47 protein-coding genes and 1 riboswitch are annotated in these 44,717 nt (G+C 71.1%); of the genes, 39 read left to right on the plus strand and 8 right to left on the minus strand.

Features of this window, described 5'->3' with window-relative positions; translation table 11 throughout:
* The 3 genes from OM076_RS39465 to OM076_RS39475 form a co-directional block, all read left to right on the plus strand.
* Nucleotides 1–1,012, plus strand: a 1,012-nt coding sequence (locus tag OM076_RS39465) for a PD-(D/E)XK nuclease family protein (protein WP_270045692.1), incomplete at its 5' end; no start/stop codon positions are given.
* On the plus strand, nucleotides 1,009–2,850 hold the full coding sequence (recD, locus tag OM076_RS39470) for an exodeoxyribonuclease V subunit alpha (RefSeq protein ID WP_270045693.1): 1,842 nt from the start codon (nucleotides 1,009–1,011) through the stop codon (nucleotides 2,848–2,850). The genes OM076_RS39465 and recD, both read left to right, overlap by 4 nt.
* Nucleotides 2,851–2,906: 56 nt before the next feature.
* Nucleotides 2,907–3,713: an SDR family oxidoreductase gene (locus tag OM076_RS39475; RefSeq protein ID WP_270045695.1), complete on the plus strand. Its 807-nt coding sequence runs from the start codon at nucleotides 2,907–2,909 to the stop codon at nucleotides 3,711–3,713.
* 2 nt (nucleotides 3,714–3,715) lie between these two features.
* Here the strand turns inward: OM076_RS39475 and OM076_RS39480 are convergent, their stop codons facing one another.
* A complete protein-coding gene (locus tag OM076_RS39480) occupies nucleotides 3,716–3,985 on the minus strand; it encodes a DUF2277 domain-containing protein (protein WP_270045696.1) in 270 nt (89 codons plus the stop codon).
* Nucleotides 3,986–3,999: 14 nt separating this feature from the next.
* Nucleotides 4,000–4,179 carry a hypothetical protein gene (locus OM076_RS39485; protein WP_270045697.1) on the minus strand — a complete coding sequence of 60 codons (180 nt, stop codon included), beginning with the start codon at nucleotides 4,177–4,179 and terminating at the stop codon, nucleotides 4,000–4,002.
* A gap of 264 nt (nucleotides 4,180–4,443) precedes the next feature.
* Between OM076_RS39485 and OM076_RS39490 the strand changes: the two genes are divergently transcribed.
* The 9 genes from OM076_RS39490 to OM076_RS39530 all read left to right on the plus strand — a co-directional run bounded on the left by OM076_RS39490 (nucleotide 4,444) and on the right by OM076_RS39530 (nucleotide 13,362).
* Nucleotides 4,444–5,100: a hypothetical protein gene (locus OM076_RS39490; protein ID WP_270045698.1), complete on the plus strand. Its 657-nt coding sequence runs from the start codon at nucleotides 4,444–4,446 to the stop codon at nucleotides 5,098–5,100.
* Between the two features lie 17 nt (nucleotides 5,101–5,117).
* A complete protein-coding gene (locus tag OM076_RS39495) occupies nucleotides 5,118–5,648 on the plus strand; it encodes an arsinothricin resistance N-acetyltransferase ArsN1 family A (RefSeq protein ID WP_270045699.1) in 531 nt (176 codons plus the stop codon).
* A gap of 14 nt (nucleotides 5,649–5,662) precedes the next feature.
* On the plus strand, nucleotides 5,663–8,038 hold the full coding sequence (locus tag OM076_RS39500) for a SpoIIE family protein phosphatase (protein ID WP_270045700.1): 2,376 nt from the start codon (nucleotides 5,663–5,665) through the stop codon (nucleotides 8,036–8,038).
* 15 nt (nucleotides 8,039–8,053) lie between these two features.
* Complete coding sequence (locus OM076_RS39505; RefSeq protein ID WP_270045701.1) at nucleotides 8,054–8,710, plus strand: hypothetical protein; 657 nt, start codon at nucleotides 8,054–8,056, stop codon at nucleotides 8,708–8,710.
* Between the two features lie 11 nt (nucleotides 8,711–8,721).
* Nucleotides 8,722–8,913: a hypothetical protein gene (locus tag OM076_RS39510; protein ID WP_270045702.1), complete on the plus strand. Its 192-nt coding sequence runs from the start codon at nucleotides 8,722–8,724 to the stop codon at nucleotides 8,911–8,913.
* 42 nt (nucleotides 8,914–8,955) lie between these two features.
* Nucleotides 8,956–9,384 (plus strand): type IV pilin protein, encoded by a 429-nt coding sequence (locus OM076_RS39515; protein WP_270045703.1) that lies wholly within the window; start codon nucleotides 8,956–8,958, stop codon nucleotides 9,382–9,384.
* Between the two features lie 77 nt (nucleotides 9,385–9,461).
* Nucleotides 9,462–10,943 (plus strand): carboxypeptidase-like regulatory domain-containing protein, encoded by a 1,482-nt coding sequence (locus tag OM076_RS39520; protein ID WP_270045704.1) that lies wholly within the window; start codon nucleotides 9,462–9,464, stop codon nucleotides 10,941–10,943.
* Entirely contained in the window at nucleotides 10,937–11,695 is a 759-nt protein-coding gene (locus OM076_RS39525; RefSeq protein WP_270045705.1) for a PilW family protein, read from the plus strand. The genes OM076_RS39520 and OM076_RS39525 overlap by 7 nt, the downstream gene beginning before the upstream one ends.
* Complete coding sequence (locus tag OM076_RS39530) at nucleotides 11,680–13,362, plus strand: hypothetical protein (RefSeq protein WP_270045706.1); 1,683 nt, start codon at nucleotides 11,680–11,682, stop codon at nucleotides 13,360–13,362. The genes OM076_RS39525 and OM076_RS39530 overlap by 16 nt, the downstream gene beginning before the upstream one ends.
* Here the strand turns inward: OM076_RS39530 and OM076_RS39535 are convergent.
* The gene (locus tag OM076_RS39535; protein ID WP_270045707.1) at nucleotides 13,359–13,688 is read right to left on the minus strand and encodes a hypothetical protein; all 330 of its coding nucleotides are present in this window, start codon (nucleotides 13,686–13,688) and stop codon (nucleotides 13,359–13,361) included. The two genes, OM076_RS39530 and OM076_RS39535, sit on opposite strands and share 4 nt — an antisense overlap.
* 154 nt (nucleotides 13,689–13,842) lie before the next feature.
* A riboswitch (cyclic di-GMP riboswitch) is annotated at nucleotides 13,843–13,923 on the plus strand.
* Between the two features lie 77 nt (nucleotides 13,924–14,000).
* On the opposite strand from OM076_RS39535, the gene OM076_RS39540 reads away from it, so the two are divergent.
* From OM076_RS39540 to OM076_RS39590, 11 genes are all read left to right on the plus strand, one after another.
* Nucleotides 14,001–14,435, plus strand: coding sequence for a type IV pilin protein (locus OM076_RS39540; RefSeq protein ID WP_270045708.1), 435 nt, complete (start codon nucleotides 14,001–14,003; stop codon nucleotides 14,433–14,435).
* Nucleotides 14,436–14,540: 105 nt separating this feature from the next.
* Nucleotides 14,541–15,584 carry a pilus assembly protein PilM gene (gene pilM / locus OM076_RS39545; protein ID WP_270045709.1) on the plus strand — a complete coding sequence of 348 codons (1,044 nt, stop codon included), beginning with the start codon at nucleotides 14,541–14,543 and terminating at the stop codon, nucleotides 15,582–15,584.
* A gap of 46 nt (nucleotides 15,585–15,630) precedes the next feature.
* Entirely contained in the window at nucleotides 15,631–16,392 is a 762-nt protein-coding gene (locus OM076_RS39550; protein ID WP_270045710.1) for a prepilin peptidase, read from the plus strand.
* A gap of 71 nt (nucleotides 16,393–16,463) precedes the next feature.
* A complete protein-coding gene (locus OM076_RS39555) occupies nucleotides 16,464–17,276 on the plus strand; it encodes a PilN domain-containing protein (protein ID WP_270045711.1) in 813 nt (270 codons plus the stop codon).
* Nucleotides 17,273–17,998, plus strand: coding sequence for a type IV pilus inner membrane component PilO (locus tag OM076_RS39560; protein ID WP_270045712.1), 726 nt, complete (start codon nucleotides 17,273–17,275; stop codon nucleotides 17,996–17,998). The genes OM076_RS39555 and OM076_RS39560 overlap by 4 nt, the downstream gene beginning before the upstream one ends.
* Nucleotides 17,995–18,927 (plus strand): hypothetical protein, encoded by a 933-nt coding sequence (locus OM076_RS39565; RefSeq protein ID WP_270045713.1) that lies wholly within the window; start codon nucleotides 17,995–17,997, stop codon nucleotides 18,925–18,927. The genes OM076_RS39560 and OM076_RS39565 overlap by 4 nt, the downstream gene beginning before the upstream one ends.
* 96 nt (nucleotides 18,928–19,023) lie before the next feature.
* Nucleotides 19,024–20,196 carry a chorismate synthase gene (aroC, locus tag OM076_RS39570; RefSeq protein ID WP_270045714.1) on the plus strand — a complete coding sequence of 391 codons (1,173 nt, stop codon included), beginning with the start codon at nucleotides 19,024–19,026 and terminating at the stop codon, nucleotides 20,194–20,196.
* On the plus strand, nucleotides 20,178–21,692 hold the full coding sequence (locus OM076_RS39575) for a bifunctional shikimate kinase/3-dehydroquinate synthase (protein WP_270045715.1): 1,515 nt from the start codon (nucleotides 20,178–20,180) through the stop codon (nucleotides 21,690–21,692). Before aroC ends, OM076_RS39575 begins: the two co-directional genes overlap by 19 nt.
* The gene (locus OM076_RS39580) at nucleotides 21,689–22,126 is read left to right on the plus strand and encodes a type II 3-dehydroquinate dehydratase (protein ID WP_270045716.1); all 438 of its coding nucleotides are present in this window, start codon (nucleotides 21,689–21,691) and stop codon (nucleotides 22,124–22,126) included. Before OM076_RS39575 ends, OM076_RS39580 begins: the two co-directional genes overlap by 4 nt.
* Nucleotides 22,123–23,184 (plus strand): M24 family metallopeptidase, encoded by a 1,062-nt coding sequence (locus tag OM076_RS39585; RefSeq protein ID WP_270045717.1) that lies wholly within the window; start codon nucleotides 22,123–22,125, stop codon nucleotides 23,182–23,184. Before OM076_RS39580 ends, OM076_RS39585 begins: the two co-directional genes overlap by 4 nt.
* Before the next feature lie 60 nt (nucleotides 23,185–23,244).
* Entirely contained in the window at nucleotides 23,245–24,801 is a 1,557-nt protein-coding gene (locus tag OM076_RS39590; RefSeq protein ID WP_270045718.1) for an IPT/TIG domain-containing protein, read from the plus strand.
* A 56-nt stretch (nucleotides 24,802–24,857) separates the two neighbouring features.
* Here OM076_RS39590 and OM076_RS39595 read toward each other — a convergent pair whose 3' ends face one another.
* From OM076_RS39595 to OM076_RS39605, 3 genes are read right to left on the minus strand one after another with little or no spacing between them, the layout of a single operon-like run.
* Complete coding sequence (locus OM076_RS39595) at nucleotides 24,858–25,376, minus strand: OsmC family protein (protein WP_270045719.1); 519 nt, start codon at nucleotides 25,374–25,376, stop codon at nucleotides 24,858–24,860.
* Nucleotides 25,358–26,275, minus strand: coding sequence for a bifunctional helix-turn-helix transcriptional regulator/GNAT family N-acetyltransferase (locus OM076_RS39600; protein ID WP_270045720.1), 918 nt, complete (start codon nucleotides 26,273–26,275; stop codon nucleotides 25,358–25,360). The genes OM076_RS39595 and OM076_RS39600 overlap by 19 nt, the downstream gene beginning before the upstream one ends.
* Before the next feature lie 34 nt (nucleotides 26,276–26,309).
* Nucleotides 26,310–26,882, minus strand: a complete 573-nt coding sequence (locus OM076_RS39605; protein ID WP_270045721.1) for a DUF2231 domain-containing protein — start codon at nucleotides 26,880–26,882, stop codon at nucleotides 26,310–26,312.
* A 25-nt stretch (nucleotides 26,883–26,907) separates the two neighbouring features.
* On the opposite strand from OM076_RS39605, the gene OM076_RS39610 reads away from it, so the two are divergent.
* Nucleotides 26,908–27,264 carry a VOC family protein gene (locus tag OM076_RS39610; protein WP_270045722.1) on the plus strand — a complete coding sequence of 119 codons (357 nt, stop codon included), beginning with the start codon at nucleotides 26,908–26,910 and terminating at the stop codon, nucleotides 27,262–27,264.
* Nucleotides 27,265–27,325: 61 nt separating this feature from the next.
* On the opposite strand, the gene OM076_RS39615 is transcribed toward OM076_RS39610, so the two are convergent.
* Nucleotides 27,326–28,147 carry a M28 family metallopeptidase gene (locus tag OM076_RS39615; RefSeq protein WP_270045723.1) on the minus strand — a complete coding sequence of 274 codons (822 nt, stop codon included), beginning with the start codon at nucleotides 28,145–28,147 and terminating at the stop codon, nucleotides 27,326–27,328.
* Between the two features lie 47 nt (nucleotides 28,148–28,194).
* On the opposite strand from OM076_RS39615, the gene efp reads away from it, so the two are divergent.
* From efp to OM076_RS39660, 9 genes are all read left to right on the plus strand, one after another.
* Nucleotides 28,195–28,755 carry an elongation factor P gene (gene efp, locus OM076_RS39620; protein WP_270045724.1) on the plus strand — a complete coding sequence of 187 codons (561 nt, stop codon included), beginning with the start codon at nucleotides 28,195–28,197 and terminating at the stop codon, nucleotides 28,753–28,755.
* Between the two features lie 33 nt (nucleotides 28,756–28,788).
* Nucleotides 28,789–29,946, plus strand: coding sequence for an MptA/MptB family glycosyltransferase (locus OM076_RS39625; protein ID WP_270045725.1), 1,158 nt, complete (start codon nucleotides 28,789–28,791; stop codon nucleotides 29,944–29,946).
* Between the two features lie 24 nt (nucleotides 29,947–29,970).
* Entirely contained in the window at nucleotides 29,971–30,366 is a 396-nt protein-coding gene (nusB, locus tag OM076_RS39630; RefSeq protein ID WP_270045726.1) for a transcription antitermination factor NusB, read from the plus strand.
* Between the two features lie 28 nt (nucleotides 30,367–30,394).
* Nucleotides 30,395–30,604, plus strand: a complete 210-nt coding sequence (locus OM076_RS39635) for a hypothetical protein (RefSeq protein WP_270045727.1) — start codon at nucleotides 30,395–30,397, stop codon at nucleotides 30,602–30,604.
* A gap of 20 nt (nucleotides 30,605–30,624) precedes the next feature.
* Nucleotides 30,625–31,485, plus strand: coding sequence for a polyprenyl synthetase family protein (locus OM076_RS39640; RefSeq protein WP_270045728.1), 861 nt, complete (start codon nucleotides 30,625–30,627; stop codon nucleotides 31,483–31,485).
* Nucleotides 31,482–33,404 (plus strand): 1-deoxy-D-xylulose-5-phosphate synthase, encoded by a 1,923-nt coding sequence (gene dxs / locus OM076_RS39645; RefSeq protein ID WP_270045729.1) that lies wholly within the window; start codon nucleotides 31,482–31,484, stop codon nucleotides 33,402–33,404. Before OM076_RS39640 ends, dxs begins: the two co-directional genes overlap by 4 nt.
* A gap of 220 nt (nucleotides 33,405–33,624) precedes the next feature.
* Nucleotides 33,625–34,929 carry a cupredoxin domain-containing protein gene (locus OM076_RS39650; RefSeq protein ID WP_270045730.1) on the plus strand — a complete coding sequence of 435 codons (1,305 nt, stop codon included), beginning with the start codon at nucleotides 33,625–33,627 and terminating at the stop codon, nucleotides 34,927–34,929.
* Nucleotides 34,930–35,006: 77 nt separating this feature from the next.
* Nucleotides 35,007–35,852 carry a cupredoxin domain-containing protein gene (locus OM076_RS39655; RefSeq protein ID WP_270045731.1) on the plus strand — a complete coding sequence of 282 codons (846 nt, stop codon included), beginning with the start codon at nucleotides 35,007–35,009 and terminating at the stop codon, nucleotides 35,850–35,852.
* On the plus strand, nucleotides 35,849–36,778 hold the full coding sequence (locus OM076_RS39660; RefSeq protein ID WP_270045732.1) for a cupredoxin domain-containing protein: 930 nt from the start codon (nucleotides 35,849–35,851) through the stop codon (nucleotides 36,776–36,778). The genes OM076_RS39655 and OM076_RS39660 overlap by 4 nt, the downstream gene beginning before the upstream one ends.
* Here the strand turns inward: OM076_RS39660 and OM076_RS39665 are convergent.
* Nucleotides 36,775–37,746: a hypothetical protein gene (locus tag OM076_RS39665; protein ID WP_270045733.1), complete on the minus strand. Its 972-nt coding sequence runs from the start codon at nucleotides 37,744–37,746 to the stop codon at nucleotides 36,775–36,777. The two genes, OM076_RS39660 and OM076_RS39665, sit on opposite strands and share 4 nt — an antisense overlap.
* Before the next feature lie 63 nt (nucleotides 37,747–37,809).
* Here OM076_RS39665 and OM076_RS39670 point away from each other — a divergent pair, with 63 nt between their 5' ends.
* The 6 genes from OM076_RS39670 (at nucleotide 37,810) to OM076_RS39695 (ending at nucleotide 44,637) form a co-directional block, all read left to right on the plus strand.
* Nucleotides 37,810–38,583, plus strand: a complete 774-nt coding sequence (locus OM076_RS39670) for a TlyA family RNA methyltransferase (RefSeq protein ID WP_270045734.1) — start codon at nucleotides 37,810–37,812, stop codon at nucleotides 38,581–38,583.
* Nucleotides 38,580–39,428, plus strand: a complete 849-nt coding sequence (locus OM076_RS39675) for an NAD(+)/NADH kinase (RefSeq protein WP_270045735.1) — start codon at nucleotides 38,580–38,582, stop codon at nucleotides 39,426–39,428. Before OM076_RS39670 ends, OM076_RS39675 begins: the two co-directional genes overlap by 4 nt.
* Before the next feature lie 169 nt (nucleotides 39,429–39,597).
* Nucleotides 39,598–41,262, plus strand: a complete 1,665-nt coding sequence (gene recN, locus OM076_RS39680; RefSeq protein WP_270045736.1) for a DNA repair protein RecN — start codon at nucleotides 39,598–39,600, stop codon at nucleotides 41,260–41,262.
* A 59-nt stretch (nucleotides 41,263–41,321) separates the two neighbouring features.
* Nucleotides 41,322–42,995 (plus strand): CTP synthase, encoded by a 1,674-nt coding sequence (pyrG, locus tag OM076_RS39685; RefSeq protein WP_270045737.1) that lies wholly within the window; start codon nucleotides 41,322–41,324, stop codon nucleotides 42,993–42,995.
* A complete protein-coding gene (locus OM076_RS39690) occupies nucleotides 42,992–44,098 on the plus strand; it encodes a M20/M25/M40 family metallo-hydrolase (RefSeq protein ID WP_270045738.1) in 1,107 nt (368 codons plus the stop codon). The genes pyrG and OM076_RS39690 overlap by 4 nt, the downstream gene beginning before the upstream one ends.
* Complete coding sequence (locus OM076_RS39695; protein WP_270045739.1) at nucleotides 44,095–44,637, plus strand: NUDIX domain-containing protein; 543 nt, start codon at nucleotides 44,095–44,097, stop codon at nucleotides 44,635–44,637. Before OM076_RS39690 ends, OM076_RS39695 begins: the two co-directional genes overlap by 4 nt.
* The last annotated feature ends 80 nt before the right edge of the window (nucleotides 44,638–44,717 follow it).

Consider the following 44,717-nt stretch of genomic DNA (forward strand, 5'->3'; position numbering starts at 1 on the left):
GCCCGCGCCCGCCGATCCGCCGCTCGCCACGCCGTTCGCGCCCGTCGGCTCGCCGCGCCCGCCTGCGGCCTCGCCGTCCGCGCCCGCCGGGCCGTCCGCGGCCGCCGATTCGCCGCCTGCGCTGTTCTCCCTCGACGACCTCGGTCCCCCGGCCGACCCGCTTCCCGCGTCCGCAACCGAGGACGCACTCGCCGCGGTTCCGTCGATTCTCGCCGCCGGCCCGGGCGGGACCGAGTTCGGCACGTTCGCCCACACGGTGTTCGAGGCCACCGACTTCGCCGCGGACGACCTCGACGCCGAGCTCGCGCGGACCGTCGGGGCGGCGCTGGCGCGGCGGCCCGTGGACATCGGTGACCGCGCGACGATCATCGCCGGGCTGCGCGCCGCGATCGAGACGCCGCTCGGCCCGCTCGTCGGCGGTCTGCGCCTGCGCGACGTCCGCCGCGAGGATCGGCTCGACGAGCTGACGTTCGAGCTGCCGCTCGTCGGCGGTGACGAACCGACGGGCGAGCTCACGCCCGCGGCGATCGGCGCGGTCCTGCGGGCGCATCTCGCCCCGGGCGACCCGCTGGCCGGGTACGCCGATCGCCTCGAAGACCCCGAGTTGCGCGCCAGCGTTCGCGGCTACCTGACCGGCAGCATCGACCTCGTCGTGCGGGTCGGGGACGCGTTCGCGATCGCCGACTACAAGACGAACTGGCTGGCCGCGCCCGGCGAGGCGCTCACCGCGTGGCACCACCGCCCCGCGGCGCTCGCGGCCGAGATGGAGCACGCCCACTACGGCCTCCAGGCCCTGCTCTACACGGCGGCGCTGCACCGGTACCTGCGCTGGCGACTGCGCGGGTACGACCCCGAGCGCCACCTCGCCGGAGTCCTCTACCTCTTCGTGCGCGGGATGACCGGGCCGGACACGCCGACCGTGGACGGCACCCCGTGCGGGGTGTTCGCGTGGCGTCCGCCCGCGCCGCTGGTCCTCGCGCTCAGCGACGTCCTCGATCGAGGGGCAGCATGAGCGCGGTCGCCGGCAGCCCACGCCCCGACGATCCGTACGACGTCCGCCGCGCGCGCCACGCACCCGGGCTCCTGCGCGCGTTCAACGACATCGGCGTGCTCGCGGCGGCCGACGTGCACGTCGCCGTCCGCCTGGCGACGATCACGGGCGAGACCGACGAGACGATCGCCCTCGCGGCCGCCCTCGCCGTGCGTGCCCCGCGCCTCGGCCACGTGTTCGTCGACATCGCCACGATCCACGAGACCGCCACCGTCGAGTCGGAGGAACCCGTCGACCTCACCACGCTTCCGTGGCCGGAGGTCGAGACCTGGACCCGCGCACTCCAGGCGAGCCCGCTCGTCGCCGTCGGTGAGGAGTTCGCGGAAAGCCGCCCACTGCGGCTCGTCGGCAACGCCCTCTACCTCGACCGGTACTGGAGGGAGGAACGGCAGGTCGCCGCCGACCTGCAGGCCCTCGGCGGCCAACAGTCGATCGACGAGGCCGTGCTCGCCGATGGCATCGCGCGCGTCTTCCTGCCCCGATCGGTCGAGCCCCAGAACGCGCCGGCGGCTGACACGCCCGATGCGCTTCAGCGCGCCGCCGTGGCGACCGCCGTCCGGCGACGGTTCGCGGTCGTGGCCGGCGGGCCGGGAACGGGCAAGACCACGACGGTCGCGCGGATCGTCGCGTTGCTCGCCGAGCAGGCCGAGGCCGCGGGCGCGCCCGCTCCGCTGATCGCCCTCGCGGCGCCCACCGGCAAGGCGGCCGCGCGGCTCGAGGAGGCCGTTCATGCCGAGGCGGCCAAGCTCGACGTCTCCTCGAGCGTCCGGGACGCGCTGCTCGCCCTCAACGCCTCGACGCTGCACCGGCTGCTGGGCTGGCGTCCGGACAGCCACAGCCGTTTTCGCCACAACCGCGGCAACCGGCTCCCGCACGATGTGGTGATCGTCGACGAGACCTCGATGGTGTCGCTGTCGCTGATGGCGCGCCTGGTGGAGGCGGTGCGCCCGCAGGCGCGGCTCGTGCTGGTGGGCGATCCGGGGCAGCTGACGTCGATCGAGGCCGGCGCGGTGCTGGGGGACATCGTGCGCGCCGGGGGCGACGGCGTGGTCGTCCTCGAGCACGTGTATCGCTACGGCAAGGGCATCGACGAGCTCGCCGCCGGCATCCGCACCGGCGACCAGGACGCCGTCATCGCCGCGCTCAAGGCGGGTCACGAGGACGTGAGCTGGATCCCGGTCGACGTGGGCGATCCGGCGTCCCAGGCGGCGCTGGCACCCGTCCGCGACGGGGCGGTCAGCGCCGCCCGGGCGGTGATCGCCGCGGCGCGCGCAGGCGACGCCGACACGGCGATCAAGGCGCTCGGAGCGTTCCGGGTGCTTTGCGCCCACCGCCGCGGCGCGTACGGCGTGAGTGTCTGGACCGCGCGCATCGAGGCCTGGCTCGCGGGTGAGCTCGAGCGCGGGCGCTGGTACCCGGGACGCCCGCTGCTCGTCACCGAGAACGACTACGGACTCCGCCTCTACAACGGCGACACCGGCGTCGTCGTCGCGACCGAGCATGGCCGCACGACCGCCGCGTTCGAGCGCCAGGGCGAGGTCGTCCTGTTCCCGCCCGCGCGCCTGGGCGCGGTCGACACCGTGTACGCGATGACCGTGCACAAGAGCCAGGGATCGCAGTTCGGGACCGCGGCCGTCCTGCTCCCCGCGGTCACGTCGCAGGTCCTCACCCGCGAATTGCTCTACACGGCGGTGACCCGCGCGCAATCCCACCTCATCCTGGCCGGCACCGAGGAGACGATCCGCGCGGCCGTGGCACGGCCGGTCGCCCGCGCCTCCGGCCTGGGCGGGCGCCTATGAGCCTGTTGACGAATGGTCGGACCGACCATCCGTCAACAGACTCCTAAGGTGAGGCCATGATCGCGGTCACGGGAGCGACGGGTGAGGTGGGGCGCCGCGTCGTGGCGCGATTGGTCGAGGCCGGCGTGCCGCATCGGTCGGTCGTGCGTGACGCGAGCCGCGCCGCCCCCGGCGCCGACGACGTCCGCGTCGCCTCCGACTACGGCGCCCGCGACGAGATGACCGCCGCGTTCGAGGGCGCCACGACCGTCTTCCTGATCCCCGCCGCCGAGAACGCCGAGCGGGTGGAGCAGCACAAGACCGCGGTCGATGCCGCGCTGGCCGCGGGCGTCGGTCGGCTCGTCTACCTGTCGTTCCTCAACGCCGCCCCCGACGCGACCTTCACGCTCGCCCGCGACCACTGGGCGACCGAAGAGCACATTCGCGCCACCGGACTCGCGTGGACCTTCCTGCGGATGAACCTCTACATGGACTTCATCCCCGGCCTGGTCGCGCCGGACGGCGCGATCCGCGGCCCGGCCGGCGATGGCCGCGTCTCGGCGATCCTGCGCGACGACATCGCCGCGGCCGCGTCCGCGGTCCTGACCACCGACGGCCACGACGGCGCCACCTACGACCTCACCGGCCCCTCGAGCTTCAGCCTCGCCGAGGCCGCGGAGCTCCTCGGCGCGCGCTACGAGGACGAGACCGACGAGCAGGCCTACGCCTCACGCGAGAGCTACGGCGCGCCCGACTGGGAGATCCGCGGCTGGGTCACGTCCTACCAAGCCATTCGCGACGGCAGCCTCGACGTGCTCAGCCCCGCCATGCGCGACCTCACCGGCCGCGCCGCGGTCTCGCTGGCCGAGCACCTGCAGAGCTGAGCTCAGGCGGCGTAGCGCTGCGCCGCGCGGGCCTTGGCCTTCGCGGCCTCTTCCTCGCGGTTCTTCGGCGGCGCGGTGGTCACCAGATGATCGAGCAGGCGGGCCGTCGCCTCGACGACCTCCGCGACCGCGCGGTCGAAGGCCTCCTGGTTCGCCTGCGACGGCTTCGTCGAGCCGCTGATCTTCCGGACGTACTGAAGCGCTGAGGCGTGCATCTCATCGCGGGTCGCGGGCGGCTCGAAGTTGTGGAGCTGGCGGATATTGCGGCACATATCTCAAGGCTAGATCACGGTCCGAACTCCGGCACCTCCAGACCGAACTCGGTGAGTGCATAGACGGGGCCGTTCGGGGTCGGGCGCTCCTCGAGCAGCCCGAGCGCGACGAGCGTGACCAGGTCGTCGAGCAGCAGGAATTCGTCGCCGTTGGGCGAAGCGGCGTCGAAGAGCGTGGGGGAGTGGTGTGGCATCGCGACGTGCTCCTTCCGGGTTCTACGCAGTTCCACGTAGGGCCGCGTAGGGTCCCGCCGGGCTCGGACGGAATCGCGGCCGTTTCGCCACGAGCAGCCGCGAATCCCACGCGGACTGTCGCACTTTGCGGGGAATTTCGCACTTACCCACAGACCTGTGCACAGCGATGTGGCGCACATGCGCACCCACGGGGCGCGTATGAACAAGCTACGCACAGGCCGGCACGCCGCGCGGTCCGGGGTGGCGTGTAGAACCGAAGGCCGATGCCCGCCGCCGCCCCGCAACCGTCCGCCCGCCTGGTTCGCGCCGTCGCGGCGGAACGCGAGGAGCTCGAGCGCCACCGCGCCCGGTTGGCACGTCAGGCCGAGGAGCTGCGGGCGGCGCTCGCGCGGATCGAGCACGGGCTCGAGGAGATCGACGAACGGCGTGGGCTCCTCGATCGCCTCGCGCCGACGGCATCTCCGGAGGCAGAGCACGAACCGCGCGCCGGCGACGACCACGCCCTGCGCGGCCCCGATATCCGCGAGGTGGCCGTCGCGCTGCTGGCTGGCAACGGCCGCGAGGCCATGCACTATCGCGAGTGGTACGAGCTGCTCGAGCGCGCGGGCCACACGATCGCCGGCAAGGACCCGCTGGCCGTCTTCCTCACCCAGATCAGCCGCTCCCCGGCGGTCCGGCGCGGCATCCGCGCGGGCGTCTACGAACTCGACCGCGGCGCCGCCCACCGGCTACGGCAGCAGCTCGACGCCCTCCAGCGCGATCTGAACGCACTCACGACAGCCGCCGGCACCACCCACGACGCGACCCGCGCCCGCCGCCGCCACCTGAACGCCGAGATCAACCGCGCCGAACGCGCCCTGGAAGAAGTCACGCGCCTGCTCGGCGCCGAGGCCGAGCATGAGCTCGCCGCCACCGCCTGAGCCATCATTGCTGTCGCATGGCGCCCGCAACGATCGACGTCCGCCCCGCCCAGCCTGACGACGCGGAGGCCGTCGCCGCGATCTACAACCACGGGATCGCCGAGCGACAGGCGACGTTCGAGACGCGCCCACGACGGCCCAACGAGATCCTGGGGTGGCTCGAGGAGGGGCGGCCGTTCATTGTCGCGACCGACGGCGACACGCACACCGTCCTCGGCTTCGCGCGGGTGTCCGCGTACTCGACCCGGCGGGCGTACGCGGGGGTGGGGGAGCACGCGGTGTACGTGGCGCCCGACGCGCGCGGGAAGGGTGTCGGCGTCAAGCTCCTGGACGCCCTCGCGGACGCGTCCGAGGTCGCCGGCTACTACAAGCTCACAAGCCGCGTGTTCACCACGAACCAGGCGAGCCTGAGCCTGCACCGGGCGGCCGGGTTCACCGAAGTGGGCATCCAGCGCCACCACGGCCGGCTCGATAACGAGTGGAAGGACACAGTGCTCGTCGAGCGGCTGCTCGGCGAGGCCGCGCGGGAGGCGCGCGCGCAGCAATAGGATCACCCCTACAAGTGGCTGGAGACGGTCCCTCGCGCCGTACCGCACGGGCTCGAGGCCGCCGCCCAGGGGTCGCCCGCTGGATCGCGCTGGCCCTCGTCCTGCAGGGGATACTGGTGGTGATCGACGTCGCGTCGGCCGATCAGGTCGTCTTCACGACGGCGTTCGTGCTCGCGCCGTTCGGGCTCGCGGTCACCGGGCACGCCCGGGCGACCGCGGCGATGGCCGTGCTGGCGGTCATCCTGGCGATCGCCAGCGGGTACTGGAACCACTACGCGGGCAGCACCGACCACTTCCTGCGAATCACGATCGTCACGGTCGGCGGCATCCTCGCCACGCTCGCGGCCGCGGCGCTCGAGAAGGCCGCGGAGCAGCGGGGGCGGATGGCGATCCTCGCCTCCGTCGGACGGCTGTCGAGCGCCCACACGCTCAACGACGCCATCGCGGGCCTCGCCGAGTCGCTCGTGCCCGCCGCGGCCGACGGTTGCTGGGTCGACCTCATCGAGCCCGACGGCGAGCCTCGGCGCCTGTTCGAGCACGGCGCAGACCCGCCCGCCGCCGAGCTCAGCGGCCCGGCGCGCCTGCTCGAACACCACACCCGCGCGGTCGTCCCCTTGCTCAGCCAGGGCGAGATCACCGGCCACCTCGGCCTCACGACGACCACCGGCGCCTACGACGAGGAGGACCTGCAGTTCTTCACGATCGTCGCCGGACGGGTCGCGCTGGTGCTGGCCAACGCGCGGCTGGTGAGCGATCTGCGATCCACGCGAGCGCGTCTGGACGGCATCCTCAACGGCCTCGCGGAGGCGGTGACGGTCAACGACGACCAGGGCCGCACGATCTATGCCAACCAAGCGGCCACCCGGCTGCTCGGCCGGACGTCGCCGGAGGAGGTCACCCGCGCGCGGCCCGGGGAGCTCGCCGCCCGCTTCGTGATCACCGACGAACAGGGCGACCCGGTCAACATCGACGACTTCCCCGGCCGCCGCCTGGTACGCAACGAGCCCGCGCCCGAGATGCTCACCCGCACCATCGACAAGACGACCGGGCGGGCGTTCTGGCTGCTCACGAAGGCCAGCCCGCTGACCGATCAGGGCCGCAACTTCGCGATCAACATCATCGAGGACGTCACGCGGGCCAAGGAGGCCGAGCAGCGCCAGCGCTTCCTCGCCCGCGCCGGCCAGGTGCTCGCGTCCAGCCTCGACTACGAGGAGACGCTCAGGCACGTCGCCGCGCTGGCGGTGCCGTGGCTCGCGGACTGGTGCGCGGTCGACCTCCCCGGCCGCGACGGTGCCATCGAGCAGGTCGCGCTCGCTCACACCGATCCCGAGAAGGTCGCGATGGCCAACGAGCTGCGCCGCCGTTACCCGCCCGACCCCGTGGCCGCGAGCGGCGTCCCGGCCGTGCTCGCAGGCGCCCCGGCAGAGCTGTACAAGGAGATCCCGGACGAGCTGCTCGAGCAGCTGATCGACGACCCGGACCAGCTGCGGGCGATCCGCGACATCGGCATGCGTTCGGTGATGATCGTCCCGATGCGCTCGGGCGAGGACACCCTCGGCGCGATCACGTTCGTCACCGCCGACAGCGGCCGCCGCTTCGACGAGGACGACTTCGCGTTCGCCCAGGACCTCGGGCTGCGGGCGGCGACCGCCGTCCAGAACGCTCGCCTCTACGCCGCGCAGGAACGCGTCGCGCACACGCTTCAGGCCAGCCTGCTGCCCGAAGAAATCCCGCATATCGCCGGCTTCTCCATCGCCGCGAGCTATCAGGCGGGGGAGCTGGGAGCGGAGGTCGGGGGCGACTTCTACGACATCGTCCCCACCGCGGGCGGCGGCCACCTGATCTTCCTCGGCGACGTCACCGGCAAGGGCATCGAGGCGGCGGCGCTGACGAGCCTCGTCCGCCATTCGGTCCGCACCGCCGCGCGCTTCGACCCGCGCCCGGGCGCGATCCTGGCGCTCGTCAACGAGATCCTGGCCGAGCAGGCCCGCCTGTCCCCGGTCACCCTGGTGACGCTGCATCTGCACGCCAACGAGCTGACGATCGCGGCCGCCGGCCACCCGCCGCCGCTGCTGCGCCGGCACGCGCAACAGAACGCCGTCACCGCGATCGGCCCCACCGGCATCCTGCTCGGCGTCTCGCCGGGGCAGACGTTCGCGGAGGAGACGACGATCCTCGAGCCGGGCGACGCGGTGCTGCTCTACACCGACGGCGTCACCGACACCCCGGGAACGAGCGACCGTTTCGGCACCGATCGCCTCGCCCACACGCTCGAACACGCGCCCGCCGAGCCGCAGAAGATCCTCGACACGATCGACGAAACCCTCAAGGCGTTCCAGGCCGGCACCGCGATCGACGACCGCGCGCTTCTCCTCGTCGCCTATCGCTGACTACGATCCCAGGCGATGTCATCCGCACCACCCACGCTCGGAACCGGGGCCACCCGCTCGGTCACGGTCGCGTTCGAGTCCGGCCGGCGCATGGCGCCCGACGCGCTTCGCCTGAGCCCCGACGGAGCAACCCTCGAGGTCGACTCGATCCTGAGGGTGCCGCTGAAGCTCACCCTCGGCCAGCTCCACCTCGCCCAGGTCGATCGCGGACCCGCCAAAGTCCGCGGAACCGCAGGGCGATTCCCGATCCTCCGCCGCCTCTCCGCGACCGCGGTCGTGCCGCGCGAAGAGGGCATCGAGGGGTGGTTGTGGACGAATATCGGCGGCTCGGCGCTCACGCTGATCGAGGACGACGCGCCCACCGGCGCGCTGCTCTTCACGAAGCCGCTGGGCCCGAACGAGCTCAAGGAGGCGATGAAGCCCGAGGTGCTCGAGGCGCTCGTGGCCCGCTCCCCGCTCGGCGTCCCCGCGGTGCCCGGCTTCCTCTTCCGCGTCCAGGAGCCCGCGAACGCCGAGACGGCCTTCCGCGCGTACGGCCTCCTGCGGCCGATCACCGACCGCGAAGTCCCGCCCACGATGCGCAAGGCGTTGCCCACCGACAAGTCGGCCGACCCGGCGGTCAGCGCCCCTCCGAAGGGGCCGACGGGCAGCGTCGCGCCCCCGGGCTTCTAGGCTCTCCCGCCGTGAGCGCCCCAACCGAGCACGATCCCAGCACCTGCACGCCCTGCCGCGGCACCGGCGAGTTGATCTCCGGACTCGGCGGCGAGGCGCACCGCGTGCGCTGCCCCTGGTGCGAAGGCACCGGCCGCTTCGACGCCGCGCGTGACGCGCAGGCGCCGGCCCGCGAGGGCCACCCAGCCGACACACCGGAGTAAAGATCGAGCTCCCCGGGCCGACCACCCGGGCAGATGCAACGCTTGAGCCCTCGCGCCGACGACGGATACACCCTCGTCGAGCTCCTCGTCGCCGTCCTCATCATCGGCATCCTGATGGCGATCAGCGTCGCCCTGCTGCTCAATCAGCAAGGGAAAGCCCAGGACGCCGAAGCGAAGACCACGGTCGTCACCGCCGCGAAGGCGATCGAGGCGTACGGCACCGACCACGGCGGCTACGGCGCGGCGACGCCGGACGATCTGGCCAAGATCGAGCGCTCGCTCGGCCAGGCCCGCGGCCTCACCGTGACCTCGACGGCCACGACGTACACGGTCGCGGTCGACTCGCTCGCCGCCCCCGGGGCGCGGTTCTCGCTGGAGCGCAACAGCTCGGGCGAAAGCATCCGCGACTGCTCGCTGCCCGGAACGGGCGCCTGCCGGGCCACCGCGGACGCGAGCGGCAACCGCTGGTGAGCCGCGTCTCGGGTCGGCACCCCATCCGCGTCCGGCGACCCTCAACTCGCGCGCCGCAATGGTCGATGAAGAAGTCGATGGAACACTCGAGCGACCAGGCCGGCTACGCCCTCATCGAGGTCATCGTGAGTGCCGCGGTGCTCGCGCTCCTCGCCCTCGCCGTGCTCTCCGGCATCGACGGAGCGTCGCTGTCGACCGCCCGTGAGAAGGCCCGCGCCGTCGCCGGCTCGCTCGCGGAGCAGGATCAGGAGCGGCTGCGCTCCTACCGCTTCGATGCGCTCGCGACCGTGCCGCAGGCCAATCCGGTGACGATCGACAACGTCACCTACTCGATCAAGTCCGAGGCCTCGTGGATCACCGACGACGCCAACGCCGTCCCGGCGTGCGGCACGGCGGCCCAGAAGCAGGCCGAGTACCTGCGGATCGTCTCGACCGTCACGTCCACCATCGTCGGATCGCGGATCGCCCCGGTGCGGATCGAGTCGATGGTCGCCCCGTCGGTCGTCTACGGCCAGGACCACGGCACGCTCGCCGTCCGGGTGGTGGACCGCGCCGGCGTCGGCGTCCCGTCGATGACGGTCAACGCCAAGGCCGACGACGGAACGCCCCTCACGCCGGCAGTGACCAACGGCCAGGGCTGCGCGCTCTTCCGCTCGATCCCGGTCGGCGCCTACACGGTCGGCGTGAACACCAGCGGATGGATCAGCAAGGCCGGCAACCAGTTGCTCGAGACGACGACGACCGTCAACCCGAACTACATCAACAACGTCTCGCTGACCTACGACCGCAAGGTCAACATGAAGATCACGGTCAAGACCCTGCACCCGGGGGACACGTTCAGCCCGACGGCGAGCACCGCGGTTGCGTCGCAGGCCTTGAGCGTCTCCGACCAGGCCGCCGACACGGCGGTCCTGCGGACGTTCAAGCCGGTCGCCCCGGCGACGGTCGCCACCGTGTTCGACTCGCCCGACCTCTTCCCGTATTACAACTCGCCCTACAGCTACTTCACGGGCGACTGCGGCTACATGAGCCCGACGAAGGCGTCGAGCGGGTTCTCGACCTACTTCACGACGGTCAACGCGCTCGCGGCGGTGCAGGGCGACCCGACGGTCTTCCAGCCGCAGCAGGCGACCGTCTTCCAGCCGGCGCTCAACGTCCGTCTGTTGAAGGACTCCAAGGGCACCGCGCTGAGTACGACGACGACCACGAGCACGATCCAGGTCTACGCGAAGCTCGTCAAGCCCTCGGGCTCGACCGACACCTGTGTGTCTGCCTACTCGACGTACTTCCCGCTGGCGCTCAAGGACTGGCCGACCGCCACCTACGGCCCCAAGCCGGCAGGCGCGAACGCGACCACCAACTTCGTCGCGCAGAACGTCACAGCGTTCGACGCAGGCCTGCCATTCGGCACCTACACGTTGTGCTTCCTGGACCAGACGTACACGACGAAGAAGACCTACACGCCGAGCGACTACGTCAACACCGCGCCGAGCGGGCGGGCATCGACGCTCGAGCTCTCGCCCACGACCGGCAACTGGGTCACGGCGTCCACATGCTGAACCGCCTTCGCCACGACGAGCGCGGCTTCACGCTGCCCGAGCTGCTGATCACGCTGATCATCGCGCTCACGGTCTCGCTCGCGACCTTCTCGCTGATCGACTTCGTGATGAAACGCACCGGCGAGATCGCGAGCCGCGTCGAGACCGTCCAGCGCGCGCGGACCGCGATGGACCAGGTCACCCGGTTGCTGCGCTCGCAGGTCTGCGCGTGGCGCGGCGACGACGCCCTGATGACCGGCTCACGGTCGCTCTACTCCGCCTCGCCCACGGCGGTCACGCCGTTCACGGACTTCAGCAGCGAGACACTCGTCAGCGGCGTCCTGCCCGCCCCGGCGCTGCGCACGCTCACGCTGTCGAACCCCGTCAACGGCACCCTGACCGAGACCACGATTCCCGGTAAGTGGGTCGGTGGCAAGGTCTCCTACACCTACGCGGGCGTGACGACGACGACACGTCAGGTCCTGACGAACGTCTCGCTGTACACGCCGGTCGGCAGCACCGCCGATCCCACCCCGCTGTTCCGCTACTTCACGTTCAACGCCGCCGACCCGCCGCAGCCGATCAACGAGGTCGGCGTGGGACGCGCTCTGACGGCGGACGAGCTCGAGAGCGTCGCGAAGATCACGGTCACGTTCCGCGTGCTCACCGCCGCGGGTGACGCGAAAGGCTCGACCGTGCTGACCGGCGACGTCTATGTCCGGACCGCGGACCCCAACGCCGAGGACCCCCAGCCGAAATGCGCAACGACATGATCATGCAGCTCAACGCACGCGCGGAGCGCGGCTTCTCCATGTTCATCGTGATCATGGCCATGTTCGTGACGTCGATGTTCGTCGCCGCGGCGTTCGCGGCCGCGAACGGCGACCTTCCGGTCTCCGGCGTGGCCGTCCAGCGCAAGTCGACGTACGCCGCCGCCGAGGCCGGCTTGAACTTCTACCTCAATCGCCTCCAGGTCGACCCGGACTACTGGACCAAGTGCGCCTCGGGCCCGGCGCCCAACGGGAGCGAGCTCAACCCGGTCAACCAGCTCTGGGACGGCAGCGGGGCGGACCCGCGCCGCTGGCGGACGATCCCGGGCGCGACCGACCAGTACACGATCGAGCTGATCCCGGCCCCGGGCTACACGTCCTGCGACACGACCAAGCAGCAGTCGTTCGTGGATCTCGACACGGGCACGTTCAAGATCAAGGCGACCGGGCGCACGTCGTCGACGGCCACCCGCACCCGGTCGATCATCGCCACGTTCCGGCGCGACAGCTTCCTCAACTTCGTCTACTTCACCAACTACGAGAACCGCGATCCGGCGGCGGAGTCCGATAAGGACAAGCGCGAGGACCAGCAGCGCGACTGCGCCGACAAGTACCGCTCGGCGCGCGCAGGGAAGGGCTGCCCGGAGATCCAGTTCGCCACCGGCGACGCGATCAACGGCCCGCTGCACACCAACGACGAGAACCTCTACATCTGCAGCACGCCGACGTTCGGGCGCACGCTGAACAAGGACGGAACCCCGCGCCCGACGAAGACCGACACGGTCGAGGTCTCAGGCGGCGGCACCGGCCACATCGCGACGCCGCCACCGCCGCCCCCGGCACAGGCGCCGAACCCGCCCTGCCAGGACTCGCCGACGATCAACACCGCCCTGCCCGGCGGGTTCAAGACCAAGTCGCAGAAGCTCGCGCTGCCGGACAGCAACGCCGCGCTGGAGAGCATCGCGCTCAACAGCTCGAGCCGGTACGCGGGCCTCACCCGCATCCGCCTGCGCGGCACCGTGATGGACATCACGAAGGCCGACGGCAGCACCGTCACAGGCGCGGCGTGGCCGACGAGCGGCGTCGTGTACGTCGCCAACAACGGTCCGTGCGAAGGGGAGATCCCGACGGCGGCCGACTATGACGAGTCGCCCACCTGCGGGAACGTCTACGTCAGCGGCACGTACTCGCAGTCGCTGACGATCGCGGCCGCGAACGACATCATCGTCGCGCCGACGTCGAGTGACAAGACCGATGCGAACCTCACGCAGAGCGGCTCCAACGACGCGATGCTCGGACTCGTCGCCAACAACTTCGTCCGCGTCCAGCATCGCTCGGCACGCACGGGCAACCCCTGCACCACCGACACCACATCGTGGCCGGCGATCACGAACGTGACGATCGAGGCCGCGATCCTCGCGCTCCAGCACTCCTTCATCGTCGACAACTACCAGTGCGGCAAGCTCGGCCAGCTCAGCGTCACCGGCGCGATCGTCCAGAAGTACCGCGGACCCGTCGGCACCGGCACGGCCACGTCCAACACATCCGGCTACCTGAAGAACTACTGGTACGACGATCGCTTCCGCTATCGCTCCCCGCCGTACTTCCTCACGCCGGTCGACGCCGCATGGGACATCGTGCGCGTCCACGAGTACGTCAAGGGCAACTAGCGCACTTCGAGCGTGCCGATCTGGCGCTCCTCGTTGACGAGGACGACCGGGTAGGCACCAGGCGTGTCGGCCAGCAGTTCGAACCGGGTAGGGATGCCCGGTTCGAGGCCTTTCATGGACACGTAGCCGACCGCGACGCTGTCGATCACGTCGCCGTCGACGATCAGCTCGACACGGTCGCCGAGCTCGGCCTGGACCGTCTTTTCCTGCGCTCCCGCGTTCGCCGAGAGCTTCCCCGTGACGTCGAACGCGTCCGGGTCGGTCAGCGGCGCCTGCCCGGCGACCTGTGGCGCCGTCCCCGCAGCGTCGCCTGTGGGCGTTTTCACGCCATTCTCAGGCGGAGCCACGGTGACGACGAGGACCATTAGGCCCAGCAGCACAAGCACGATGAGGGTCATCCGTCGGGTCAACACCCCATACGAGGTTAGAGAGGGGTAAAGATCGAAGCGAAGGGTGCCGATACCTGGGGTAGCCAGACCGAGGTGTCAAAGGCAAATCGCTCGTGAGGGCGAGGCGCAAAGCCACGGGGCTCCGCGGATCGGAGCCGGCCGGGCTGCCACTTCCGGCAGAACGGGACCAAGGACCTGGCAAGGCAAAACACCACAGGCCCAACGATCCCTTCAGGAGGGTTCACCCACATGCTGCACAAGCTTCGCCAGCGCGCTCAGGACGAGAAGGGCTTCACGCTCATCGAGCTCCTGGTCGTCATCTTGATCATCGGCATCCTTGCCGCGATCGCCCTCCCCGCGTTCCTCAACCAGCGCGCCAAGGCACAGGACACCACCGCCAAGAGCGACGTCCGCACGGCGCAGACCGCGATGGAGACCTACTACACCGACAACCAGACGTACGTCGGCGCTACGGCCCTCGTCCTGCAGGGCATCGAGCCGGCCCTCAAGAACGCCCCGACGCTCGACACTGGCACGCCTACGCTGAACACCTACACGATCAAGGTGACGTCGAAGAGCTCGGACGCCACGGTCTACTCGATCACGAACAACGCGGGCAGCGTGACCCGCTCCTGCGACGATCCCGGCTCGGGCGGCTGCAAGGGCCCCGTCGGCAGCTGGTAGTCAGCTCCCGCTGATCTGAACCCTCCGCGAAGCGGGCCCTCGGGCCCGCTTCGTGCGTTTAAGACCCCACTCAAGGGGCCCTGGGCGGCTGCCGATACAAGCCTCGTGCTCCGTAAGAAGAAGCGTTCCCAGCAGGCCAGCGTCGTCGGGCTCGAGCTCGACGCCGGCCACGTTGCTGCCGCCGAGGTCTCTGTCGACGGCCCCCTCACCCTGACCCGCGGCGCGGTCGCCGAGCTCCGGCCCGGCATCATGCGCGACGGCGAGGTCGCCGATCCGATCGCTCTCGCGGACGCCATCAAGGCGCTCTTCGCCGAGCACGATCTGCCCAAGACCGTCCGCCTCGGCATCGCGCATCAGCGCATCGTCGTGCGCACGCTCGACCTCGAGGCGACCCTCGACGACCCGAAGGCGCTCTCCGCCGCGGTCAAGGCCGCGGCGCCGGATCACATCCCGATGCCGATGGACGAGGCCGTGCTGGACTTCCAGCCGCTCGGCGTCGTCAACACGCCGCTCGGCCTGCGTTCGCGCGTCGTCGTCGTCGCCGTCCGCCGCGAGATGGTCGAGCGCGCCGCCGCCGCCCTCGAAGGCGCCGGTCTCAAGCTCGAGGGCATCGACCTCTCCGCGTTCGGCATGGTCCGCGCGCTGGCCTCCGAGCACGAGGGCGCGGTCCTCTACATCAACGTCGCGGGGCTGGTCAACGTCGCCGTCGCCAACGCCAGCGGGTGCCTCTTCACCCGTGCCTCCGCGGGCGGCGTCGAGACGATCGCCTCCGGCCTCGCCGAGCGCCGCGGTCTCACGCTCGAGCATGCGCGGGCGTGGATCTCGCACGTCGGCCTTGCGGCGCCGCTGGACGGCATCGAGGGCGACGCGGACCTGATCAGCGCGACCCGCCTGGCGTTGGAGGACGGCGTGCGCGAGCTCGCCGACAGCATCCGGACCTCGCTGAACTTCTATCGCACGCAGGACTCCTCCGAGACGGTCGAGCTCGGCGTCGTCACCGGCGCCGCGGCCACGATCCCCGGCTTTGTGGAGCGTCTGAGCGAGCAGCTGCGCCTGCCGCTGGAGGCGCGTGTCATCCCCGCCCCTGACGACGTCGACGCGGGCCGCCTGACGGTCGCCGCCGGCCTCGCGATCGCCGAGCGCTCATAGAGGCGCGGCGCATCATCCGCCCCCGGTCCGCCACACTCCACCGCCGATGAGCGTCGGTGTGGCGGCCGTACTGGCCGCGATCCTAGGAGCGATCGTCGGCTCCTTCCTCAACGTGGTGGCCTACCGGCTCCCGCGTCACGAGTCCTTGCTGCATCCGCCTTCGGCATGCCCTGAGTGCGGGACCCCGATCAAGCCCTACGACAACGTGCCGGTCCTCGGGTGGCTGTGGCTGCGCGGGAAGTGCCGCGCGTGCAAGGCGCCGATCTCGCCCAAGTACCCGATCGTCGAGGCCGTCACGGGCCTGCTGTGCGCCGCGTGCGTCCTGCACTTCGGCGCCGACTCCGACGTCTGGCTGCCGATCGTCTTCGTCCTCTTGCTCGTCCCGATCACGCTGATCGATCTCGAGTACCACATCATCCCCAACGTCCTCTCGGCGATCGGGGCGGTCGCCGCGATCGTGCTCGTGCTCGCCTTCCAGAGCGACGAGCTGGTCGAGCACCTGATCGCCGCGCTCGGCGCCGGCGGTTTCTTCCTGGTCGCGGCGATCGTCTATCCCGCGGGGATGGGGATGGGGGACGTCAAGCTCGCCGCCGTGATGGGGCTCTTCCTCGGGCGCGCGGTCGTGCCCGCGATCTTCGCCGCGCTCGTCGCGGGGACCGTCCTGGGGGCGATCATCATCGCCCGCTACGGGGCTCAGGAGGGCCGCAAGAAGGGCATCCCGTTCGGCCCCTGGCTGGCGCTGGGCAGCCTCGTCGGCCTGTTCGCGGGCGACGAGATCGTCGACTGGTATCTCGACACCTTCACGTAAAGGATCGCGGCCCTAGGGGGAAGGCCCCACCTGGTTCAAGGCGCTGAAGTCTGGTGCCGATACCAGGAGCGATGAGAGCCGTCAACCTCCTTCCCCCCGATACTCGCGGCGCCTCCAAGGTCTCCGCGGAGCTCGGCGCCGGCCCGGAGGCCAAGGGCGGCGCGGGCGCCTTTGTCGTCCTCGGCGTGCTCGCCGCCTGCGTCGCAGGCGCCGCCGGCTACGTCCTGGCCGAGAACACCATCAAGCAGCGCACGGTCGACCTCGCCCAGGTCACCGCCAGCCAGACAGCGCTGCAGAGCCAGGCCAACCAGCTCAAGCCCTACGCCGACTACGACTCGACGGCGAAGGCCCGCGTGCAGACCGTACGCGACCTCGCGTCGTCGCGCTTCGATTGGGAGCAGGCGCTCCGCGATCTCTCCCGCGCCGTCCCGGCGGACGTCACGCTGCTGTCACTCAACGGCGACATCTCGACGGCCAGCGGCGGATCGGGCATCCGTTCCGCGATCTCGGCGCCGGCGATCACGGTGACCGGCTGCGCGCCGGGCCAGACCGAGGTCGCCCGCCTGATGGCGCGCCTGCGAGACATCGATGGCGTCAGCCGCGTCTCGCTGTCGAAGTCCGCCTCCACCTCCGTCACCACGGCCCCGGCGGGAGGCACCGCGACCGAACGGCGCAACGCCGCCCCGTGCGGCGTCGGCGCCAAGCCGGCGTTCGAGGTCGTCATGTTCTTCGAAGGCGACGCCGAAGCCGTGGCCGCTACGCCGGCCACCGCCGGCGGAACGGTCGTAGCGACGCCCACGCCGACCCCGTCCGCGACCCCGACCGCCACCCCCGGTACGGCCGCAGACACCTCCACCACGACACAGCAGGGGGCGACTCCGTGAGCCGCACGTTCCGCATCCTGATCGTGGTCGTCGTGACGGCGCTCGCCGGCGGCGGCTACTTCAAGCTCGTGCTCGCGCCCAAGCGCCAGCAGGCCGATGCGCTCGCGCTGCAGGTCGCCACCAAGCAGCAGGAGCTCGCGCAGACGCAGGCCCTGATCGCCACGTACAAGGGCGCGCGTGACGCCTACAAGGAGAACTACGCCACGGTCGTGCGGCTCGGCAAGGCCGTCCCGACCGATGACGACACGCGTTCGCTGCTCGTCCAGCTCGATACGTCGGCCAAGCGCAGTGGCGTCGCGTTCGACACGATCAACGTGACGGCCGCCTCGTCCGCCGGCACCCCGACGGCCGGGACGGCGGCGCCGGTGAAGGTCACGCCGGGCGCGGTCAACGTCGGCGCGTTTTCCGCGCAGCCCTTCAGCTTCTCCTTCCGCGGTGACTTCCAGACGCTCGGCAACCTGTTCGCGCGCCTCGACCAGTTCGTGACGCTCAAGGGCGACGCGATCAACGTCCGCGGGCGCCTGATGCACCTCGAGACCATCTCGCTCACGCCGGGCGGCAAGGGCTGGCCGACGCTCGTCGCCGACGTCAAGGCCAGCGCGTACATCGTCCCGGAGACGACCGCGCCCGCGGCCGCCGCGCCCGGCACCGCGACCCAGACCACCACCACCACCACGGCTACGACCACGACCTCGAGCGCGACCGGGACTGAGGACCGATGAACCTGATCACCGACACCCTGCAAGGCCTGGTGCGGCGCAAGCTCTGGCCCGTCGCCCTGCTGCTGGTGGGCGCGCTGGTCGCGGTGCCGCTGATGCTCGCCAAGAACCCGGAAGCTCCGGTCGTGGCCGCCAACGTGACGCACGGGGCCAAGGACGAGGCCATGCCGGCGACGTTCGTCAGCGCCGATGACGCGGCGAGCGAGGACACGACCGAGCGTCGCCGCACGCTCGGCCAGCTCAAGGACCCGTTCGAGCCCAAGGCGCTCCCGAAGGTCAAGAAGTCCAAGAAGGCGAAAGCCGCCGCGGCGGCCACGCCGACGGCGACGCCGGCGGACTCGTCCGCGTCCCCCGGCGGTGGCGGCGCCACGGCGCCGACGAGCCCGGCTCCGACCGCGACGCCTTCGCCGACGGTCACCGTCCCGGCCTACTCGGTCAAGGTCCGCTTCGGCACCACCGACAGCGAGGAACTCAAGACGAGCACGATCGAGCGCCTGTCCGTCCTCCCCGACGAGACGGACCCGGTCATGGTCTACCGCGGGGTCGAGGACGGCGGCAAGATCGCGATCTTCGAGCTCACCGGCGACATCGTCGCCCAGGGCGACGGCACGTGCCTGCCGACGCCCGAGGACTGCCAGTACCTGAAGCTGCACGCCGGCGAGACCGAGTTCCTGACCGTGTCAGACACGGGCGAGGCGACGGACGCCCAGTACCAGCTCGACCTGGTGAAGATCTACAAGAAGGAGACCAAGGAGAAGGTCACCGACCCGCAAGCGGCCACCACCGCCGAGTCGCTGACCAAGGCCGCGTCCTCTTCTTTGAAGGGCAAGGGCTTCGCGCTGCGCCACCGCAACCGGTACGTCTTCGACGCGACGACCGGCACGTTGCACAAGGCCGCCAAGGGCGTCAAGACCCCCTCTGCATCGCTCTAAACCAACTCGCGGCGGGAGCCGATGAAGTGCGCGCGGCGGGCCCTCGGGCCCGCCGCCGTCCGTTAACGCGGCGGCGAGCCTCATAGGATGCTGCCCGTGCCGTTGAAAGTCGTCACCGCCGGGGAGTCGCACGGGCCGGGCCTCACCACGATCGTGGAGGGTCTCCCCGCGGGCCTCGAGCTCGACCAGGAAGCCATCGACGGCGACATGGCGCGCCGCCAGCTCGGCCACGGCCGCGGCGGGCGGATGAAGATCGAGAAGGACTCCGCGCAGGTCACGGCGGGGGTGCGGCACGGCCGCACGATGGGCGGTCCGATCGCCCTCCAAGTCGCCAACCGCGACTACAAGAACTGGGAAGAGCGGATGAACCCGTGGCCCGTCGAGGCGGACGTGCCCGAGGTGCATCTCCCGCGTCCCGGCCACGCCGATCTCGCCGGCGTGCAGAAGTTCGGCTTCACCGACGTGCGCAACGTGCTGGAGCGCGCCTCGGCGCGCGAGACCGCCGCGCGGGTGGCCGGAGGCGCCTTGGCCAAGGCGTTCCTGACCGCGCTCGGCGTCTCCGTCGTCTCGCACGTGACCCAGATCGGGTCGGTTCGCGCGCCGGAGCTCGAGGCCGAGCCCGCGCTGGACGCGTTCGCCGGCGTCGACGCCTCGCCCGTCCGCTGCCTGGACGCCGACGCGACCAAGGCGATGGTCGGCGAGATCAACGTCCTGCGCAAGCGCAACGAGTCGATCGGCGGGATCTTCGAGGTGCGGGCCTACGGGCTCGTTCCCGGGCTCGGCTCGCACGTCTCGTGGGAACAGCGCCTGGACGGCGTGATCGCCGGCGCGCTGCTCTCGATCCAGGCCGCGAAGGGCGTCGGGCTGGGCGACGGCTTCGATCTCGCCGGCCGCCCCGGCTCCGAAGCCCACGACGAGATCTTCTACTCCGAAGAGCGCGGCTACTACCGCGAGACCAACCGCAGCGGCGGCCTCGAAGGCGGGATGACGACCGGCGAGCCGCTGGTCGCGCGCGTCGCGATGAAGCCGATCCCGACGCTGACCAAGCCGCTGCGCTCGGTCGACATCGCCACCAAGGAACCCGCGCAGGCGCTGCGTGAGCGGACCGACTCCTGCGTGGTCCCGGCGGCGGGGGTCGTGGGGGAGGCGATGCTGGCGATCGTGCTGGCGGGCGCCTACCGGGACAAGTTCGGCGGCGATCACATCGACGATGTGCGCGCCGCGGTCGAGGCCTACTGCACCCGAATCGGATGGAAACCCCGGTCCTAGTCTTCATCGGCTTCATGGGCGCGGGCAAGACGACCGGCGCCCGGGCCGCCGCCGCCGCCCTCGGCGTGCGGGCGATCGACACCGACCGCGAGGTCGAGCAGCGGATCGGCACCTCGATCGAGGACTACTTCGCCTCCCACGGCGAGCGTGCGTTCCGCGAGATCGAGGAGGACGTCGTCGCCGAGGTGCTGGAGACGCCGCCGGCGCCCGTCATCTCCATCGGCGGCGGCGCGATCGGCTCAGCCCGCGTGCGCGAGCTGCTGGCGCGCCACACGGTCGTGATGCTCGACGTCGACGAGCCGACGGCCTGGCGCCGGGCGGGCGGGAAGCGGCGCCCGCTGGCGCGCGACCGCGAGCGCTTCGCCGCGCTGCACGCCGAGCGCGCCCCGGTCTACGAGGCGCTGGCCGACGCGGTGCTGCTGGACGGCGGCGCCGAGACCGTGCGCCGCGCGGCGGGTGCGCTGCGGCGCATCCCGACCGGCGTGAAGGTGCTCTGGGCGGTCGCGGGCGGCGTGAACTACCCGGTCTACGTGGGCGACGTGCTCGACAGGGACTTCTGGCCCGTGCGCGGGCGGCGGTTCATGCTCACGGACGAGACCGTCGGGCCGGTCTACGGGGAGCGCATCCCCGAGCTGACGGCGACGTTCGCGATGCCCGCGGGCGAAGCGGCCAAGACGCTGAGCAACGCCGAGGTGTTGCTGCGCGGCCTCGCCGCGGCGGGGATGGACCACGACGACCACGTCGTCGCGCTCGGCGGCGGCGTGGTGGGTGACGTGGCGGGCTTCTGCGCCGCCGTGTACCAGCGTGGGGTGGGCGTCGTGCAGGTCCCGACGACGCTCGTCTCGCAGGTCGACTCGGCCTACGGCGGGAAGACCGGCGTCGATCTGCCGGAGGGCAAGAACTACGTCGGGGCCTATCACCAGCCGCGCGCCGTGCTCGCCGATCCGCGGACGCTGGCGACGCTGCCCGCGGCGGAGCTGGCCGCCGGCTGGGCCGAGGTGGTCAAGACCGCGCTGATCGCCGGCGGGCCGCTGTGGACGCGGGTGCGGCGCGGCGAGGGGATCGTCGATCGCGACCTCGTGCTGGCCTGCGCGCGGACGAAGCTGGCGGTCGTCGCCGGCGACGAGCGCGACGCCGGGCGCCGCCAGGTGCTCAACCTCGGCCACACGGTCGGCCACGCGATCGAGACCGCGACGGGCTACGCGCGCTATCGCCACGGCGAGGCGGTCGGCCTCGGCCTGCTCGCCGCGCTGACGTTGTCCGGCCAGCCGGAGCTGCGCTCCGAGGTGAGCGATCTGCTGTCCGGGTACGGGCTGCCGACGACGCTCGATCCGTCCGTCGATCACGAGGCCGTCCTGACCGCAGTCCAGCGCGACAAGAAGCGCCGTGGCGGCCGGGTGGGGTTCGTGCTCGTCGAGGCGCCGGGCGACGTCCGCACGGGTGCGCCCGTCGCCGAACGCGACGTCCGCACCGCGCTGGGAGGGCTGATGAAGTGAAGACCCGGGTCGCCGTCCTGCACGGCATCAACCTCGACGCGCTCGACCGCCGCCCCGCTCAGCACTACGGCGGGCTGACCTTCACGCAGCTCGAGCAGCGCATCGGCGCGTTCGCGGACGAGCTCGGGCTGACCGTCTCGTTCTTCCAGTCCAACTTCGAGGGTGAGTTCGTCGAGGAGCTGCACCGCTCGCCGGACTACGCGGACGGCCTGCTGCTGAACCCGGGCGCGTGGACGCACTACGCGTGGGCGCTGCGCGACGCGGTCGAGATCGCCGGGCTGCCGGCGATCGAGGTGCATCTCTCCGACGTGGACACGCGCGAGGCGTGGCGGCACGTCTCGGTGCTGGAGGACGTGCGGACCGGGAAGGTCTCGGGGCAAGGCGTCGAGGGCTATCGCGAAGGGTTGCGGCTGTTGAAGGAGGCGTGGGCATGAGCCGGGGCGATCGGGTCGCGCGGCGGCTGGAGGACATCGACGCGCTGCTCGTCACCGAGCCGGCGAACCTGCGCTACGTCACGGGCTTCACCGGCTCCAACGGCTTCGCCGTCGTCGGCCCCCAGGTGCGGCGCTTCGTGACCGACTTCCGCTACGTCGAGCAGGCCAAGCTCGAGGTCCCGGACTTCGACCGCGAGCAGGGCCCGCAGGAGCTGCTCGCGGCCGTCTCGCGCGGGCTGGAGGGCGTGAAGCGGCTCGGGTTCGACGACGGCCACATGTCGGTGCGCACGCACGGCCGGCTCCGTGAGCTGCTGCCGCCGCACATCGAGCTCGTGCCCGCCGCAGGGGTCGTCGAGGAGGTGCGGGCGGTCAAGGAGCCGGGGGAGATCCTGCGGATCGGCGCGGCTGCCGCACTCGTCGACGAGATCTACGCCTGGCTGCTCGAGCTCGGGCTCGTGGGGCGGACCGAGCGCGACGTCGCCGTCGCCCTGGAGCACGAGATGCGCCTGCGCGGCGCGTCCGGCCCGTCGTTCGACTCGATCGTCGCCTCCGCCGAGCACGGCGCGCTGCCGCACGCGACGCCGCGCGACGTCCCGATCGCCGCCGACACGCTGGTGACCATCGACATCGGCGCGGTCCTCGACGGCTACTGCTCGGACTGCACGCGCACCTGGGCGACGGGCGCTTCGGTGCCCGGCGAGCTCGAGGAGATCTACGCGCTGGTCCTGCAGGCGCAGATCGCGTCGCTGGACGCGGTGCGACCCGGCCCTTTGGGTCGCGAGATCGACGCGATCGCACGCGACATCATCGACGCGGCGGGGCACGGCGAGCACTTCGGCCACGGGCTCGGGCACGGGGTCGGGCTCGTCACCCACGAGGCCCCGCGCCTGGCGCGCACCGGCTCGACCCCGCTCGTGGCCGGAAACGTCGTGACGGTCGAACCGGGCGTCTATCTGCCGGGCGTCGGCGGCGTACGGATCGAGGATCTCGTCGTCGTGACCGAGCACGGGCGCGACGTCCTCTCGAAGACCACGAAAGACCTTCTGACCGTCGAATAGGGTCATCCCCCCAGCCCATAAAGCTCAAGGGGGGAGCGTGCGCGGCCGATATCGAGGTCGATGGTACTTCGACCTCGCACCCGCCCCCTGCTGCGTCGCGCTGTCGCCGCGGCCGCACTCGGCGCGCTCCTCGTGCCCGCCGTGGCGGACGCGAAGGCCAAGCCCAAGACGCCTGTGATCACCAAGGTCACGCCCAAGACCGCCCTCGTCGGCAACAAGCTGACGATCACGGGCAAGCACTTCACCCGCGGCAAAGCCAAGAACAGCGTGCTGTTCCGGCGTGACAAGGGTAAGGCGCTGTTCGTCAAGGCCGACGTGAGCACGACGAAGAAGATCGTCGTCGTGCTGCCCCCGACCCTCGAGAAGTACATGAACGCCGAGGGCGCGACGCCGGTGGCGACGCGCTTCCGCCTGCGTGTCCTCGCGGCGAAGCTGAGCAAGGCCTACACCCCCGCCAAGATCTCCCCGGTGATCGGGCCGGCCAAGGCCAACGGCACCGACGGGAACTCCGGCGGCGCGGGCGTCCCGACGACGCCCGACGGCGACTGCGACAACGACGGCGTCAAGAACGGCGTCGACCTCGACGACGACAACGACCTGCTGGCCGACGATCTCGAGCTCTCGCTGGCGCTCGACCCGTGCTCAGGGGACACCGACGGCGACGGGGTCGAGGACGGCTTCGAGTACCAGTCGGCGATCGACCTCAACAACGACGACTACCAGCATCCGAACTACTCGATCCCGTACCCGGCCAAGACCGCCTACCCGAACCCGCTGTTCAAGGACGCCGACAAGGACTACGACGGCGACGGCCTGGACCTGGCCGACGAGTACCACCTCTGGAAGTACACCTACGAGGTCAACCACACCGCGACGCGCACGCTGGTCCCGCTGTCCTACTCCGACGGCGCGCAATACTCGCTGTCGGTGCTGGCGGGTGGCAACGGCCGCCGCACGCCGACCATGAACGTCACCGACTACCAGCCGCCGCAGGCGTTCCGCGCGTGGGCCGCTTCGGCCGGTTACGCCCAGCCCTTCCTGCCCGCCTTCAATGCGCAGTTCGATCTCTACGACATGGATCACGACGGCGTCGTGACGACGGTCCCGAAGCGGATCACGAACCCGGGCGTCGACTGGCAGCGCCGCGCCGAGTTGACGTACTGGGATCTGGACTTCGACGGCAAGGTCTCCGATGATGAGCGCGACGAGGACGCCGACGGCCTGACCAACTACGACGAGGTCCTCGGGCCGATGACCTCCGGCTGGTGGAGCAAGTGCTACTCCGAGGAGGGCGAGTACCCGATCACGTACGTCGGGACGAAGGCCTACGACGCCGACTCCGACGGCGACGGCATCCTCGACGGTGCCGACGACCAGGACTTCGACGACATTCCGAACATCATGGAGCTGAGCCGCAACATGGCCGGCAACAAGCCGCTGAACGGGGTGTGCGGCGGGTCCGCGACGTATGACGCCTCGGCCCCGGCCGAGACCTACGTCAATCCGTTCAACCCGTGCCTGCCGGACGTCAACTCCCGTACCTGCCAGCGGCACCCGATGATCGGTGCGGCCTACGGCCCGTTCGTCGAGCCGTGGCAGCCGAAGATCCGCAACTGAGTCACTCAGCTCAGGTAGTGCCGGGGGCCCGCACGGTGTGCGGGCCCCCGGTCGTTCTAGACCGCCGCGCCTGAGCGCTCGAGCTTGACGTCGAGCTTCGGGCCGCGGGAGAGCGTCTGCAGCACGACGCAGTAGCGTTCGGTGAGCTTGAGCAGCGAGGCCAGCTGCTCGTCGTCGGCGTCCGTGTCGAGCTCGAAGCTCAGGCGGATGTCGGAGAAGCCGACCGGCGCCTCGCGATCGACGGCGAGCGTGCCGCGGAAGTCCAGGTCGCCCTCGGCGTGCACGCGCCCGCCGTCGACCTGGATGCCGAGGCTCGTGCTCACCGCCCCGAGCGTCACGCCCGCGCAGGCGACGAGCGCCTCGAGCAGCATGTCGCCCGAGCACAACAGGGTGCCGTCACCGCCGGTGGCCGGATGCAGGCCCGCGTTGGCGATCGCCCGCCCGGTGTCGACCGAGCAGGAGATCCCCTCCCCGAGCGTGCCCGCGGCCTTCAGCGTGATCAGCGCCTTGTCCGGGTCGGTCTTGTACGACTCCTTCAGCGGCGCCTGCAGCGCCCTCAGTGCGTCTCGGTCCATGGTTGGAGGGTAAGGGACCAGGTCTGCTCGGTGAGGTCGTGGCCGAACGCGTGGTGCGGCGCCTCGCTGTGCAGCGTGAAGCCCGCCCGCTCATAGATGTGGCGCGCGGCGTGCAGGATGTCGTTGGTCCATAGCGTCACGGTGCGGTAGCGCTGCCGGCGCGCGTGTTCGATCACCGCGTTTACGAGGCGGGTGCCGAGGCCGAGTCCGCGCGCGTGCGGCTCGACCAGCAGCGTGCGGAGCTTCGCGTTGGCGGGGGTGTCGTGGACGCACAGCACGGCTCCGGCTCTTTGGCCGTCGACTTCGGCGACCCACGCGCGGTCGTGCTCCGGGTCGAATGCGGCCGCGATCCCGGCCACCATTCGCTCGAACGAGCCGTCCCAGCCGTATTCGGTCGCGTACAGGACGCCGTGGCGCTCCACGAGCCAGCCGAGGTCGCCGATCCGCAGGTCGCGGAGGCGCACGTCGCGGGTCGGGGTGGGCTCGATCGCTTCCCGGAGCTTCTGGATGGCCGCGAGCGCGCCCTCGGGGTCGGGGAGCGCGTCGAGCAGCGCGCCGACCTCCTCGCGGGAGCCCTGGTCGAGCCGTGCGAAGGCCGCCTCGCCCTCGCCGGTGAGCTCGACCTGCTGGCGGCGAGCGTCGGCGGGGGAGGCCGTTCGGTGGATCAGACCTTGTTCTTGGAGGCGCTTGACGAGCCGGCTCAGCTGCCCCGCGTCGATCGCGAGCGCGTCCTTGAGCGCGGAGGTCTCGAGGACGCCGTGGGCGCCGAGCTCATAGAGCACGCGGGCCTCGGCGAGCGGGTGGTCGGTCTTGTGGAGCCCGTGGCGGGTCATGCCGAGGCGGGTGGTGTAGAAGCGGTTGAAGTCCCGGAGCGCGGCGATCTGTTCGGGGTCGGCCATATCGTTGACAGTGTCAACTATGTCGTTGACCTTGTCAACGAACGCGCAGCTGGTCGTCGCCCCAGGCGAGCTTGGCGCCGAGGTGGCCCGTGCGGATCACGAAGACGATCGCGGTCAGGGCGAACAGCACCGCCAGCACGCGCAGCGCGATCCGCACCGCGGTGGGTGCGCGTTTGGCGAACAGCATCCCCACGACCAGCGCGGTCAGGATCACCATCGCCAGCCGCACCGTGATCCCCGCGTCCGCGTGGTCGTGCAGCGTCGGATCATTGACCAGTTCCGGGAAGTCCCGCAGGCGCTCCTTCCGGAACGCCTCACCGGCGCCGACCGCGAGCAGGGTCGCCGCCAGCGTCACGACCGAGAACGCGGCCACGAGCACTCCGAACCGGTCGAACCACCGCGCATTGAACGCGAGCGCGAGCACGGCCAGTCCGAGGATCGGCACGAACACCACGGGCACGTGGATGATCAGCGGATGGGCGGGGAGCCCGAACGCTTCGCGGATCTCGACGGGCCAGAGCGCGAGCGAGACCACCGCCGCCACCGCGACGATCGCCTCCCACGGCGGGCGTTGTGTGGAGCTGCCGGGGACGGAGGCTGAAGCCATCGGCCGAACCGTAGTGTCCCGGGGCATGCACGGTCATCTCGCGCACTTCGCCTTCAACGCCGACGACGTCTCCGCAAGCCGTTCGTTCTATGAGCAGCTCTTCGGCTGGACGTTCGAAAACCCCTACCCAGGGTTCTTCCGTACGTCAAGTGCGGGTCCGGCGATCGGGGCGGTCCAGGGCCGGCGCGGGCTGCTGGACGAGCGCACGAACGGGCCGGAGGTGACGTTCGCGGTCGACGATCTCGCCGCGGCGCTGTCGGCCGTCGCGGCAGGCGGCGGGGCGGTCCTGATGCCGGCGACGGCGATCGACGGCGTCGGCGAGCTCGCCTTCGTCACCGATCCGGGCGGCAACGTGCTCGGGCTGATGTGCTTCGACGACTAGGGGTGCCGGGTTTGGGTTCCGCCCACCGATACTTAGACGGGGCACCCCCCGCCGCGAGCCGTCAATCCCAGGTGCGCAGCAGCGGCCAGACGATCTTCAACACGCGCGTGAACGCGCCGCGCTCGAGCCGGTCAGGGGTGTCGCACGCCGTGTGGCGGCACGGCTCGTCCACCACGCCGAGCTTGGCGGCGGGCGCGCCCGCGCGGGCGAGCTCGCGATGGTCGGAGTTTCCCTCACCCACCGGGTCCTCGACCCACCGGACCGCGTCGCCGCCCGCAGCCAGGATCCGCCGCTCGACGTTCTCGCGTGGGGCGGAGGCGGTCGAGTGCAGGTCGAATTTCGTCCCCCGGCCGACCTCGTCGAGCGAGAGCGCCACGCGGACGTCTTGGATGCGACTCGTCCGTTTCAGGCGCGCGGTCAGCGCACTCGCTCCGAGATGGTCCGGCTGCCCCGTGTAGGGCCGCTCCTCCGCTCCCGTCGCGACCAGCCACACGTCGCACGCGGGCTCCGGGCCGGTCGCGAGTGCGCGGGCGAGCGCGACCAGCGTCCCGACGCCCGACGCGTTGTCATCCGCCCCCGGGGCCGGCGGGACGGTGTCCGTGTGCGCCATCGCGATCACGAGGCAGTCGCTCGCCGCGTCCCGGATCCCGATCACGTCGCGCGACGGACCCTTGCCGGGAACCGTGAACCGCTCATAGCCCACGCGGAGCCCGACGGCGCGGAACCGCGCCGCGACGCGCTGGTGGGCCACCCGCTCGGCCTTCGAGCCCGCCGGCCGCGGTCCCTGGCGCGCGAGCGAGACCGCGAAGCGGTGCGCTTCAGTCGGTGAGGGAGCTGGCGCTGCAGCGAAAGCGCAGCAGGCGGCGAGCATCGGCACGAGCACACCCACGAGCGTAAAAGACGCCGCCGGGGTACCCTGAGCTACCGCACATGATCTCCACGAATCAGTTCAAGAACGGCAATCACATCGAGGTCGAAGGCACCGTCTTCAAGATCATCGAGTTCCAGCACGTCAAGCCGGGCAAGGGCGGGGCGTTCGTGCGCACCAAGCTGCGCCGGACGACCGATGGAAACGTGATCGACCGCACCTTCCGCGCCGGGGAGAAGTTCCGCCCCATCCACACGGAGGCGCGCAAGATGCAGTTCCTCTATGCCGACGGCACCGACGCGCACTTCATGGACGAGGAGTCCTATGAGCAGATCGCGCTGCCCGAGGAGACGATGGCCGAGCCGCTGAAGTGGGTCAAGCCGAACGAGACCGTCGACATGCTCTACATCGACGGCAACCCGGCGGACATCCAGCTGGGCGCGTCGGTTGAGCTGGAGGTCACACACACCGAGCCGGGCGTCCGTGGCGACACGGCGAGCGGTGGTGGCAACAAGCCCGCGACGCTGGAGACCGGCGCGACCGTGAACGTTCCCCTGTTCGTGAACATCGGGGACCGGATCAAGGTCGACACGCGCTCCGGGTCGTACATGTCACGCGCCTAAAGCGCTCAGTTTCCTGAGCCGATACGGATCCCGATGGGGATCCGAGCAACCAACCGGGCGGCGCTGGCCTTTGCCTGCGCCGTCGCGCTGCTGGTTCTCGGCTCACGCCACGTCTTCTGGGGCGACTACTTCGTCGAGGCCTGGCCCGCGTATTTCGGGCTGCGCACCGACGGCGTCGACACGTTCCTGCGCCTGGTGCCCGCCTACAGCGGCTTCGTGACGCTGATCGGCGCGCCCACCACGTTCCTGCACCTGGGTCTGGACTGGACCTTCCGCCTCAACGCGATCCCCGGGCTCGTCGCGCTCGCCGGGCTGGGCGTCGCGCTGCACGTCCGCGAGCGCACTCACGCGCTGCTCGCGCTCGTGCTCACCGCCGGCTCCCCGGTTGCCTACCTCGCGCTCGACGCGGGTCATCCGGAGGACCTGCTCGCCGCCGCGGCCGCGGTCGCGGGTGTGCTCGCCGCCGTCAGGCAGAAGGCCACGCTCTCCGCGGCATTGCTCACCGTCGCCGTGCTGGCCAAGCAGACCGCCGTGCTCGCTCTCCTGCCGGCGGCGCTCGCACTTCCCAAGCCGAAGCTCCGCGTGCTCGTCGCTCCCGTCGCGGCCGCGCTGCTGATCTACGGCGGCGTCCAGCTCCTGCGCCCCGGCGGCACGTCCAACCTCGCCGCCCAGGTGGGTGCGCACGCCGGCTCGTTCTTTCATCCCTGGCAGGTCTGGTGGCCGTTCGGCGTCCCGTCGGACCCGGTGTGGGAGGCCGCCGGCCACGGCGCGACGACCTCGCCCGCCTGGCTGGTCCCGATCCCGCACCCGCTGATCCTCGCGCTCGCACTCCCGCTGAGCCTGTTGTGGTGGTGGCGCGCCGGGAAGCAACGCCCCCGCGAGGACGCGCTCGCGCTCTTCGCCCTGCTCGCGCTGGAGCGCTGCATGCTCGACCCCTGGAACCTCGGCTACTACCACCTGCCGCTGGTGCTCGCCCTGGTGGCGTGGGAGACCGAGAAGCGCCGCCCGCCGGTGATCGCGCTCGCCACCACCGGCGCCATCTGGCTGACCTTCAGGACGCTGGAGCTGCGCACCGGCATGGCGCCGATGCTCATGTACCTCGCGTGGACCCTGCCGCTGGGCGGGATGCTCGTCCGCCAGCTGTTCGCAAACGGCGCGCACGCACGGCGACTGGTTCCCGCCTTCGCCTGAGGGGTGAGCTAGGCTCAGCCGCCGATGCGCAGGTCCGACCAGCGGCGCGCGGCTGTCTTCGCGCTCTACCAGCACGATCTCACCCGCCGCCCCCTCGATGATGTCTTCGAACGCGACGCCGGGACGTTCACGCGGGCACTCGCCCACGCGACCGCGGACAATGCGGAGGAGCTCGACGTCTACATCGAGCGCCACGCGAAGAACTGGTCGATCGACCGCATCGCGCCGCTGGAGAAGGCGATCCTGCGCACGGCGCTGCTGGAGATGCTGCACCCCGACCTGATCGAAGGCGACAAGCCGATCCCGCCCGAGGGCGCGATCGACGAGGCGGTCGAGACCGCCAAGGCCTTCTGCGGCGCCGAAGCCCCGGGCTTCGTCAACGGGATCCTCGCCGCCGTGCTGCGCGCAGGCGCGGTGTAGCCGACGCCCCTGCAAGAATCCTCCGCCGATGCCGCCGGAACCCCTTGAGCGCCTGATCGAGCGCCTCGAGCGCGCCGCCGTCACGCTGCGCGCGGGCGAGCTGCCCGCCGACCGTGCCGCGGCGCTCGTCGAAGAGTGCGCGCGCCTCGCGATCGAGGCCGGCGCGGAGCTCGATCGCCAGGTCCGGGCCGCGGACGCGGAGCCCGTCCCGGCGGGTCAGCTCGCGCTCGGGTCCTGACGTTGGGCTTCCCGGATCACTTGCGCATCGACATCGAGGCCTACCTCGATGGTCTGCGCTTCAGCGTCGAGCCGGCGACGGCGGGCCTGGAGGAGGCGATGCGCTACTCGCTGCTCGCGGGCGGGAAGCGGATCCGGCCCGTCCTGGCGCTCGCGACCGCCCACGCGATCGGGATGCAGACCGAGGCCGTGCTCCCACTCGCGGGCGCGCTGGAACTCATCCACACCTACTCGTTGATCCACGATGATCTGCCGGCGATGGACGACGACTCGCTGCGGCGCGGCCGGCCGACGTGCCACGTCCGCTACGGCGAGGCGATCGCCATCCTGGCCGGGGACGCGCTCTACGCCGAGGCGATCCGGCTGGTGCTCGCCGAGCAGCGCGGGGACCCCGCGCGGATCATCGCCTGCCTCGCCGAGTTGACGGCGGCCTCGGGTGTCCAGGGCATGGTCGGCGGCCAGTACATCGACGTGTCCGGCGTCGTCGAGGAGGACGGCGCGGAGCTGCGCCGGCTGCACGAACTCAAGACCGGCCGCCTGATCGGCGCGGCCATCGAGTGCGTCCTGCTGCTCGCCGACGAACACACCCGCTCGACTACACTCCCAGACTTCCGTGCGTTCGCCACTGAGCTCGGGGTCCTGTTTCAGATCGTCGACGACATCCTCGACGTGACGGGTACGGACGTCGCACTCGGGAAGCCGCAAGGAAGCGACGAGCGGCACGGCAAAGTGACCTACGTGAGCCGCTACGGGCTCGAAGGGGCCCGCGCCATGGCCGCCGAATCGCACCGCAACGCCCGCGCCGCGCTCGACCGCGCCGCCTCGGGCAAAGCGCTAGAGCTGGCCCAGATCACCGACTTCATCGCCACCCGGACTTCATGACAAAACTGCTCTCTCGGATCGACCGCCCCCAAGACCTGCACGCGCTCTCCGAGGATGAGCTGCAGACGGTCGCGCAGGAGGTCCGGGAGCTGCTGATCGACACTGTGGGGGAGATCGGCGGCCACTTCGGCGCCAACTTGGGCACGTGCGAGATCGCCGTGGCCGTCCACTCGCTGATCGATTCGCCGCGCGACAAGGTCCTGTGGGACGTCGGCCATCAGGCCTATCCGCACAAGGTGCTCACCGGCCGCCGCGACGAGCTGGGCACGATCCGCCGCTATGGCGGCCTCGCGCCGTTCTGCTCGATCGCCGAGTCCGAGCACGACATCATGGGCGCGGGTCACGCTTCGACGTCGATCGGCTACGCGGTCGGCATCAAGGAAGCGATGCTGCGCGGCGGGGCCGAGGACGGAAAGGTCGTCGCCGTGATCGGCGACGGCGCGATGACCGGCGGCGTCGCGTTCGAAGCGGTCTCGCAGGCGGGCGGCCTTGGCACGCCGATGGTCGTGATCCTCAACGACAACGGCATGTCGATCGCGCCCAACGTCGGCGCGCTGTCGCGGTACATGAACCGCGTCCGGCTCGATCCGGGTCTCTGGGAGGCGCGCGAGGGCGTCGAGGAGAAGCTCACCAAGCTGCCCGCCGGCATCGGCGCCGCGTTCGAGCGTCTCGGCCCGCGCTTCAAGGAGTCCGTGAAGGCGTTCTGGGCCCCGGGCCTGTGGTGGGAGGAGCTCGACTGGGCCTACCTCGGCGTCATCGACGGTCACGACGTGCGCGCGATGCGCCGCGCGCTGCGGACCGCCTTCGAAGCCGAGCGTCCCGTCGTCATCCACTGCGCCACGGTCAAGGGCAAGGGCTTCGCGCCGGCCGAGAACGGCGGCCTGGAGGGCATGGAGAAGTGGCATGCCGCCAAGCCGAAGTCGATTGCGTCGCGCCGTCCCGCGCCGTCGCGTCCTTCCTCGCCGGCTCCGCCCCAGTACACGCAGGTCTTCGGCGACGCGATGGTGCGCGAGTGCGAGCGCGACCCCCGGGTGATCGGCATCACCGCCGCGATGAACTCGGGCACCGGGCTGTCGATCCTGCAGAAGGCGATGCCCGAGCGCTACTTCGACGTCGGCATCGCCGAGCAGCAGGCGATCCTGTTCGCCGCCGGCGCGGCCCTGACCGGCATGCGCCCGGTCGCCGCGATCTACTCCACCTTCCTGCAGCGCGCGTTCGACCAGATCGTGCATGACGTCTGCCTGCAGAACCTGCCGGTGACGTTCTGCATGGACCGCGCCGGTCTCGTGGGCGACGACGGCCCGACGCATCACGGCGTCTTCGACATCGCCTACCTGCGCGCGCTGCCCCACATGACGCTGATGGCGCCGCGCGACGAGGCGATGCTCGTGCACATGCTGCACACCGCGCTGCACATCGACGGCCCGGCTGCCTTGCGTTACCCGCGCGGGGCGGGTGAGGGCGTCGAGCTGCCTTCAACCCCGGTGCTGATTCCCGTCGGGACCGGCGAGATCCTGCGCGAGGGCGAGCGGGTGGCGCTGGTCGGCTACGGCTCCGGCGTGGGCAAGGCGCTGGGCGCCGCGGATCTTCTGGCCGAGCGCGGCGTGGACGTGACCGTGGCCGACGCCCGGTTCGCCAAGCCGTTGGATGCGCCGCTGCTGGCGGCGCTGGCGGCTGAACACGAGCTGCTCGTGACCATCGAAGAGGGTGTGCTGGCCGGTGGGTTCGGCAGCGCCGTCTGGGAGTCGCTTTCGGATGAGGGCGCCCTGGCGCCGCGCATCCTGCGAGTCGGACTGCCCGATCGCTACGTCACCCACGGCGCTCCGGCGCTGCTGCACGAAGAGGTCGGATTCACGGCCGAGCGCATCGCCGAGCGCGTCGAGGCCGCCGTCCTCGACCCCCGCGGTTCCTTCGCCTAACGGCGTTTAGACATCTCAACGCTAGGCCGCTTGAACGGCGGCCTCCTGCGTTGCGTATGACCACGCGGACATCATTCTCCGAGGGGGACGCGTGAGATTTAGGAAGCGGTATTTGCCATGGCTGGCGTGCGTTGCCATGGGCGGGATCGGTGTACCCGCAATCGCGGCGGCGGCGGGTGGTGAGCCTGGATCGGGTGCGCAGGCTGCACCCGGACAGATCATGGCCTTCGACTTCGGGTTCAATAACCCGGCGACCGATGACAACACCGTCACGATCAACGCCGGCGAGACGGTGACGTTCAGCTACCCGAACGGCGGGAGCTTCCACAACGTCGACTTCGACTCTGCGCAGCCGACATCGTGCACGCAGACCGCCGGCGCGAACGTCGGCACTGTGCCGCCGCTCCCGGGCTTGCCGTCGCCCCAGGGCTGGGCGGGCACCTGCCGGTTCAACACGCCGGGCACGTACACGTTCGTGTGTGACGCGCACGGGTTCATGACGGGCACGGTCACGGTCGTGGGTGGGACGCCGACTCCTACGCCGACGCCGACTCCCACGCCGACTCCCACGCCCACGCCGACTCCCACGCCGACCCCGACGCCGACGCCGACTCCCACGCCGACGCCGACTCCCACGCCGACGCCGACCCCCACGCCGACGCCGACGCCGACTCCCACGCCGACGCCGACGCCGACTCCCACGCCGACACCGACCCCGACGCCGACGCCGACTCCGACGCCGACTCCCACGCCGACGCCGACCCCGACGCCGACTCCCACGCCGACGCCGACTCCCACTCCGACGCCGACGCCGACGCCGACCCCGACGCCGACGCCCACGCCGACGCCGACGCCCACGCCGACGCCGACGCCCACCCCGACGCCGACGCCGACGCCGACGCCGACGCCGACCCCGACGCCGACGCCGACCCCGACTCCCACGCCGACGCCGACTCCCACGCCCACGGCCACGCCGACGGCCACGCCCACGCCGACGCCGACGCCGACGCCGACTCCCACGCCCACGGCGACGCCGACGGCCACGCCCACGGCGACCCCGACTCCGTCGCCCACCGCGACCCCGACCCCCGGCGGCCCGACCGTGCCGAGCACGCCTTCCGGCTCGGTTGCGCCGACGCTGTCGCTCGACCTCACGGCGAACGCCAACCTGGGCGCCTTCATCCCGGGCATCGGACGCGACTACGAGACGTCCGTCGCGGCCACGGTCACGAGCTCCGCAGGCGATGCCGTATTGACGGTCGCCGATCCGAGCCCGACCACGACCGGTCGCCTCGTCAACGGCACGTTCTCCCTCGCGCAGCCGGTGATGGCGCGAGCCAACCAGGGCGTGTTCGCCCCGATCACGGGCACGAACACCCCGCTCACGCTGCTGACCTACGCCGGCCCCGTGAGCGCCAGCCCGGTGACCATCGGGCTCAAGCAGACCGTCGGTGCGAACGAATCGCTCCGAACGGGCACCTACGCGAAGACACTGACGTTCACGCTGTCGACGACGACGCCCTGACCTGACGCATTGACCCCGGCCCCGCGGCATGACGCCGCGGGGCCGGTCTCTTTTCCGGTCCCACCAGGGAGAACACGTTGAAGCTCAAGACTTTGCTGACCGCGGCGCTCGTCGCGTCGGCATTCGCGCCCGCGGCCGCCTCGGCCGCGCCCCCGCTCACTGCCGACTACACGGCTACTGACATCTCTGGCACGAACCATCAGTGGTACGTGACCGGGACCACCACCACCGCGACGACGATCGCCACCGGCGGCTCGGTCACGTTCAACTACGTGACGGGGAATCCGGCGACGACCCGCCACAGCGTCGCCTTCACGGCGGCGGCGATGCCGACCGCCTGCACGCCCGCGCTGGGTGCCACCTACGGCTTTCCCACGCCGCCGGCCCGCGCGCCGTGGGTGACCACGTGCCGGTTCGACACGCCCGGGACCTACTCGTTCGTGTGCCAGATCCACTCGACGATGCGCGGCACGGTCACGGTCGCCCCCGACAGCGTGGGCGCGCCGGTCACCGGTTCCGTCCCTGCGACGTTGGCGCTGGGCATCGCCAGCTCCACGAATCTCGGGCAGTTCCGACTCGGCGTGGCGGCGGAGTACACCGCGACGATGCCCGCGACCGTGACGAGCAGCGCAGGCGATGCCACCCTCACCGTCAACGACCCCGGCCCGCTCGCGCCCGGCCACCTGGTCAACGGCACGAACGTCATGGCGCAGCCGCTGCAGGTCAAGGCCACCAACGCGGCCAACCCGGCGACGACGTTCGCCGCCGTGGAGACCCCGATCACGCTGCTCACGTGGCCCGGCCCGGTCGCCAATGACGCCGTGGTCGTGTCGTTCAAGCAGCCGATCGCGGTGACGGACCCGCTCCGCAGCGGCACCTACGCCAAGACACTGCTCTTCACGCTCTCCACAACGAGCCCATGAGACGCCTCATCGCGGGCATCGTGCTGGCTGCCGCGCTCGTGGCCATCCCTGCGCTGGCATCGGCAGACCCCCAGGCCCCAGGCGTGATGGTGGCGTTCGACTACGGCTTCAACAACCCGGCGAACAACACCAGCACCGTCACGATCAACGCGGGCGAGACCGTCTCCTTCAGCTACCCCGACGGCGGCAGCTTCCACAATGTCGAGTTCGACGCCGGGGAGCCGGACTCGTGCACCCCGGTCCTGCCGGCCGATCCGTCCCCAACCGGGTGGCAGGCGACCTGCCGCTTCAACACGCCCGGGAACTACACGTTCGTGTGCGGGGCCCACGCCTTCATGACCGGCACGGTCGTGGTGCAGGGCGCGGCGACCCCGACCCCAACGGCGACGGCGACAGCGACCGCCACCGCGACGGCAACCGCCACAGCGACGGCCACCGCCACGGCGACGGCCACCGCGACGCCGACGGCGACCGCCACGGCGACGCCCACCGCGCCCGCGACGGCCTCCGCCACTGCCACTTCGACCGCGACGCCGACGCCGACCGCCACGGCCACCACGACCTCCGAGGCGACCGCCGCCCCCGTCGCCACGACCGCGCCACAGCCCGTCACGATCCAACCCTCACCCGCCGCGAGCGCCGTCAAGCTCGCCGCAAGCCAGAAAGGTCAGGCTGTCAAGGGCTCACTCACCGTCGCGGCCGCCAACTCGCGCCTGAAGGTCGAAGTCCTCCGCGGCAAGACCGTCGCGGCGACCTCGACCAAGACCGTCAAACCGGGCAACGCCCCGTTCAGCCTCACGCTCAACAGCGCCGCCAAGAAGGCCCTCAAGCACGCCGGCAAGCTCAAGCTGACGGTGAAGATCACCGTCACCTCCGCGAGCGGCACGCCGTTCACGGTGACCAAGACGGTGACGCTGAAGCGCTAGTCCATCCGGATGACGCGGTGCACGAACGACCTCCGCACGGAAGCCGCGGTTGCACCGCAGTCACCGAACCACTTGTCGCGCGATCCCCGCCACCATTCGCCGGCGCCCAGCGCCTCGATCATCGGCGAGTTGGTGCAGCGCGGCTTGTGCTTCTTGTTGCCGGCCATGTGGCCGAGCTCGTGCAGCACGACGCTCTCGAGATCGACCTGGTCGAGTGCCGGATAGCCCGGGCCGGCGTTCCAGTTCTCGCTCGCGTTGAGCGCGAGATCGCTCTCGACCACGCGACCGTGCTTGACGTAGTCGGTCTGCACGCCGAGGACGTCCGCGTCGACCGAGGAGGAGAAGCCTGCGACGTTGAAGCCGTCGTGGACGCCCGCCTTGGCGCTGGTCCAGCGCAGCGCTTTCAGGCCCCAGCGAGCGGCGGCGGTCTTCGCGACCGCCTTGAAGCGCGTGCCTGAGACCGTGCCGGGAAAGCCGGCGGAGGAGAGGTAGAAGCTCTTGACGCCCTTGTGGCCGAACTTGGGGAAGAGCGATCCGCGGCCCCGGTCGGCGTAGGGCAGCGTGACGTCGAGCTCCTGCACGGGCCCGATCGGCTCCTCGGCCCCGGTGGCGGCGTCGCCGGTGAGATACGCCTGCCAGTAGTAGTGCCCCGGGCGCTGGCGCAGCACGGAGTCGGCGGGCACGGACCAGACGGCGAGGTCCGCCAGCGCCTGCGCGGCCTTCTCGTCGAGCCAGGTCCCTTCGGGACCGGTCAGCAGCCCGTCGGCGTCCACCTCGTCATGTCCCGAGACACGCACGGTGACCGCTCCATCGGGCGCGGTGGTGCGAACGGCGAAGGTCAGCGGGGCACCGCGCGAGACCGAGGCGGTCGGGGCGGCGTAGTCGAGCGGCGGCAGCGGCGGAGTCTGGGCCGAAGCGCCCGCCGGCATCACGAGCAGCACGAGGAGCGTGGCGAGGACGGGACGCATCACACCCACCCATCGGCGACCCGCGGCGTGAGCTTGAGCCCTCGCCCGGTACCGTTTGTGCCCGTGGCCCGCGTGCGCCTGGATTCCCTGTTGGCGGAGCGCGGGCTGTATGAGTCGCGCACCCGCGCTGCCGCCGCGGTCATCGCCGGGCAGGTTCATCTCGGTCCTGGCCGCCGCCGGGCGGAGAAGCCGGGCCAGCTGGTCGATGCCGAGATCGAGCTCGAGGTCGAAGGCCCGCCGCCCTACGTATCCCGCGGTGGCGTCAAGCTCGCCAACGCGCTCGACACGCTCGGTCTCGACGTCACGGCACGGCAAGCGCTCGACGTCGGCGCCTCCACCGGCGGCTTCACGGATTGCCTGCTCCAGCGGGGCGCTGCGCATGTCATCGCGCTGGACGTGGCCTACGGCGAGCTCGACTATCGCCTCCGCGGGGATGAGCGCGTGACCGTGATCGAGCGCGCCAACGCCCGCGCCATCACGCCCGACGAGCTCCCGTACCGCCCGGATCTCGTCGTCATCGACGTCTCTTTCATCTCGCTGCGCAAGGTCCTGCCCGCGGTCCTCGGCGCCACCGCCGATCCGTTCGACTGCCTCGCGATGGTCAAGCCGCAGTTCGAGGTCGGGCGCGACCGGATCGGCAAGGGCGGCGTGGTCAAGGATCCGGACCTGCGCCTGGAGGTCGTCAACGACGTCGCACAGGCCGCTCGCGAGCTGGGCGCCGCGGTCATGGGCAGCGCGCCGTCCGCCCTCGCGGGGCCGTCCGGGAACCGCGAGACGTTCCTGTGGCTCGCCGAAGGCACCCGCGCGGGCGCGATCGCGGAAGTGCAGGCGTGGTGAGCGTCGCCGCCGTCATCACCCACCGCCGCCCCGGCGAGACGACGGAGGCCGTCCGCACGCTGATCGAGATCGCGCGCTCCCGCCGCGTCACGCTCCATTTCACCGAGGACGAGGCCGCCAAGCACGGGATCGAGCTCGCCCCGTTCCTCGAGATCGTCCCCGAGCTCGGGGATGCGGTCGACCTCTGCATCGTCCTCGGCGGAGACGGCACGATCCTGACGGCGCTGCGGCGCTACGCCGGCACCGGCGTTCCGGTCTTCGCGGTCAATTACGGCGAGGTCGGCTTCCTGGCCACGATCGATCCCAACGGGCTCGCGGAGGATTTCGCCCGCGCGTTCGCCGGCGAGTTCGACACCATCGAGCTGCCGACGATCTCGGTCGGACGCCCCGACGGCACCTGGAGCGCCCTCAACGACATCTCCGTGCACCGCAAGGCGGGCCTGCGCGTCGCGGATCTCGCCTACGCGCTCGCGGGGGAGGAGATCGGCCGCGTGCGCTGCGACGGGCTCGTGATCTCCACGCCGCAGGGCTCGACCGGCTACAACCTCGCCAACGGCGGGCCGGTCCTCGCGTGGGGGGTGAAGGGCTATGTCGTGTCATTCATCGCTCCGCATTCTTTGACGGCTCGATCATTGGTCGTCGCTCCGGACGACGAACTGACAATCAACAACGCATCTCGCGAAGAAGCCGTGGAAGTCCACGTCGACGGCCGCCCGACGCTCGAGCTCAAACCCGGCGAGGACATCCACATCGAGTTCGGCCAGAGCTACGGCACGCTCGCCCAGATCCCGGGCGCGTCCTTCTATCACCGCCTGCGCGAGCGCTTCGGCCGGCTCGCCCGCTAGCGCTCGCGGATCTTGCGCGACCCGCCGGCGATTGCGTCTCGGCCGCCGGCCGGCAGGCCAGACAAAAGCCGCGCGCATTGCGTCGACACTGTGTCGTCTTCGTATTAATTCCCGCGCTCGTTCGGAGAACGCGCTCGATCCGTCGGGACCCACTGGTAGACCCCATGTCGTGCTCCACGAACTCCGCGTCGAGAACCTCCTGCTCATCGAACGGGCCGAGCTGTGCCTCGGTCCGGGCTTGAACGTCCTCACGGGAGAGACCGGGGCGGGCAAGACCGTGCTCGCGCACGCGCTGGATCTGCTGCTCGGCGGCAAGCCGCGCTCGGGGATCGTCAGGCCTGGGGCGGCGGAAGCGTACGTGGAGGGCGTGTTCTCCCTTCCCGACGAGGTGCGCGAGGCCTTGGGGGAACGCTTGGCCGAGGACGCGGAGGAGCTCGTCCTCGCGCGCCGCGTCAGCGCCGAAGGGCGCACGCGGGCCTACCTCGGCGGCCGGAGCGCGACCGCTGCCGACCTACGCGACGCAGGCACCGCGCTGCTGTCGTTCTACGGCCAGCACGAGCATCGCAAGCTGATGCTGGCGTCGTCGCAGCTCGAGATCTTGGACGGGTTCGCCGGGCCGCCGCAGGCCGCCCGCCGCGAGGCGTTCCGGGAGGCCTACCAGCGCGAGCGCGGCCTGTTCGCGCGACTCAACGAGCTGCGCGAGCGAGCGGGCGCGCGCGACCGCGAGCTGGACCTGCTCGAGTGGGAGCTCCAGGAGATCGACCGGGCCGACCCTAGCGAGGAGGAAGAGGCCGCGCTGGAGGCCGAGCGCGGGCGCCTGCGTCATGTCGAGGCGCTGCGCTCCGCCGCGGGCGCCGGCGTCGGCGCGCTCGCCGGCGGTGAGGAGGACGGCGGAGGCGCCTCGCTCGCACTCGCCGCGGCGGCGCACACGCTGGAGGCGGCGGGTGGGGTGGACGGCGAGCTCGACGCGCTGGCCGCTCGGGTGCGGGCCCTGTCCCTCGAAGCCGAGGACCTGGTGCATGAACTCCATCGCTATGCGGAGGGGATCGACGCGGCGCCCGGTCGGTTGGACGAGGTCGAGGAGCGGCTCGCGTTGCTTGATCGCCTCAAGCGCAAGCACGGCGGCACGATCGCCGCGGTGCTCGAGCACGCCGCCGCCTGCCGCGCGAGGCACGCTGAACTGGTGGGCGTCGAGGAGGCGATCGAGGAGGCTGAGCGCGCGCTCGAAGTCGCGCGGGCGGAGCTCGCCGATCGTGCGAGGCAGTTGCGCAAGGCCCGCGAGAAGGCGGGTGTCGCGCTGGCGAAGGCCGTCGTCGAGCGCCTCGGGGCGCTGGCGATGGACGGCGCGGAGTTCACGGCCGCGCTCGCGCCGCGAGAGGAGTTCGGGCCGACCGGCGGCGACGAGATCGAGTTCCTGATCGCGCCGAACCCCGGCGTACCTGCGGGTCCGCTGCGCGAGACCGCGTCCGGCGGCGAGCTGTCCCGGGTGATGCTCGCACTGATGGGCGCCGCCGCCGAGGCGGGCCCGGGCACGCTGGTGTTCGACGAGGTCGACGCCGGCATCGGCGGCCAGACCGCCCGCGCCGTCGGCGAGCAGCTGCGCACGCTCGCGGCAGGGCGCCAGGTCATCTGCATCACGCACCTTCCGCAGATCGCGTCGCTCGCCGACCGCCACTTCACGATCGTCAAGGACACATCGGGCGAGACCGCCCGGACCACCGTCACCGAGCTCCGCAAGGGCGACGTGGTGGGCGAGCTGGTGCGGATGCTGGGCGCCGACCGCGAGGACGCCGCGGCTCGCCGTCACGCGAAAGAACTACTGAAAGCAGCCTGATGACTGGTCGCCGCCGGATGCCGCTCTATCCTCACTGGGGAGAGCTTCAAGGAGAACGCATGCCCGAATCCAGGCCACGAACCCGTTACATCTTCGTCACTGGGGGAGTGGTCTCTTCTCTCGGGAAGGGCATCGCCGCCGCCTCCATCGGTCGAATCCTCGTCTCACGCGGCCTGAAGGTCGCGCTGCAGAAGTTCGATCCGTACATCAACATCGATCCCGGGACGATGTCGCCGTTCCAGCACGGAGAGGTGTTCGTCACCGAGGACGGGGCGGAGACCGATCTCGATCTCGGCCACTACGAGCGCTACACCGACGCGAACACGTCGCGGGCGTCGAACGTCACGGCCGGCGCGGTCTACAACTCGGTCATTCGCAAGGAGCGCCGGGGTGACTACCTCGGCGGCACGGTGCAGGTCGTCCCGCACATCACCGACGAGATCAAGCACCGGATCCGGCTGATCGGCGAGACGCAGGACGTCGACGTCGTCATCACCGAGATCGGCGGCACGGTCGGCGACATCGAGTCGCTGCCGTTCCTGGAGGCGATCCGCCAGTTCCCCGTGGACGTCGGGCGCCGCAACGTCATGTTCATCCACCTGACGCTCGTGCCCTACATCGGCCACGCGGGTGAGCTCAAGACGAAGCCGACGCAGCACTCCGTGAACGAGCTGCGCCGCATCGGTATCGCGCCGGACATGATCATCGCGCGCTCCGAGGGCGGTCTGCCGCAGGACGTGCGCAAGAAGATCGCGCTGTTCGCCTCGCTGCCCGGCGAGGCGATCGTCTCCGGTCGCGACGTCGACAACATCTACAAGATCCCGCTCTACTACCGCGCCGAAGGCGTGGACGACTTCATCCTCGAGCACTTCGGTCTCGAGGCCGCCGAGCCCGAGCTCAGCGGGTGGGAGAAACTCGTCCGCGGCGCCACCGAGGCGCAGAGCGCCCCGCCGGTGAAGATCGCGCTGGTCGGCAAGTACGTCCAGCTCGAGGACGCGTACCTGTCCGTCGTGGAAGCGCTGCGCCATTCGGGCTTCCAGCACGGCCGCGGGATCGAGATCGACTGGGTGGACTCCGAGACGCTGGACGACGGCGAGGTCCGCGCGCGCCTGCACGGCGCGGACGGGATCCTGATCCCGGGCGGTTTCGGCGTGCGTGGCATCGAGGGCAAGATCACAGCGGCGCGGATCGCGCGCGAACAGAAGATCCCGTTCCTCGGGATCTGCCTCGGGATGCAGATGGCGGTCGCGGACTTCGCGCGCCACGTCGTCGGGATGGACGGCGCGAACTCGACCGAGTTCGACCCCGAGACGCCCTACCCGGTGATCGACCTGCTGCCCGAGCAGAAGGAAGTCGCGGACATGGGCGGCACGATGCGTTTGGGCGCGGACCCGATCAAGCTGCACCCGAACACGCGGGCGCGCGAGATCTACGGCGAGGCGGTCATCTACGAGCGCCACCGCCACCGTTACGAGGTCAACAACTTCCTGCGCAAGCGGATCGAGGCGGCCGGGCTCGTGTGCTCGGGAACGTCGCCGGACGAGCGTCTGGTCGAGATCATCGAGATCCCCGACCACCCGTTCTTCGTCGCGTCCCAGTACCACCCGGAGTTCAAGTCCCGGCCGGAGCGCCCGGCACCGCTGTTCCGCGACTTCGTGGAGGCGGCGCTGGAGCGGGCGAAGGCGCAGCGGCCCGAAGAGGTCGCCGCCGAAGAGCCGGCCGCCGCTCGGTGAGGCCGGCCAGCGAGTCGGAGAAGACCAGGCAGGGAGAGCTCTTCGCGGAGCTCTGCCGCATCCCCAGCCCCTCGTGGGAGGAGGCGGCGTGCGCCGAGCGCGTCACCCGTGAGCTGCGCGGGATGGGGCTCGAGGTCGAGGCCGACGAGGCGGGCAACCTGCTGGCGCGCGTCAGCGGGCGGTCGGAACGGACCGTCCTGCTGTGCGCGCACCTGGATACGGTGCCGCCGGTCGCGCCGATCGAGCCGGTGCTCGTCGACGACGGCTGGGAGAACGCGAACGCCGGCATCCTCGGCGCGGACAACAAGTCCGCGGTGGCGATGATCCTGGCCCTGGCGCGCCGCTGCAGCGTCGAAGGGTCGCCGGTCGGCCTCGAACTGCTCTTCACCGTCGCGGAGGAGGTCGGCCTCCAGGGGGCCAAGCGCTTCGACGCGGCGCAGTTGCGCTCCGAGTTCGGGTACGTCTTCGACCACGCGACCGCGATTGGCGAGCTCGTCACCGCCTCACCCACGCTGTACCGCGTCGAGGCCGAGTTCCACGGCAAGTCCGCCCACGCCGGGCTGCGCCCCGAGGCCGGCCATTCAGCCATCCTCGCCGCCGCCCACGCCGCGGTCGCGATGCCCCACGCGCGCATCGACGAGCAGACGACCGCCAACATCGGTTACTTCCACGGCGGCGTCGAGTCGACCAACGTCGTTCCGGAGCGTGCTCGCCTGTTCGCCGAGGTCCGCTCGGTCGATGCCGACAAGGCCGACGAGGTGCTGGCGGCGATGATCGACGCGCTCCAGGACGGCGCCAGCCACGGCGAGTGCGACGTCGACGTGATCACCGAGAAGCAGGTCGTCGGCTACCGCTCCAAGCCGTCGTCGCCGGCCGTCGTCGCCGCTGAGGCGGCGCTCCGCGCGCACGGCTACGAGCCCAAGCGCATCGCCACCGGCGGCGCTTCGGACGCGAACGTGCTCGAAGCGGCCGGCATCCCCACGATCAACGTGGCCAACGGCACCGAGCACAACCACGAGCCGACCGAGCGCGTCTCGGTCGCCGCCCTGGACTCGATGCTCGACGTCGCGTTCACCCTCCTCGACGAAGCGGCGGTGGCATGAGTTCCGAGTTCGAGCGCCTTGGCACGGAGAGCCTGTTCGACGGCAAGTTCATCGCCGTGCGGCGTGACACGTTCCGCCACGAGGACGGCGAGATCGTCCACCGCGAGCTCGTGTCGCACCCCGGCGCGGTCGGCATCGTGGTCCTCGACGACGACGAGCGGCTGTGGTTCGTGCGCCAGCCGCGCGAGGCGATCGGGCTCCCGGACATGCTCGAGATTCCCGCCGGCAAGCTCGACGTCGAGGGCGAGAACCCCGTCGAGGCCGCCCGCCGCGAACTCGCCGAGGAGATCGGCAAGCAGGCCGCCCACTGGGATTCGCTCGGCGCCTTCTACACCTCGCCGGGCTTCGCGGACGAGATCATCCATCTCTTCCTCGCGACGGGCATCTCCGACGTCGACGAGCGTCCTGTGCTCGAAGAGAACGAGCGCATCGACATCGAACTGCGCCCGCTCTCGGACCTGGACGCGATCCTCGACGAGACGATGGACTCAAAGACGCTGATCGCGCTCTACCGCTTGAAGGACCGCCTCCGCGCCTAGCGCCGCCTCTGGCCCGCGCCCGAGCCGCAGGCCGGCGCCGCGCCAGGCCCGCGCCGCGCACCGCCCCGCGCCGCCCACCG

The organism is Solirubrobacter ginsenosidimutans (assembly GCF_027587205.1).

What these genes read in the sequence shown, in the direction of transcription:
- nusB (WP_270045726.1), top strand. Translation starts at nt 29,971, where the DNA reads ATGCGCAGGTCCGACCAGCGGCGCGCGGCTGTCTTCGCGCTCTACCAG.
- OM076_RS39650 (WP_270045730.1), top strand. Translation starts at nt 33,625, where the DNA reads ATGGCCTTCGACTTCGGGTTCAATAACCCGGCGACCGATGACAACACC.
- OM076_RS39550 (WP_270045710.1), top strand. Translation starts at nt 15,631, where the DNA reads ATGAGCGTCGGTGTGGCGGCCGTACTGGCCGCGATCCTAGGAGCGATC.
- OM076_RS39490 (WP_270045698.1), top strand. Translation starts at nt 4,444, where the DNA reads ATGCCCGCCGCCGCCCCGCAACCGTCCGCCCGCCTGGTTCGCGCCGTC.
- OM076_RS39590 (WP_270045718.1), top strand. Translation starts at nt 23,245, where the DNA reads ATGGTACTTCGACCTCGCACCCGCCCCCTGCTGCGTCGCGCTGTCGCC.
- OM076_RS39525 (WP_270045705.1), top strand. Translation starts at nt 10,937, where the DNA reads ATGCTGAACCGCCTTCGCCACGACGAGCGCGGCTTCACGCTGCCCGAG.
- OM076_RS39595 (WP_270045719.1), bottom strand. Translation starts at nt 25,376, where the DNA reads ATGGACCGAGACGCACTGAGGGCGCTGCAGGCGCCGCTGAAGGAGTCG.
- OM076_RS39540 (WP_270045708.1), top strand. Translation starts at nt 14,001, where the DNA reads ATGCTGCACAAGCTTCGCCAGCGCGCTCAGGACGAGAAGGGCTTCACG.
- OM076_RS39480 (WP_270045696.1), bottom strand. Translation starts at nt 3,985, where the DNA reads ATGTGCCGCAATATCCGCCAGCTCCACAACTTCGAGCCGCCCGCGACC.
- OM076_RS39520 (WP_270045704.1), top strand. Translation starts at nt 9,462, where the DNA reads ATGGAACACTCGAGCGACCAGGCCGGCTACGCCCTCATCGAGGTCATC.
- OM076_RS39575 (WP_270045715.1), top strand. Translation starts at nt 20,178, where the DNA reads ATGGAAACCCCGGTCCTAGTCTTCATCGGCTTCATGGGCGCGGGCAAG.
- OM076_RS39475 (WP_270045695.1), top strand. Translation starts at nt 2,907, where the DNA reads ATGATCGCGGTCACGGGAGCGACGGGTGAGGTGGGGCGCCGCGTCGTG.
- OM076_RS39495 (WP_270045699.1), top strand. Translation starts at nt 5,118, where the DNA reads ATGGCGCCCGCAACGATCGACGTCCGCCCCGCCCAGCCTGACGACGCG.
- OM076_RS39485 (WP_270045697.1), bottom strand. Translation starts at nt 4,179, where the DNA reads ATGCCACACCACTCCCCCACGCTCTTCGACGCCGCTTCGCCCAACGGC.
- efp (WP_270045724.1), top strand. Translation starts at nt 28,195, where the DNA reads ATGATCTCCACGAATCAGTTCAAGAACGGCAATCACATCGAGGTCGAA.
- pyrG (WP_270045737.1), top strand. Translation starts at nt 41,322, where the DNA reads ATGCCCGAATCCAGGCCACGAACCCGTTACATCTTCGTCACTGGGGGA.
- OM076_RS39605 (WP_270045721.1), bottom strand. Translation starts at nt 26,882, where the DNA reads ATGGCTTCAGCCTCCGTCCCCGGCAGCTCCACACAACGCCCGCCGTGG.
- OM076_RS39625 (WP_270045725.1), top strand. Translation starts at nt 28,789, where the DNA reads ATGGGGATCCGAGCAACCAACCGGGCGGCGCTGGCCTTTGCCTGCGCC.
- OM076_RS39610 (WP_270045722.1), top strand. Translation starts at nt 26,908, where the DNA reads ATGCACGGTCATCTCGCGCACTTCGCCTTCAACGCCGACGACGTCTCC.
- recD (WP_270045693.1), top strand. Translation starts at nt 1,009, where the DNA reads ATGAGCGCGGTCGCCGGCAGCCCACGCCCCGACGATCCGTACGACGTC.
- OM076_RS39585 (WP_270045717.1), top strand. Translation starts at nt 22,123, where the DNA reads ATGAGCCGGGGCGATCGGGTCGCGCGGCGGCTGGAGGACATCGACGCG.
- OM076_RS39660 (WP_270045732.1), top strand. Translation starts at nt 35,849, where the DNA reads ATGAGACGCCTCATCGCGGGCATCGTGCTGGCTGCCGCGCTCGTGGCC.
- OM076_RS39505 (WP_270045701.1), top strand. Translation starts at nt 8,054, where the DNA reads ATGTCATCCGCACCACCCACGCTCGGAACCGGGGCCACCCGCTCGGTC.
- OM076_RS39555 (WP_270045711.1), top strand. Translation starts at nt 16,464, where the DNA reads ATGAGAGCCGTCAACCTCCTTCCCCCCGATACTCGCGGCGCCTCCAAG.
- OM076_RS39600 (WP_270045720.1), bottom strand. Translation starts at nt 26,275, where the DNA reads ATGGCCGACCCCGAACAGATCGCCGCGCTCCGGGACTTCAACCGCTTC.
- dxs (WP_270045729.1), top strand. Translation starts at nt 31,482, where the DNA reads ATGACAAAACTGCTCTCTCGGATCGACCGCCCCCAAGACCTGCACGCG.
- OM076_RS39530 (WP_270045706.1), top strand. Translation starts at nt 11,680, where the DNA reads ATGCGCAACGACATGATCATGCAGCTCAACGCACGCGCGGAGCGCGGC.
- OM076_RS39635 (WP_270045727.1), top strand. Translation starts at nt 30,395, where the DNA reads ATGCCGCCGGAACCCCTTGAGCGCCTGATCGAGCGCCTCGAGCGCGCC.
- OM076_RS39665 (WP_270045733.1), bottom strand. Translation starts at nt 37,746, where the DNA reads ATGCGTCCCGTCCTCGCCACGCTCCTCGTGCTGCTCGTGATGCCGGCG.
- OM076_RS39565 (WP_270045713.1), top strand. Translation starts at nt 17,995, where the DNA reads ATGAACCTGATCACCGACACCCTGCAAGGCCTGGTGCGGCGCAAGCTC.
- OM076_RS39695 (WP_270045739.1), top strand. Translation starts at nt 44,095, where the DNA reads ATGAGTTCCGAGTTCGAGCGCCTTGGCACGGAGAGCCTGTTCGACGGC.